Genomic DNA, 55,595 nt, shown 5'->3' on the forward strand with positions numbered 1-55,595 from the left:
CGGGTGACTGTACGACTGTACCTTACAAGCAAATCATTATTGCTACAGGTGAAGGCGCTAAAGCATCACTCTCAGCGTTTGATTACATCATCCGTTCTGGGCAGTAAAATTTAAGTTCAAAACGAAAGAGCCAAAGGATAACCTTTGGCTCTTTTTCTTTTTATGGTTTATATAAACCGTGTTCGACTAAATGCTCTCGTAAAATACGGCGTAACTCTAATACAGCTTGTGGTGTCAGTTGAATTGAATGGCCACCTGGAAGAACTTTCTCAGATTTTGCACCTTCTAAGTGAGCACTTTTGTACGGAACGATGCCATCGGTAATCACATTTGGATCATCACTCTTGGTAATATTTCCCATTATTGAATGGAAAACTAATCCTTGGTGTGGATTAATATTTTTAGTCAGCTCCATAAATTTAGATTGATGACTTAGATCACTTGGTCCATTTTGAATCAAACCATTATCAATATTACTCAAGAAATCCTTAACATCTAAATTCTCGGTTGTCAGTGAAGTCGCTACAGCCGACAAAAATGCACCCGGTAAACGAATAATTTTACGTGCTGCCAAGGTAAACCAACGATCCGCATAATCTGTACCGCGATGAGGGGAAGCCAAGAAAATTGCACGATCAAAATTATTGATTGAATGCATTTGCAATCGTTCAGTAACCATCGGATGTTTTTTAAAGCGGTTTTGCTGACGGATCGTCATTAACTCTAAGGCAGGTTTAGTAATATCTCCATCACTGACCAGTAAACGGCTGATAATACCTCCCATACTATGTCCAACAAGGACCGCATCATGCGCGGCAGGGTCACTTGGGTTTAATGAACCAAAAGCTTGTTTCAAGAGTGCATAAATCTGAAAACGACTTTCCAAAATTGGCATGTTGGTCGAATAGAAAACTTGCCAAACTTGGTAATTGTCTCTTAAAACCGTATCGCCCATAACATCATTGGTCAGCGCAATCCATGCCTCGGGGCTACTTGCCAAGCCATGCACCAACACGATAATTTTTTTGTTTGGATTATAAGGTTCGAGCATATATAAATGCGGCATAGTTAAATGCTGATCGCGGTCAATCAGAGTTAAATAAGCTGCAACTCCTAAATTGTTTTCGGCTAACCATAGGCCATAAGGTGCTGAAAAGTTAGCTGCTAGCGGATATTGCTTGCCTGCTACATTAATATTATCTGTCCGATATGGATCATAAACTCGAATCACGAATTCTGGATTATTAATAATTTCTTCGACAGTGGTCGCGTGTTTGGGTTCAGCTACAATAGTCGCAGCTAAGTAGCGTGCGTTATGAATATTTGGATTAACACCATTTTTATAATTATATTTAAGTGGATCTAAAATATATTCATTAATATCTTCATTTCCTGAACTCGGAAAAACAGCCACAAATTCGGAGCCAAAACCATCGCGGCGGTTAATGGTTCTTAAGCCAGAAAAATTCAGGTTATAACTTGAAATTAATTTCTCTAACTTTTGGCCTGATAGTTGTTTATGAAATTCAAAGTCTATTGAATAAACACTCTTACCAATATGGATTTGTGGCTCTACCACATTTTTTTTCGGGTATCTTAAATCATAAACACTGACCATTTTGGCGATTGCTTGATTATAGAAATCGCGAATTTGAACTTGTCTATTATCAAAAATACGGTCATTAGGCTTACGTTTTGTTGAAAATAGATAGGCATAGCTATAGCGAATACTTTTATCTAATAGGCTCAATTGTTGGTCTAAGCAATCATCATATCTATTCAGAATATTCTTTTGTTCTTCTTCAGATTTATGTTTAGTAAATCTACTTACTTTACAGTCAGATGTATCTGATAAAGCCATTGCTTTTGCGAGATACATCTCGCTTGCTGCTGATAAGAACTGTTCATCTAAAATTTGAGGAAGGTTTTTGAGTTGATTTACACAGGTTTCAGGTGTATCTGTACAAACTTTAGCTTCCTGACCAGACATTGATAAAACATTCAGACTCGCTTCGCTAAGTTTATCTTGGGTAAGAATACTATTACGTTCATTTGCAATCGTTACATTCAAAGCTTGCTGTTTAACATTTACGACCTGACAACCACTCAGAATTGAACCGAGTAGTATGACCGTCAACAGTGTTTTGCTTCTTTTTATTGAAAACATTATGGTCAAAATATAGTGGCTCAATGGTAGGTAAATCATACAAATTTTAAAATATTTTTCAAATGATCAAATATAAAAAAGGGCTGTCAAAACAGCCCTTTTTTATAGAATTAAGCTTATTTTTTAGGTGCAGCAGGAGTAGTTGCTGACATTGCTGGGTTAGTTAAAACTTGCCATACGTTCCAACGACCTTGTTTTTCAATTTCTTGAATTAAACGGTCAGCAATTTCCGCTTCATCTGGATATTTAACTTTATAGTTCTTTAGCGTCTGGATCGCGTTTTTCTTTTGCTCCATTGCAATATAGTTATTTGCAGCAGCTAAATATGCTTCTTGAACATTACCTTTAATGGCTTTGTCTAAATATGGAATCGCTTCACGTTGACCGCCACCTTCAGATAAACCAAAACCGAACCAGAAATTTGTCTCCGCATCATCTGGATTAATTTTTAAAAGTCTTTGAGCATATTCTAAAGATTTAGTGGTATGAACAGTACCTAAATCAAGGTTACGTGCAAGAACACTTGCTTTAAAAGCACGAATTAAAATATCAAATGATGCATTTGGATTTGCAGCAAGTGTATCAAGTTGTTGTGTTACTTCTTTAAGTTTACTTTCAAAGCCTTTACGTTCTTGACGGTCAGTAAAGCGAGGTGGGTAGTGACGTGCTTTACCTTCCACTAATTGTAAGAAGTCATCAATAGTAGTCACGTCAATTTCATTTTCACCGGCTAAAACTGCGTATTTCATTGAACGTTGTGAATTATTGACAGTCGGGACGATCAGTTTATTGACGTCGAGAGTAAGCTGTTTGGTTGGATCATCTTGACGATTAACGACCATTTTGGTTACAGGCTGTGCAGCAGCGTCTTTTAATGCAACTTCAAATGCCGGTGGCTGATCATAGTTAAAAGGGTTTAGCGCATAAAAAGGAGGAGTAAGCTCTGGTTCCTTGAAAACAAAAGGCTCAATTTTTTGTTCTTTTACGGGTGCCATTGTACAAGCGGTTAAACTTGAGGTCGCAAGGATTATATATGCCAAAGGCTTAAAATTCATAGGATCTTCCGTTCATTTTAGTAAAGTCAGATTTGGTACAGGTAAGTCTAGGAAAAGCTAAACAGACATGCAAGGGTAAGCGTGTTACATTATGAATCAAGAATATTACGTTTTTGATGTCTTATCTTGCGCACCGCATTCACGACGAACTTCTTCAATAATTTTCAGTTCTTCATCACTAAAAGGCTGTTCATCCTGACTTTCTTTTTTGAAGCTCGGGTCTAGCTCTGATAAACGTTGGCATAAATTATTCATACGCGTTTCATTATGCTGAATACGATCAAGTAAAACGCGCATACCCTCTAAAATAGGGTCAGACTGATCAGCAGTTGTCGCATATGGAGCGAAACCAATACTTTGCGCATAATCACGGCGACGTTCTTCATCTTTATTCTTGTCAGGCGCATCTTTATAAATATAGCGAGCAGGGTTCCCTACAGCGGTCACGCCAGCAGGAACAGCTTTAGTTACCACAGCATTTGAACCGACTTTAGCACCTTTGCCTATGGTAAATGGACCTAAAATTTTTGCACCAGCACCAACAACAACGCCATCTTCTAAAGTTGGGTGGCGTTTGCCAGTCTTCCATGTTGTTCCACCTAGGGTAACACCGTGATAAAGCGTAACATCATCGCCAATTTCAGCCGTTTCACCAATCACAACACCCATACCGTGATCAATAAAAAAACGTTTACCGATTTTAGCGCCAGGATGAATTTCAATTCCTGTTGCAAAACGACTAAATGAAGAAAGAAGGCGAGCAGCACCTTTACAATCTTTTTGCCATAACTCATGTGCGACACGATGCATCATAATCGCATGAATGCCAGGGTAGGTCGTGAGAACTTCGAGTGTATTGCGGGCAGCAGGATCTCGCGCAAATACAGCCTTTATATCTTCTTTCAGCTGTTTAAGCATTGGGTTGATCCTCCTTGTCAGATAATGCTTTTTTCCATTTACCACTGGTTAGGGCTTGTACACGACTAAAAATACCGCGAAGTAAATGATATTCCATACGATCTAATTGTATACGACCAAATAAACGACGCAAGCGTAAAGGTAACAAACGTGGATTATCTGGATCTAAAAATTCAATTTCAGTCAGCATTTTCTCTAGATGAGGGTAAAACTCTTCCATTTGTTGCTGAGTAACCAAAGGCTCATCCCATTGCATGCTTTGACCTTGGACTAATGGCATTTCTTCTGCATCTTGGTCCACGTTTTGTTGCTCTAGAGCAGACATGCGAAGTTCGTAACATACGACTTGAATTGCTTGCGCAACATTTAATACGCCATAGTCAGGATTGACAGGAATTGTTAAATGATAATTGGCTAATGCTAATTCTTCGTTTGTTAAACCACGATCTTCACGGCCAAAAACAATCGCAATTTGTTGTCCCTGACAGGTGGCTTTAATGGCTTCTTTGGCAGCAGGTCTTACGTCAAGTAAAGGCCAAGGAATGGTACGGCTACGTGCACTTGTTCCAAACACTAAATGGCAATCTTTAATAGCATCTTCTAAAGTATCGACAATCTCAAGATGTTCAAATAAATCCTGCGCACCAGCAGCAAGCGCTTGTATGTCTGGGTGAGGATATGTTTTAGGTGCAACAAGAACTAATTTAATTAGCCCCATTGTTTTCATGGCACGTAAAGCACTGCCAATATTGGCAGGCAAGGTAGTGTTTACCATGACAATACGCACTTGTGCTAATTGTTTTGACACAGTGTTGTGATCAAACGAACTCATAAGATTTCCAGAAATTACGAATATTGAGAAACTTCGCTTTGGTATAAATCCAATGCATCGTCCATAGTCATGTCCGCGGGAGGGGAAGCAACGGTTTGCGGACGAGCAGGTTCTGCTGCTTTAGCTGCTTTCGACTTTACTTGATATTCAATATAAATATTATCTTTACCAAAATAATCTCTGAGTTTAGCAAGTAATTCATCGAGAGGAGCAACTTTCCATTGCGGACCAAGTTGAAGCTCGGCTTGAGCATAAGGTTGATCAATCTGTAGCTGTAGAGTGATATGTTGATGCATATCTACATTGCAAAATGGCAAGATGATATTTTGTAAATCTTTTGCCAAAGTGGCTTGCATAAACTCTTCTGTTAATTTGATCTGAATGCTATTAGCACGTTTTTGTCGTATTTCATTTAAAGTAAAAGCCTTGGTTAAACGGCCCATTGGACGTTCAAAGCCTTCTCTTTCATAAATTTCGCCTTCAAAGACGACAACACGCTCAACTTGGATAATATCTTTAAAACGTTGGAAACGCTCATGGTTGCAACTTACTTCAATACGAGCTGTACCATCATCTAGTACAATAACTACCCGATTTGGGAAGTTTGCGACGTCAATGACTAAACCTGCATAGACTGTTGTAACACCACGACGTGTAGCCGTAATTTCATTAAGTTTTACAGGAATAAAAGCTTTAAGCTCTTGGCGGTAAACATCAATTGGGTGACCAGTGAGATATAGACCAAGCGTGTCTTTTTCGCCTTTTAGACGAACTTCATCACTCCACGGTTTAACGGGTTTAGCTGGCTTACGCTGAACTTCTTCAACCTCACCAAATAAATCCATAATACCGCTTTCACGATTGCTGCGCGCTTGTTCGGCAGCTTGAACCGCCTCAGGCAATTGTGCCATTAGGCTTGCACGTTCAATTCCCAAGCAATCGAGTGCACCTGCACGAATCAACGCTTCAAGAGTACGCTTATTGATTTTCTTCAAATCAATACGATGGCAAAAATCGAATAGATCTGTATAAGGACCAAATTGTCGACGAGAGTCAATAACTGACTGCATAGCTTGTTCGCCGACACCTTTAATTGCACCTAAACCATACACAATAGTTTTATCATCGCTCGCATGAAAATGATAAGTCGACATATTGACTGATGGTGGTAAAACTTCTAGGCCATTATTTCGGCAGTCATCAATTAAAAATACAACACTGTCGGTGTTCTGCATTTCCGATGACATTACCGCTGCCATAAACTCAGCAGGATAATGTGCTTTTAACCATGCAGTATGGTAAGCAACTAGGGCATAAGCGGCAGCGTGAGATTTGTTGAAACCATAGCCAGCGAACTTTTCCATATAGTCAAAGATATGGTTGGCTGTACTTTCATCAATCCCTTTTTCTGCAGCACCTGCCAAGAAAATTTGGCGCTGCTTAACCATCTCCTCAGGTTTCTTTTTACCCATTGCACGACGTAGTAAGTCCGCGCCACCGAGCGTATAACCCGCACAGATCTGTGCAGTCTGCATCACCTGTTCTTGGTAAACCATAATCCCGTAAGTTGGCTCTAATACACCTTCAAGAAGTGGGTGAAGATATTCAAAATCTCCACCATGCATACGGTGAATAAAGTCAGGAATAAGATCCATTGGACCAGGACGGTACAATGATACGAACGCAATAATCTCTTCAAATTTACTTGGACGTGCTTCTTTAAGCATTCGTTTCATGCCGACGGATTCAAACTGGAATACCGCGGTTGTATTTGCATCGGCAAAGACTGAATATGCTTTAGCATCATCAAGTGGAACATGCGAAATAATGAGCGGATCATTACTATCGCGATTTTTATTAATATTTTGAATTGCGTCTTCAATAACGGTTAAGTTACGTAAACCCAAGAAGTCGAATTTGACGAGACCAGCTGCTTCTACATCGTCTTTATCATATTGAGCAACACGGCTTGTTCCATCTTCATCACAAAGTACAGCCGAGAAATCGGTAATCTTACCTGGTGCAATAACGACACCACCGGCATGTTTACCAGTATTTCGAGTGATGCCTTCTAGTTTTAAAGCCATTTCCCAGATTTCACTCGCATCATCATTATCTGGGTTTGATGGGTTGGTAACGATATCTTTAAGCTGAGGTTCCATCTCGATAGCAGTGGCTAAGTCCACACCGAGCGGTTTAGTCGGTACCATTTTTGAGATACGGTCAGCTAAACCGTAAGACTTACCCAATACACGGGCAACGTCACGAATTGCACCTTTTGCCGCCATCGTACCGAAAGTTGCAATTTGCGACACGGCTTCACGTCCATAGGTACGGGAAACATAATCAATAACGCGGTCACGTCCGGCAATACAGAAGTCGACGTCAAAGTCGGGCATCGAAACACGTTCTGGGTTTAAGAAACGTTCGAAAAGTAGATCGTAACGAAGAGGATCAAGATCAGTAATTTTTAAGCTATATGCAACGAGCGAACCCGCACCTGAACCACGGCCTGGTCCGACAGGAACGCCATTATTTTTTGCCCACTGGATGAAGTCCATGACGATAAGGAAGTAACCCGGGAATCCCATTTTGAGGATAATGCCGACTTCGTAATCAATTCGTTCATCGTAAGGTTTACGAATCTCTGGCCAGTCTTCGCCACGTTTTTCGACAGGGTAGAGATAATCTAAACGTTCTTCTAGACCTACTTTTGACAAATGCTCAAAGTAAGTGTCAATGGTAAAGCCATCTGGAATTGGATAGTCAGGTAAAAAGTAGGTGCCTAGTTGTAGGCTAACATTACAGCGTTTTGCTATATTGTAGGTGTTTTCGATAGCACTTGGGATATCTGAAAACAACTCGATCATTTCATCGGAGGTTTTAAAATGTTGCTCAGGACTATATAAGCGTGGACGACGATCATCTGCTAATACATAGCCATCAGCAATACAAACACGGGCTTCGTGTGCTTCAAAATCTTCTTTTTCTACAAAGTGCACATCATTATGCGCAACTACCCCGACATTATATTGGGCAGCAAGTTTAGCGGCTTCTTGAATAAAGTCTTCTTCACCGGGACGATCGGTACGTGTTAAAGCTAGATAAACACGGTTACCAAATTTTTCGATCCATGCTTCTAAAAGGGGAGCCGCTTTTTGAGGGTTAGATGAGCAAAGCATCTGACCTACATCACTATGCTGGCCAAGTAAAACGATAATATCTTGATGTTGTTCAAGTACCCATTCTTTTTTTACACATGGAATACTAAGTTGTTGACCTTCAATAAAACCGCGTGAAACGATTTCAGTTAGACTTTTCCAGCCTACATTACTCATTGCAAGTAAAGTTGCACGATGTTGAGCATCGTCAAGGCGAATTGTGCTACCTAAAAGCGGCTTAATCCCTTTTTTTAAACAAGAATTATAAAATTTTACTGCTGCATGAAGGTTTGATAGATCGGTTAATGCCAGCGCAGGCATTTGGTCTTTAACCGCAGCGTTGACCAAGTCAGGTATGCGAACTATCGACTCTGTAATCGAAAATTCTGTATAAATACCGAGATGAACAAACTGCATAAACCAATCCTTAATACGACTGCAGCATAGTTTAGCACGCAAAGTTAAAACGAAATGCTTAATATTTTGGCAAACTGTTAAGGATTTTATTATTTAAGAAGAATGATTTGAATATCTATTGTACAGATTGAATATAAAAGAGCTTATTTTTAAGAAATAGGACCAACCCAAACTTTATGTTTGGGCTGGTTGAAAAACTTAGTACTGCCAGAACATGCGCTGAATTTCTTTCGTGTCATTAGTCTTAGTAAGAGCTAAAGCTGCAAGAAGACGCGCTTTTTGAGGGTTTAAATCATGTGCTGCTACCCAACCATATTTAGAGTCAGGTTGTTCTGCATCACGTAATACGAAACCTTGTGCGACACGTGATGAACGGATAATTTGAATACCGTTTTTGTCGTGAAGATTTTGTAAGGTTGGTACGATATATTTTGGTACAGAACCGTTACCAGTACCTGCATTAATGATCGCTTTAGCACCAGCTTTTGCATACGCTTCATATGCATCTGGAAGCATAGAGTCCGAACCATAAACGATCTGTACAGTTGGAAGTGCATCGCCTTTAATATTTTCAATATTAAACTCTGAAGCATTTGTATGACGTTTTACAGATTGTCTGAACCAATAAGGCTTGCCTTCAACCAATGTACCTAAAGCGCCCCATTGGCTAACAAAAGCATTTGTATGAATGTTAATGCCTTTAGTTACATCACGCCCAGCAAAAATAGAGTCGTTCATGAGAACCATAACGCCTTTATTTTTCGCATCATCAGAAGCTGCTAAAGCAACTGCACTATAAAGGTTAAGTGGGCCATCAGCTGAAAGAGCAGTTGAAGGACGCATTGAGCCAACAAGTACAATCGGTTTATCAGTATGGACAACCAAATTTAAGAAAAATGCTGTTTCTTCTAAAGTATCTGTACCGTGTGTAATTACGACACCATTAACAGATGGCTTTTTAACAAGCTCATTCACTTGACGAGCAATTTCTAATAATTCCTTGTCAGTAATACTCTCAGAAGCGATTTGTAATGCTTGAATACCAGTTACATTTGCCAAATCTTTGATTTGTGGAACTGCGTTAATTAGCGTATCAACAGGAACTTTTGCAGCAGTATAAGTTGCACTATTTGCCGAGCTTGCGCCAGCACCAGCGATAGTACCGCCAGTCGCAACTACAACAACATTATTTTTTGCATAAAGTGGGAGAGAGCAGGCTAACAAGCCCATCGCTAAACCTAAAGATTTAACAGTTTTAGTCAACATCGAAAATATCCTTATGAAGTGACGAAGTAAAAGTTTGTTGAATATGACTGCTTTTCCTAAGCAAAATACATACCATGTAAAACATATTCATAACTTGTTTGAATAAGAAGCATCCTTGAATAGCATTTTGTTTCATCAACAATTGCTTAGTCATTGCTTTTATTTAGCGCTAATAAATAACATGAATAAAATAAAAAATCTATTAAGTTTTTCTAATTTATCTTGATTTGTTTACTTTTTTATATAAATAAAACAAATGATTTTTTTATCTGTATAAAATTAAAAAATAATAGAGGTGTTTAAGTAATTTTTTGCCATTTGATATTTTTATATTGTTGATTTTATTGTTATAATTTAATATTAAGATGATTTTAAATTTTTCAGTATGAATTGAAAAATAATTCCATTAATTTAATATAATTTAATTGTTGTAAATTGAATTAAAATTTAATCACTTGGTATTTATTTTTAAAAATATAAAATTTGTTTGAATCATTTTTATTCTATTTTTAAGGTTTGATTTAAGAAAATTTAATAGCAGTTTAAAGTCATTATTTAATATAAAAATATAGGTGAATTTCTGCCAGTAATTTTAAAATAAAAAAAGAGCAATTTTATAAGGTCATATAAAATTGCTCTTAAGTTGGGAGAGTGGGAGAAAAGAGAAACTTATGCGGTCGTTTGTTCTTGAGTTGATTTAATTAATACTGGCTCTGGTAGTTCTTCAGTATCGGCCACTTTATCGCCTTCAAGCTTGGCAACAACTGCGGTAGCAATACTGTTACCTACTACGTTTGTTGCGGTACGGCCCATATCAAGGAACTGATCGATACCGAGCAATAAAAGGATGCCAGCTTCAGGTAAGTGGAACATAGTGAGCGTCGCTGAAATAACTACAATAGAAGCTCGAGAAACACCTGCAATACCTTTACTTGTTACCATTAGAGTTAACAAAATTAAGATTTGTTGAGTGAAACTAAGATCAATATTGTAGGCCTGAGCAATAAAGAGCACTGCAAACGTGGTGTACATCATTGAACCATCAAGGTTGAATGAATAACCTAAAGGTAATACAAAGCTCGTTACTTTTTTAGGCACACCAAATTTATTTAGTGCATCCATAACTTTAGGATAGGCTGATTCACTTGAAGCTGTAGCAAAAGCAAGCGTTACAGGTTCACGAATTAATTTACCTAAGCGGAAAATATCTTTTTTAAGTACGATTGCACCTACAGAGAATAAGATGATCCACAGTAATAAAAGACCGAAGTAAAACTCTGCGATTAAAATGCCATAGTCAACAATCAAGCCTAAACCTTGTACTGTAATTGCTGAAGCGATTGCTGCAAATACTGCAACAGGTGCAAACATCATGACGTAATCAGTAATACGGAACATGATTTTGCTGAGTTCATCAGTTAAACGAATGATAACTGAATCTTTTTCTTTGCCTTGATTTACAAAAGCAAGGGCTGAGCCAAAGAAAATAGAGAAAACAAGGACTTGCAAAATATCATTGTTTGCCATTGCTTCGGCAATACTGCGTGGGAAAACATGGCTTAAAAATGATTGTAGAGTGAAGCCTGTAGTCGCTGGAGCAGAAGAGCTACTCAATTGTTGCGCAGTTGGTAATACTAAATCTAAAGCTGCACCTGGTTGGAAAAAGTTTGCCAGACCCATACCGATAGCAAGCGATACGAACGAAGCAGTAATAAACCAAGTCATTGATTTAAGGGTGATACTGCCGATTGATGTAGATTTCCCCATTGATACAATGCCTGAAACAATAGTGGCAAATACCAATGGAGCAATAATCATTTTGATAAGGCGTAAAAAGATATCTGTAGGTATGTTGAGATAAGAAGCGATTTGCTTCAATTGTTCACCCTCATTAAAGAAGTGGTGACAAATCCAACCTGTCAGTATGCCAAGTAAAATAGCAACAACAATATACTTGAGCAATTTCTTTTGCTTCATATGAACCTCTATCCATTTGATTCAATCATCCTTTGATGGGATTTGAATGATTGAAAGCTTTCCTTGTTAGTTCAGTTCGGTCGTTCTAACGATGTTATCTTCCTAGATCTGTATCTGTTTTAACCGAATCGAATATGGCGATGTTGTTATGGAGATGGATTGTTGCTCGATTTTGAAGCGGTGTGAAATGCAAAAAAATATTGATCCATGCATTTTTTGCATAATAAAGGTTAAGTAGATTGAAGAAAATCAAGTGATTTTAAACGTATGGTAAAAAATATATAAATCAAAAAATTAACTAATTTTTAAAGTTAAAAGAATTATAAAATTTATAAAAATAATTTAAATACAATAATTTATTTTGTGTTGGTAAAATTGTTATGTGGTTAGGAGATTCTTCTTTTATAAAAATGAAAAAAATAGAATTATAAAAAAGGCACCTATTTATAGATACCTTTTTTGTTATGCATTTTTTAACGACGATTGGCTAAGAAACGACCTAGACGGGTAATTGCTTCACGTAATTCATTTTCAGCAGGTAAGAAAACCACGCGGAAATGATCAGGTGTTGGCCAGTTAAAGCCTGTACCTTGCACCAATAAAACTTTTTCTGCACGTAGCAAATCAAGCATTAACTTTTCATCATCTTCAATTGGGTAGATGTTCGGGTCAAGGCGCGGGAAACAGTACATTGCTCCATCTGGTTTTACACAACTTACGCCTGGAATTTCATTAAGCATTTCCCAAGCAATATTACGCTGTTCATATAAACGGCCACCAGGACGGATCAAGTCATTAATTGATTGATAACCGCCTAGGGCAGTTTGAATCGCATATTGAGCTTGAACGTTAGCACATAGGCGCATTGACGCTAACATATCTAATCCTTCGATATAGTCGGCAGCACGGCTTTTATCACCCGTAATTGCCATCCAACCTGAACGGAAGCCTGCAATGCGATAAGCTTTTGATAAACCATTAAAAGATACACAAAGCTGGTCGCCCGCTAATGATGCTACTGAAACATGTTCAATACCGTCATAAATAATTTTGTCGTAAATTTCATCAGCAAATAAAATTAGATCATATTTTTTTGCAATCGCTACAATTTGTTCAAGAATATGGCGTGGATATACCGAACCCGTAGGGTTGTTCGGGTTAATGATGACAATACCGCGTGTATTCGGAGTAATCTTACTTTCGATATCAGCAATATCTGGATACCAGCTATTTTCTTCATCACATTTATAATGAATTGCTGTGCCGCCTGAAAGATTAACTGCTGCTGTCCAAAGCGGATAGTCCGGCATTGGAATCAGCATTTCGTCTCCGTCATCTAATAGGCCTTGCATAGCCATTACGATGAGTTCAGATACGCCATTACCAATATACACGTCATTGACATGCATATTGAGAATTCCTTTTTGCTGGTAATACTGACAAATTGCTTTACGAGCAGGGAAGATACCTTTTGAGTCAACATAACCAATTGCATTTGGTAAGTTTAAAGCAACATCATTAATAATTTCTTGGGGTGCTTCAAATCCAAAAGGAGCAGGGTTGCCGATATTCAGCTTAATGATTTTATGTCCTTGCTCTTCCATTTCATTGGCGGCTCGTAAAACTGGTCCACGGATGTCATAACAAACATGCTCAAGCTTCGATGATTTTTTGATTTCTCGAGTAGATGGCATGGAATGGATGGTAGCAGTATTTTTAGACATAACGGGATTCACTTTTGCATATCGGTATAAATAACTTTTAAATGTTTTAACTGTTACCAAATTTAGATCATGTTGATCTTTCAATAGTTCAACAATTTTTTCATGGGTAAAACCCGATTGTTGATATTGTTTGATAATTGGTAGTAGTTGTTGGAAAACCACACTTTTTTTCTGAGACATGTTCTGTCCTATACAACCGTGCGCACTTAGAATAGCACTATGTTTGCTTGCTTTAAAGTAGATTGGTAATAAATTTGCTTACTTTTGATTTTGTATTTTGCTTACTTTTTGCTTTTTGTTCTTTATATGTTTAAATTCCAACAAATTTTACGTTCAGAGACTAGTGTTTTTGTGATGAATGGCGTAAATATAAAACTCGATCATCAGAAATGTTTACTTCAGAATAAAAGGTGTATGTCATGGGAAAAGTCAATAAAACAGACCGGGAATGGCAAAGAGAGTTATCACCAGAAGAGTATCGGATTACACGACAAAAAGGCACTGAACCTGCATTTACGGGGCAATACTGGAATACTAAGCAACATGGTACCTATGTTTGCCGTTGCTGCGGCGCAGAGTTGTTCTCATCAGATACCAAATATGATAGCGGTTGCGGTTGGCCAAGTTTCTTCCGTCCGATCAATGGTGCTGTCATTGATGAACATGAAGATTTAACGCATGGTATGGTCAGAACTGAAATAGTTTGTCATGATTGCGAAGCTCATTTAGGGCATGTATTTGAAGATGGACCACAGCCGACAGGTTTGCGCTACTGTGTAAACTCGGCATCATTACAACTGAAAACAGAAGAAAAAAATGATGAGGAAACCTATCCATGAGTAATATTTATCAGTTTGAAGCTGAGCTGTTAGAGGGTGAAGTTAAGCAATTGGCTGATTACAAAGGTAAAGTTTTACTAATTGTAAACACTGCCAGTAAATGTGGTTTTACACCACAATTTGCTGGCCTCGAAAAACTATATGAAAAATATAAAGATCAAGGATTAGAAGTTTTAGGTTTTCCCTGCAACCAGTTTGGTGGGCAAGATCCAGGAAGCAATAAAGAAATTGGTAGCTTCTGTCAGCGTAACTATGGGGTAAAATTTCCCATGTTTGCTAAAGTTGATGTAAAAGGTCCGGAAGCCCATGTGATTTTTAGATATTTAACACGTGAAGCTAAAGGTATTTTAGGTAGTAGTAGCATTAAATGGAACTTTACCAAATTTTTGGTAGGCAAAGATGGTGCTGTTTTAAATCGCTATGCACCTACGACTAAGCCAGAAGCTTTAGAAGCTGATATTGAAAAAGCATTAGCGAGTTAATCGTTTAAATGAACGCTATTCCTCAAGCTTTTGAGTTTTGGCAAGATGGGCGAATGCCGTATGTTGAAACCAGAAGATCCTGTTTTAGCCGAACGTGTTATAAGTCTCATAGTCATCCAACGTTTTCTATCGGGGCTATAGACGAGGGGAATAGCGTTTTTCATAGTTCATTTGGTACGCCCCAAAAGATTGATGCTGGTACTTTGGTGATTGTACCAGCACATATTGAGCATTCATGTAACCCTTTGCCGGATCAGGCTTGGAGTTACCAAATGCTACATTTGGACATAAGGTGGTTAAATCAGCTGTATTCAGAATTTCGAGAACATGGTCTGGATTTACATCTGCCTCAGCATAAGCCGCTCATAATAAAAGAAGAAACTTTATATCAGGCTTTTTCTGATATGAATGAAACTTTATTCGATCCTGAAAAATTAATTATTGAAAAAGAACAGTCGCTGATCTATTGCCTTACCCAGTTGTTACTCCCACATTTCGTATTAGAAGAAATACAAAAAACTGAATATTTGTATGAAGATTTTTTGGACTTAATTCATATTATTAAATCGTCAGAACAATTTATTTCTCTTGAAGAGCTTGCAGAGCAGGTTGGTCTTAGTCGATATGCAATCATTCGTTTATTCAAGGCCAATGTTGGTTTAACTCCACATGCATTTCAAATTAATTTAAAGATTAATCAAGCCAGAGCTCAATTAAAGCAAGGGATTTCACTCGCAGAGCTAGCTGTCAATTTAGGCTTTAGTGATCAAAGCCATTTTCATAAAGCTTTTAAAGCACATACGGGAATTACTCCTCGACAGTTTCAACTTGCAGCCGCGCAATAATTTACAAGAAATTATTTTTCTCTATTTTTAAGCTACTCCATACAATTTTAAAGATGAAATCGTTATGGAAGTTTTTTTGGTTATCGCCTTTACTCACTTTTTAGCACTACTATCTCCAGGTCCAGATTTTTTTCTTATTTTGACCAGTCTTTTGCAAAAAGGAGCACGTTATACCTATGGCGTTATTCTGGGAATTACTTTGGGTAATGCTGTTATCTTAATGGTGTGTATATTTGGATTTATGGTGCTTGGCAATTTAAGCAAAACGATTCTTTTAGTACTTAAATGGCTGGGGGCTGGATATTTAGTTTATTTGAGTTTTCTTTGTTTTAGAGCCACTCAAGGAACAAACTTAAATATTACTGTTGCTGAAAATAGTTTGGTTGAACAAGAGTCTAGTTATAAGAGTAAAGTTAAAAGCTTGGCTCTGGGTTTGCAATCTAGTCTTCTTAATCCTAAAAATATTATGTTTTATAGTAGTTTAATGTTACCTATTCAACAGGAATTTAGCTTATTTCAAAAATTACTAATGAGTATATGGATGACAGGAGTGGTTTTCGGGTGGAATTTATTATTAGTTCGTTTATTGCGTCAAGAGCGTGTATTAGCACAGATTAAACGCTCTGCTAGAGGAATATATTATTGCTCCAGTCTGGCTTTCATTTTTTTCGCAGTGTTATTGGTTGCCTATAGTTAAAGCAGATCGCATAGCCTTCTAAACAAAATGAAGGCTATGCAATTTTGCTGGGTTTAAAGAATCGCTTTTAAACGTTTAACAACGTCTTCACATTGTGCCAAATCTGCTACTAAAGCCATACGCACATGATTGGCACCAGGGTTACCTTGTTCGGTATCACGAGATAGATAACGACCCGGTAAAACTTTAATGTGTGCTTTTTCCATCAGTATCTTGGCAAAAGTTTCATCATTATCGACTTTTAACCAGTAATAAAATCCAGCATCAGGTTTTTGTAATGGCAGTAAATGGCCTAGCTCAGATTGGAATAAGTCAAACTTTGCACGATATTGCTTACGGTTTTCTTCAACATGGTTTTCATCGTTCCATGCTGCAATTGAAGCAAGCTGGTGTTGAACAGGCATTGCCGCGCCGTGATAGGTGCGGTATTGTAAATATGGCTTTAACAGATCGGCATCACCCGCTACAAAACCTGAGCGCAAACCCGGCAAGTTTGAGCGTTTTGAAAGTGAATGAAATACGATACAGTTTTTGTAGTCATCACGACCAAGCTCAGCACAAACTTCTAATAGACCAGTAGGTGCTTGGTCAAACCAAAGCTCTGAATAGCATTCATCAGAAGCAATAACGAAATTATATTGATCAGATAAGGCAATTAGCTTTTTAAATTGTTCTTTGGAAAGCACAGTACCTGTTGGGTTACCCGGTGTACATACAAAAAGTAGGGCTGTCTTTTCCCAAACTTCTGCTGGTACTGCATCAAAATCACCTAAATAGCCATTTTCTTCCGTGCAATTAATGAAGTATGGCTTTGCACCTGCAAGTAAAGCTGCACCTTCATAAATTTGATAAAATGGGTTCGGCATCACCACATAAGGTGCATCTTCACGATTAATTAATGCCTGTACAAAAGAGAAAATGCCTTCACGTGTACCAGAGACAGGCAAGATGTGGTTTTCAGCACTAATGCTGTTAAGTTTAAAGCGCTTAGTTAACCAATCTGAAATGCTTTGGCGAAGCTCTGGTAAGCCTTTGCTGTTTGGATAAGTTGATAAATGGTTAAAGTTATCAATAATAGCCTGTTTAACAAACTCTGGTGCTGGATGCTTAGGTTCGCCAATTGATAGAGGAATCAAGGGAAGGTTAGCAGGAGTAGTATCCTTAAAAAGTTGGTTTAACTTTTCAAATGGATACGGGTGTAATAACGACAAGCTAGAGTTCATTAAACAGTTACCAAGTAGTTGAGTTTCAGTGCTGACAAATTTGATTAGATGCTTCATCTAATGCAGCTTTCAGTTTTTCCGAGAAGAGTTTGACCTCTTCGTTATTCAGCGGTTTTCCATCTTTTTTGGTGACAAAGAAAATATCTTCGGCACGTTCGCCTAAAGTTGCGATTCGGGCTGAATGGATGTCTAAACCTTGCATCATAAATAAACCACCGACGCGTGCAAGTAGGCCGGGGTGATCGAGTGTTGAAATTTCGACCATATTTTGCTGTAAGGCTTCATTTAATGTTACGTCGACTGTATTTTCAATATCGAAATGACGTAATTGACGTGGAATACGACGTTGCATGAGTCCCGGATATTGGTCTGGTTGGCTAAGGGCTTTCACTAATGCATTTTTAACGGTTTCTTCACGTTCTGGGTCGGTAAGCAATGTCCCGAAACGATCAAGTACAACATAAGTGTCTAAGCTAAATGCTGTACTTGCCGTGATAATTTTTGCGTCCTGAACGTCTAAGTTCATTCGGTCTAAAACGGCAACAGTGGTGGCAAATAGGTTAGGTTGATCGCGAGTATAAATAAAGATTTGCACCGCATCTTGAGCTGCTTTACGGTGAGCACGCAATAGGACTAATGGCTCTGGATTATCACCGTGTTTTAAAATTGCTTGTGTATGCCACGCAATTTCATCCGCCGATTCTTTAATGAAGTATTCATCACCTAGTTCTTGCCATACTTTTTCGACATCAGCCAATGCAAAGTTATTTACTAATAATTCACTTGCTGCAAACTTGGTGTCTTCAATCAGCATTTGGTAGTCAACAGGACGGCCTAAACCTGTACGGATTACATCACGAGCATGCGTATAAAGCTGACGCATGAGAGAAGCGCGCCATGTGTTCCATAGTTTTGGATTTGTCGCGTTAATATCGGCAACCGTTAAGGTATATAGATAATCGAGATGCTCCATATCGCCCAGTTTTTCGGCAAAATCTTTCACGACATCAGGATCAGAAATATCTTTTTTCTGAGCGGTCAAAGACATGAGCAAATGGTTTTGAATAAGCCATGCAATTAATTTGCATTCACGCTCTGTAAAGCCATGTGCACGGCCAAACTCAATCGCGTCTTCTGCGCCGAGTTCGCTGTGGTCACCACCGCGACCTTTTGCGATGTCATGGAATAAAGCAGCAATGAACACAATATCTTGACGAGCAAGACGTTGGAAAACTGAACTTACTACAGGGAATTCTTTGGCAAATTCAGGTTCTCTAAAACGATTTAAATTACGCAGCAATAATAATGTATGAGCATCGACCGTATAGATATGGAATAGGTCATATTGCATAAGGCCCATAATTTGGCCAAAAGCAGGAATATAGTTTCCTAAAACCCCATAACGTTTCATCGCAACCAAGGTATCGTATAAACGATATGGTGAACGAATAATCGACATAAACAGTGCTTGATGCTCTGGATTATCGCGATAACTTTGGTTGATTCGTTTTGCGGCAAGAATAAGTAAGCGTAAAGTTCGGGCGCGAATACCTTCAATATCTGGTCGATTGGCTAAAATATAGAACAGCTCTAAAATTGCGCTTGGATGTTCTGCGAATATTTTATGATGCTGTACCGCAAGTTTATTGTCGACAATTTTAAAGTGATCATTAACAACTTCAATTTTGCGTTCATAGTTGGGGAGTCGAGGAGTAATCACTGACTCGCTAAAATACGCCAGCAACATTTCATTGAGTGTTGAAACCTGTTGCGCCGTACGGTAGTAGCGCTTCATGAATTGCTCAACACCATAATTTACAGGTTGACCTTCTTGACGCACATATCCAAATTTAGCGGCAATTTCCCTTTGGTGGTCAAAGAGTAAACGGTTTTCATCACGTTTAGCTAAACGGTGTAAATGATGTCGAATTTCCCAAAGAAAACTTTCTGCTTCTTCTAAAACTGCCAATTCAAACTCTGAAATGAAACCTAAATGCACTAAGTCATAAATCCGGTTTACGCGAAAGTGACGTTTGGCAATCCAGCCAATTTGGTTAATGTCACGGATACCGCCTGGTGCATTTTTAATATCGGGTTCTAAATTACTTTCAGTATTGTTGTGTTGATGGTAACGCTTGGCTTGTTCGGCCATTTTTGCGTCATAAAATGTTTTGTCAGTCCATGTCTGCGAAACAATACGGCGAGGCCATTTCGCAAGCTGACTATTGCCAGTAATTAACCGCGCCTCAATTAAAGTTGTTGCAACGGTTAAATCGGTAGCGGCCTGCTCAACACAGCTTTGAATCGTGCGAACACTAATGCCGGGTTTGAAATTGCCAACGTCCCATAAAGACGAAATAAATGTAGAGATACGTTTTTCGTTTTCTTCGTTAATTTCATGCTCCGATAGGATCATGATATCGACGTCAGAATAGGGCAACATTTCACGGCGTCCATAACCGCCTACAGCAAAAAGGCCCAGTTCTGTCTGATCGAGTTCAGCATGTTTCCATAAAAAGATCAGTGCTTCATCTACTAAATCTGAACGGGCTTTAATGATTTCACGAATAGATTGCCCATTTTCATATGAATCTTGCAACTGCTTTTCTACATCCGTTCGCCATTGATTAATGGCTTTAATATCATGATGACTTGAGACATAGTTCAACAATGGCGATATATTGATCATGAAAATGGGTCTACCAATAAGTAAAAATTAAGAGTTTGTTTGAACGCTTACTTGATCAGCGGTTTCTTTCGCTAAGGTACGAGCAAGATCAGTATTTTCAGCACGAGCGGTTGCTACCCCCATACGACGACGTTTGAAACCTTCTGGTTTGCCAAACAGGCGTAAATCGGTGTCTGGGTGTGTTAAAGCTACATTGAGATTGCTATAACTTAAATTGCTGGCATCAACTCCAGCATAAATTACTGCACTTGCTGCAACACTGTGGCGTGCTGTGTTTACAGGTAAACCTAAAATTGCACGTGCATGCAGTTCAAATTCACTTTGAAACTGAGATGCTAAAGTTACGAGTCCTGTATCGTGTGGGCGAGGTGAGACTTCACTAAACCAAACCTTGTCACCTTTAATAAACAGTTCTACACCAAAAATACCACAGCCACCAAGTGCAGTTGTCACTTTATTTGCAATACGTTTTGCTTCTTCGAGTGCCGCCGCCGTCATTGGTTGAGGTTGCCAGCTTTCTACATAATCACCGGCATCTTGGCGGTGACCAATTGGGTCACAGTAATGAGTTTCAATTTCACCAGTTTCAGGGTTTTTAGCGCGAACGGTAAGTAATGTAATTTCAAAATCAAAATCAATTTGAGATTCAATAATGACCGTACCTTGGTTAACACGGCCACCTTGCATTGCATATTCCCATGCAGCATCAACTTCATCGAAACTTTTTACACGAGACTGTCCTTTACCTGAAGAAGACATGACTGGTTTTACAAAGTTTGGATAACCAATGTCATCGCAAGCGGCGCGGAAGCTTTCGAGCGTATCAGCAAAACGATAAGCAGAAGTAGGTAGGCCAAGTTCTTCAGCCGCAAGACGGCGGATGCCTTCACGGTTCATTGTGAGGTTTACAGCTTTAGCAGAAGGGATGACAGTTGCTGTTTTGCTCGCTTCAATTTCAAGTAAAACTTCTGTCGCAATTGCTTCAATTTCTGGAACAATTAAATTTGGCCTAATTTTCTCGATGAGTTGTTTTAATTGAGCAGGATCTGCCATGTTTAACACATAAGAAAAATGTGCAACTTGCATTGCTGGTGCGTGATCATAACGGTCGGCTGTATGTACTTCTACACCAAGGCGTTGTAAGGAAATTACAACTTCTTTGCCAAGCTCTCCTGAACCTAACAATAAAACTTTAAATGCAGAAGATTGAAGTGGGGTACCGAGTGTCACGCTCATGCGAATCATCCTGACAAAATTATTTTTTTAAGCATAGCAGAACTTATGGTGGAGTTAAGCCTTATCATGCATAAAAAAGTAATTTTGTCGGACAATTAAAAAAGTGTTTTTTAGACATTAACCTGATAGTTTAAAAGCAACTCATCAGCATTTTTACCACGGATGCCCCAATTTTCTTTAGGTGTTTCAAAAATAGTAATTTCAATGTCTTGTGGAGAAATTCTACATTGTTCTCGAATATTACGGAATAAGGTTTGGATAAGCTGCTTTTTAGTGGCTGCACTGCGGCCTGCAAACATTGAAAGTTCAATAATAATGTAATGCTGGCTTCTGTCAGAAGGGTAAATGAAATTTCCTGATTTAAGGCTAATAAAACGTTGAAATCTTTTCTCAACAGGATATTTCAATTCTTCAATAAGCGCCTGATGGATTGCATGAGAAAGTAATTCTCGGTAATGCATAATGGTTTGTTCATTTGCATAAATTTTAACTTGTGACATTTTTATCTCTATAAGTAGCTAAGGTTATCTTTTTAATCAATTCAAATTCAAAAATTAGATTTTTCAGGCCTGAAGTTTCAATCTTAAACACTTCTGGCCAGATTTTATTTTATATAAGAAAGATAAGTTTATCTATTTATAAAGGTAAATAAGTATAGATCAGACCATAAACAATTGCGGCAGTTAAAGTTGCTGGTACGATTTTCTTAAATTTAAAATAAAGACCTGCTAAAACTAAAAAACCGATAAGCATAGCTAGGCTTTTGTCTGGATTTTCAAGAAGTGGTGGAAGAGTGGCAACCACAAGCATGGCGCTAATTGCAGATATTCCAATACTTCCTAAAGCAATTTTGATCCAGATTGAGCCCCGTCTTTGTTGGTTGCCCTGTAGTTTTTGTATTACGAAAAAAGGTCCAAAGCGTGAAGCAAAATTGGCTATGCCCACGATAATGCCGACCAGAATAATTTCTAGGTTCATATTAAGCCTCAACCTCATCATGTTGTTTCAGCACATAATATTTAAATAGACCAGCTAAAATGCCTGAAAAAATACCAATAAAAATAGCAGCTGATAAGTTAATCCAATAACAGGCCAAAGCTGAAACTACTAAAGATACAGCAACAACAAGGCTATGCTTTCGTTCAAATGCCGCTAATAAAAAACTTAAAAATAAAGCAGGTAATAAGAAGTCTAAAGCTGCTTGTAAAAACTTTGGTAAATGAGCAACTTGATCGGCAAATAATCCACCTAACAAAGAGCCACTTGCCCAAGCCATCCAACTAAATAGGCTTAAGCCAAGCATCCAAGACTCGGTCCATTGTTGTCTGCGCTGTGAAAGTTGGATCATTCCACTGGCAAAAACTTCATCCGTTAAGCCCCAAGCCCATACTGCCGTTTTCTTAAGATTTAATTTGTTTGGAATCAGGTTGTATAGAGCAGGTCCATACAGGACATGGCGAATATCTAGTGCAATGACTGTTAATGCTGTTAGCCAGATGGATGAACCGCTAGCCAAAAGAGCGACAACCAAAAATTGGCTAGCGCCAGCATACATTGAACAAGATAGAAAAAAAGCTTCCCATGGTGTAAAACCAAACTGAGATGCAGAAACGCCAAAGGCAAAAGAAACGGGTAAATAGGTGAGTACGATAGCTTGGCTATCTTTGGCGCCTTGCCAAAAAGTTGCTGTTTGGGCAGGCATCAATTGTTGTTCGGACACAATACACCTTGGCAATAAACCAAATGATAAAAATACTTGAAAGATTGAGTATTGTAGCCGAATTTAATAGCATAGTGCCGAAATGTTTAATCGGCAGTTTGATATGTTCAAGGCAAAGATTCGTTTAGTTTATATCGCCATGATAAGTGCAGGTATTTTTACATTGCAGGGCTGTGATAATGGTAATCAGGGTGCAGAAAAAAAAGTAGAAATTAAGCCAGCACCGAAACTAACCAATGATGCAACTGTTTATGCTCAAAAAGCATGGACATTGATTAACACGGTTGAGCATTTAGTTTATGAAAAACAACTCAGCCAAATTGATGACAAAGTTCGTAAACCTTTACGCCAATTAAGTACAGACTGGCGCATTAATGTAAAAATGACGGATTCGGTGACAGAAGGGAAATATGCACTCTGCCGTAAGGCCCTGACAAGTTTAGATATATGGGCACGCGAAACACTAGAAAACAATAGTTCAGTTGCCCAAAAACAAGCGGACTATGAGCGAGATAAGGCTCAATGTAAGGATGCGATCGATACGCCGAATCTTGGAAATACTTCGCCAAAATAAAACTAATGAATGTAAAAAAGCGAGATGATCAATCTCGCTTTTTTTGCTTTTAAACAATAATGTGAATTACGGTTTTGTGGCAGCTTTAGCGGTGTTTGCAGTCTTCACAGCATCTTATTTCATTTGATGAGTCATTTGCTGTGATTCATGTTGAGCATGAGTCGCGCTGGTCATTGCATCATGTTTTTGAGTGCTTAAGTCTTTTTTAACATCCTGTTTAGTTTTAGTTACCTCTTTCTTGGCTTTTTGAGCGGTAGCTTTTCCATGTACCGCTACACATTTTCCACCTTTGTGATTTGGTCCTGTACCGCCTTGTAGTTGAGTCCCTTTTGGACATGCAAATGCCGAAACACTTAACATAGCCAATACGCCTGCTGTAAGAATTGTTGATAATTTTTTCATGTTAATCAGTGCCTTGTTGAGTATTATTGCTCAGCTTGAGTGTAGGGTGAAAATATCTGCTTTAACACATTTATTTTGTGGAAATAGAGTTTGAACAATGTTTTGATTTGCAGTGTTATCTAATTTTTTAATTTAATTTTAAGTTTTTATTATTTAGCCGCTTTTAAAAAATTAGAATTGTGCTTTAGCAACTACTTTCAATTTCTCAATATCTAGAATCTCAATTTTTCTAAAAGCAATTTTAATGATTTTCTGTTTTTCGAGCAGGCTCAGTTCATGATTGATCGTCTGTCTAGATGTGGTCAGCATATTTGCCAATTGTTCTTGAGAAATATGGATGTGATGATCTTGAATAAGAATATGATTCCCATATCCTTCTAAAATGAATAGAAGACGCTGAGCAAGCCTTTGAGAAATACTACGTGTTTGGATAGCAATCTGTTCTAAGAAAACGTACCTGAGTTTTTGGCTTGTTAAACGTGCGAAAAAATACCAATAATATGGATTGTCCTTGAGTAGATCATTTAATGGTTTTGCAGGAATATGCAGAACTATACTTTTTTTCAATGCAATCGCATCGTGTGAGCGCGGTTCATGATCAATCAATGATATTTCACCAAACCACATGATTGGCTCAGCAATAGCAGAAAGAGCTTCATTACCATTTACATCGACATAACCCAAGCTAATCGAGCCTTCAAGTACGGTATAAATGCCATTAAATAGATCTTGAGCATGGAAAACATAGCTATTTTTTTCAAAGGTGATTTGCTTGCCATGTTCTAAAATAAAATTTTGGAATGTTTCCGGAAGCACACTAAACCATGTGTTTTCTTTTAGTCGGTTAATATAAATTAGGTCCAAAATTCGGTCATCCATGAAAAAATTCATTACTTTGTCAAATAGCTGACAACTTTACGTTTTCCTTATATGTACAGTATGACTATATGTAAGTGAATAGGGAATAACTCATGTCAAATCTGGAGCAAGAGCTTAGCAAATATGCGGCTTACCACTTAAATCATAAAAATATTTTGACGCACTTTATCGGTATTCCGCTCATCGTGTTTTCAATTTTGTGTTTAACCGCAAGAGCTGGAGTCGATATTGGTAGTTTTAAACTGACTTTAGCCATAGTATTGATTGCAATGAGCTCAATTTATTATTTATTTCTAGATAAAGTATTTGGTTTACTCATGCTGATTATTTTAGCTGCTGTGTATCCACTAGCGAGCCAAATTGCTCAATTGTCTTTAGGAGAATGGTTAGCAGTAAGTATTGGCTTCTTTGTTGTCGGTTGGGTCTTTCAGTTTGTGGGGCATTATTTTGAAAAGAAAAAACCTGCTTTTGTTGATGATGTGATTGGACTTGCGATAGGGCCGTTATTTGTATTGGCAGAATTTATATTTATGCTAGGTTTTAGAAAGCTTTTGCATGCGCGTATTTTACAAGAGGCGCGTAGTAAACGAGAGGCGATGGATCTTAGTCATTAATAATAAAAAAAGCCCCAACATATTGGGGCTTTTTCTTAAGCTTTAACTTAAACGTTAAAACGGAAGTGCATTACATCGCCGTCTTGAACAACGTAAGTTTTACCTTCTAAACGCCATTTACCAGCTTCTTTAGCGCCGTTTTCACCGTTGTATTGTACGAAGTCATCATATGCAACAACTTCAGCACGGATGAAGCCTTTTTCGAAGTCGGTATGAATCACACCAGCGGCTTGAGGAGCGGTTGCGCCAACTTTTACTGTCCACGCACGAACTTCTTGTACACCAGCAGTGAAATAAGTCTGTAAACCTAAAAGCGCATAACCTGCACGAATAACCACATTTAAACCTGGTTCTTCCATGCCCATTGCTTCTAAAAACTCAGCACGATCTTCATCTTCTAATAATGAAATTTCAGCTTCGATTTGGTTGCAAAGCGGCACAACAATTGCGTTTTCCTCAGCAGCAAGTTTTTTAACTGCTTCTAAGTGTGGGTTGTTTTCAAAACCGTCTTCTGCAACGTTTGCAATATACATCGTTGGTTTTAAAGTCATTAAACCAAAACCACGAACTAATTTACGTTCGTCATCAGATAAATCAGCTGCACGAGCTGGTTTACCTTCGTCAAGTAACGGTTGGATTTTTTCTAAAACTGCTTTAGTTGCTACAGCTTCTTTATCACCGCCTTTAGCAACTTTAGTTAAACGTAAAATTGCTTTAGCTACGGTTTCAAGATCGGCAAGTGCAAGTTCAGTATTGATAGTTGCGATGTCGTCTAACGGATCAATTTTACCATTTACGTGAATTACGTTTTCATCTTCGAAACAACGTACAACATGTGCAATTGCATCAGTTTCACGAATGTTAGCAAGGAATTGGTTACCTAAGCCTTCACCTTTTGATGCACCAGCAACAAGACCTGCAATGTCCACAAATTCCATTGTAGTTGGCAAAATACGCTGTGGTTTAACAATCGCAGCAAGTTTGTCTAAACGTGGATCTGGTACAGGAACAATACCTGTGTTTGGTTCAATGGTACAGAAAGGGAAGTTTTCCGCTGCAATCGCTGCTTTCGTTAATGCATTGAAAAGGGTAGATTTCCCTACGTTTGGCAGACCAACAATACCGCAATTAAAACCCATGAAAACCACTCACAAATGTGTAAATTAAAAATTGTGGCTGATTTTACATGAAAGCCATGACAAAGTCATGGCTAGAGCAGGGTTGTATTGCGTTTAAACTTTACGTTTATCAAGTTGCTGGGCTAATGCATCGCCAGTCGCTTGTACCAACATGACTAAAACAATGAGCACTAAAATTACAGCCAACATAATTTGCATATCAAAACGTTGATAGCCATAACGATAAGCAATGTCCCCTAGGCCACCTGCACCAATAGCACCAGCAATCGCAGAAGAGTTAATCATAGTCACAATAGTCACGGTAAAACCCGCCACAATACCTGGCAAAGCCTCTGGTAAAAGTACATGCCAGATAATTTGTTTACGGTTACAACCCATGGCCTGTGCAGCTTCAATTAAGCCTTGGTCGACTTCGCGTAAGCTGACTTCCGCAATACGAGCAAAGAAGGGAATTGCAGCAATAGTCAGCGGAACAACCGCCGCCCAAACCCCATAACTTGTGCCTACGATCCAGCGAGTAAGTGGAATAAGCGCAACCATTAAAATAAGAAAGGGTACAGAGCGAGTAATGTTGATGACCCAACCTAAAGCTTGATTAATCTTTTGTGACGGGTGAATGCCGTGCTCAGAAGTGCTGACTAAAACAACAGCAATCGGTAAGCCAATTAAAAAAGCAATAAACGCAGATGCACCTACCATGAGTAAGGTATCTACAGTTCCAGTAATTAATAAATCAATGAGCTGGTCGTGCATAGCCAAGTACCTCAAATTGTGCAATTGCAGTTAATGCGTCTTGTCGTATAGATGAAAGATCAATTTCTACGTTAGGAATACCGACTAAAAGTGAACCAATAATATGCCCTTGAATGGTATCGACCTGACTTTGATATAAATTGACAGGTGCTTTAAATCTAGCTAGTAGTTCTTGAATATCCGGAACCTGATGTGCTTCAGCCTCATATTTCAGTTTTACAATAATATGAGTCGAATCTTCATCGGGTAGAGGATTGATTTTAAAAGGCAGAGTGATCTGCTCAAGGTTCAACAATTCCTGAGTAATTTCTTGCTCTGGTCGTGAAAATACAGACCAGACTTGCCCAGCCTCTACGATTTCACCTTGATCAATCACCACCACTTGATCACAAATTTCTCGAATGACCTGCATTTCATGAGTGATGAGTACAATCGTTAGACCCAGTTCCTGATTAATCTTTTTAAGTAAAGCCAAAATAGTGGCGGTACTTTCAGGGTCAAGTGCCGAGGTGGCTTCATCACAAAGTAAAATTTCTGGGTGGTGAACAAGTGCACGTGCAATACCGACACGTTGCTTTTGTCCGCCTGAAAGTTGCGATGGGTAGTAGCCAGACTTATCTGCAAGACCTACGAGTGCCAAAACTTCATTTACACGTTGGTCGATATCTGCTTTGTTGTAATTGGAAACTTTTAAAGGCAATGCCACATTTTCCCAGACCGTTTTTGCAGACATTAAATTGAAATGTTGAAAAATCATTCCAATTCGTTGGCGAGTTTGAATAAGCTCGGCATGACTCAATTCAGCAATGTTTTGTTGATGAATATGAATGCTGCCTGTATTAACTTGTTCTAAGCCATTTAAAGTGCGGAGTAGGGAAGATTTTCCAGCACCACTTTTACCAATAATGCCTAAAATCTTACCTAGGGGAACATCAAGGTTAATTTCCTTTAACGCATGCAGTTTTTGACCCTGCGATTGGTAAAACTTATTTAAACCACGAATTTTGATATGAGGTAGAGAAAAATCAACTTGTGATCCAAAACTCACCATTGTCATTCTCCTTATTTCCAGCCTTGAAACCACATACCTTGGCCAAAGTCTTTATCCAGAATATCTTGTGCTTGTTTTGAGTTCTGGAATGCTTTAACAAAGGATGCAAGTTTTTGGTTTTTATCTTGGTAATCGCGACGGGTCACAAACAAAATTGCATATTTTTTATCGATTGGATCTAAAAATAATGCGCTATGTGGGTCGGTTACTTTTGCCATTTTTAAGTAGTGAGGGAAGCCGAAAATTAAATCGACATCGTTATATGCATGTGCTGTCTGTGGGCCTTCAACTTCAACAAAGCTCAGCTGTTTAGGATTAGCAATAATGTCTTGAGTGGTTGAAAGCTCATTATTAATGTCTTTAAGCTGAATTAAACCTGCACGGTGCAATAAAATTAAAGCACGGGCTAAATTGACCGGATCGTTTGGAATAGCTACACGTGCTTTTGAAGGTAATTCTTCAAGTGATTTATATTTTTTTGAATATAAACCGACATGACTTCCTGAACCCACACCAAATGCATGTAGGTCATAGCCCGTTTCTTTAACAGCATTACGTAGAAATACGCTTTGCTGGAAAAAGTTCGCATCAATATCACCATTTTGTACGGCAACATTGGGTGCTCTCCAATCAGAAAATTCAACGAGTTTGACATGAACGCCTTGCTTTTCTACTTCATTGGCAACGCTTTGTAATAGCTCAGCATAAGGCGGGCTAATGCCAATCGTTAAAACATCATCGGCTTGTTTATTTTTAATATAACGGTAACCGACGAGGCCCAGAATTACGATCAAAATCGTAATTCCGAGTAACCAAGGCTTATGCTGTTTGAACTGAATCGCCATAATCTTTCCGTTATTACTTCCAGCCAGGGAACCAAAGTGTTGGCCCAATCTCAGCATCTAACACAGCTTTAACTTTTGGCGAGTTTTGATAGATCTCAACAAATTTCTTTAATTTGTCGCCCTTATCTTGATAGTCATCACGCACTACAAACAAAATTGCATAACGTTTATTGGTATTGTCATCAAGTAAAAGCGCACTTTCAGGGTCAGCTGTTTTTGCTAAGCGTAGGTAATGCGGATAGCCAAAAGCCAAGTCAACATCATCAATTGCACGAGCAGTTTGTGGTCCTTCAACTTCTACAAATTGTAAATTTTTAGGATTTGAAACTACATCTTTGAGTGCAGATAAATGATTATTTGAATCTTTAAGCGTAATTAATTTAGCTTGCTGTAAGAGTAGCAGGGCACGACCTTGATTGACTGGATCATTTGGAATGACTACACGTGCGTTTTGTGGCAATTCATCAAGGCTTTTATATTTCTTTGAATAAAGTCCCACATGTGATGCTGCACCCGCTGCAAATGCCTTTAATTTAAAGCCTGTTTCTTTAATTGCATTGTCTAAGAAAGGTTGGTGCTGGAAAAAGTTCGCATCAATATCCCCATGATTTAAAGTAATGTTTGGTGTATTCCAGTCAGAAAATTCGACCAGTTTTACATTTAAACCCTGTTTCTTTGCTTCATCGGCAGCAGCTTGTAAAGTTTTTGCAAATGGTGGGCTAATACCAATCACAAGTTCATTTGAGCCACTTTGACGATGTTTATTCCAAAAGAATAAAGCAACAACAAGGACTACAACGACTAAGCCGATGCCTAGCCATTTTTTAGAGGCTGTTTGAGCCATGTCTATCTCCAAATTTAAGCGGTTATTTCTTCAATTGTTGTTAAGTTTTTGCTGTTGTTATAGGGACTACATCGGAACGCTTGAACAGGGTGCTGTTTTGGTAATTGATCACCCCGACTAAAAATTTTGTTCCGTAGTGAACCCGCTTTATATGCAGTTTTATAGCGACCACGTTGTTGTAGCTCAGGAATGACCAAGCGAATAAAGTCGTGGTGAGACTCTGGTGCAACTGTACGTGTTAAATTAAAGCCATCAATATCAGTCTCATCTAAAAGATGAATTAAGTATTCAGCAACTTCTTCGCCACTGCCCACAATGAGGGGATAACGACCACCTAAAACATGCTGAGCTTTTAAGTCATTTTTCGTGATTTGTTGCTCTTTAAATTTTTCGGTAATCGAAACAATACTGTTACTTTTTTGGTAAGGAATCGCTTCATCGTCGGCAAATTTACTTAAGTCGATACCAGTTGAACTCGCATAATGTGCTAAGCCTGCTTCCGGACTTGCATACTGACGATATTCATTCAGTTTTTGTACAGCGAGATCATGTGTTTCAGCAACAACAACGGTTATACCGACAAAGACTTTAATGTCATCCGCTGAACGGCCTTGCTGTTCTGCAAGAGCACGAATCTTTTTCACTTGTTCGCGTATTTTTTCGGGTTTGTCGCCGCCAATAAATACACACTCAGCATGACGAGTCGCAAACTGCATACCTTTGGGTGAAGCACCTGCTTGAAACAGTGTTGGAGTGCGTTGTACAGAAGGAGACACCTGAAACACACCTTCACTTTGGTAATATTTTCCGTGGTGGTGAATGGTGTGAACTTTAGATGGATCTGTAAAAACACGCTGTACTTTATCTTTTTTAACAGCGTCGTTTTCCCATGAACCTTCCCAATATTTATAGCAAAGCTCTAAAAATTCTTCGGCTTGTTCATAGCGAGCATCGTGGTCTTTCAAACCTTTTTGACCAATTAAGCGTTCCGCACTATCTAGATAACCCGTAACGATATTCCAGCCAATACGACCTTGAGTTAAATGGTCGAGACTCGCAAAGCGACGAGCAAACTGATATGGATGCTCATAGCTTAAGTTCACAGTGACCCCAAAACTTAAGTTTTGAGTGACTGCCGCCATAGCAGAAATGAGTGTAGATGGGTCATGGCTCGGAAGTTGAATGGACTCTTTTAAAGTCAGATCAATACCATTTTGATAGACGTCATACACACCTGTAATGTCCGCAATAAATAAACCATCAAATAAACCACTTTCTAAGGTCTTAGCTTGTTCTGTCCAATAGCTCAGTTCATTAAAGCGGTGTGATTCATCACGTGGATGTGTCCATAAGCCATGATTGATATGCCCAACACAGTTCATGTCAAAGGCGTTTAATAAAATCTCTTTTGCTTTGAAATCTGCCATTACAATGTCCCCCGACGAGGTGGAAGCACACCGTTAAGAACGTAGTTCCCAATAAAGTAATATTTCCATCGTGCGGCATCATGTAAGGTATGTACACGGGCATTACGCCAAAAACGATCTAGGCCATCTTGAGACTGACTACCACGGCTACCAGCAAGTTCAATCAGCTTAGACGATGCTTTGAGTGCGATATCGGTACTATGAGCACGTACTTTGGCAACATCAATTGAAGCTTTTGCAATGCTTTCAGGTGTGGTTTCAATTTTTGCGGCATCAATTGATTGCGCAGCTTGTTTTAATAACACTTCGCTTGCCCGTACATCGACAGCAATACGTCCTAATTCATAAATCGTTAAAGGATCTTGGTTGGCCGTTTCTACTTGTGAGTCAATCCATGGACGAGCTTGATGTACTCTTTGCAAGCTTTCTTCAAAGGCTGCACGTGCAATACCGACCTCAATCGATGCATGCATAATTTGCGCAAAAGGACCCACTAAGGTTGGTTGTAAAAATGCAGTATCAAAAGGAATAACATCATCTGCATCGACAAAAACCTGATCAAACTTGACCGTGCCGCTGCCTGTCGTTTTCTGTCCAAAGCCAGACCAGTCATCAACAAGTTTTAATCCTTGTGAACCACTTTTTACAAATGCCAGATACTCTCGACCTGCATCGTCTAAAACTAAGGTTGGAATACGGTGAGCAAATAAACTTCCTGTGCAGTAAAACTTTTCACCCTGAATGAGATATCCATTTTCGTATGGACGAATATTGGTTTGTTTATGAGTTGAAGTTTTGGTCTTAAACTCAGCAAGTGCATTACCAAAGCGAGTGCCATTTAAAACTTCGCCATATAAACGTTGTTTTTGAGCTTCTGTGCCTGTATTTCGTAATACTTCCAACGCATAGAAATGGTTTTGTGGAATTTGTCCGATTGAACCATCGGCACCGCTTAAAAGAGCGATTACTTTAGCAACGGTATGGCTTGAAACTTCGGCACCGCCATATTGCTTAGGTACTGTAATTGCCCAAAGACCAGATTGGCTCAAAGCATCGATTTCGGTATACGGTAAAATTCGTTTAGCGTCTCGCTCAACGGCGGTTTTTTTAAATTGCTCAGCAAACTGTTTGGCAACTTCTAATGCTTCAGCATCATTTTGAATAATGTGCGCTTGGCCAGATGCCGATGTTTGTTTCGTTTGAACAGATTGATATGAAGTCATGACAATTTCTCCTTAAATCCAAGCATGGCGGGCAGGGAAATGACCATTAAGGTAATAATTGCCAATGGCATGTAATTTCCAGCGAACAGGGTCGTGTAAGGTATGTACACGGGCATTTCGCCAATGTTGATCTAAATTGTGTTGGCTTAAACTTGAACGACTACCGCCTAGCTCTAGTAGTTTTTCAGAGATTTGTAGGGCAGCATCATTGGCATAGACTTTCGCTTCAGCAACCAAAATTGAAGCTTTAGCTACTTGTTCATCAGTCACCGTTTGAAGTTGATCAAGTTCATCTAAATACTCAGCAGCTTCATCAAGCAGTAAAATTGCAGCATCGAGCAAAATATTTAACTTACCTACCTCTTGCAGTGTGTAATGTTCAAAGCTGGCTTTTTCAACATTTGCATCAATAATTGGACGTGCTTTATGAATAGTCGATAAAGTATCGTCAAAAGCAGCTTCTGCAATCCCCACATCAATGGCAACTTGTAATAACTGTGAATAGGCACCGCGATAGGTTGGAAGTTGTGTTAATAATCGCTCATCAAAAATAAGTTCAGGATTAACTTCAACTTGATTTAATTTAACTGTACCGCTCGCTGTCGTACGTTGCCCAAATCCATTCCAGTCATTAATAACTTCAATACCTTGAGCGTCTCGGTTAACAATGACTAAAACCACATGACCTTCAGGATGAATTGCTTTAATCGCGAGCCAATGCGCAAAGCTCGTACCTGTAGAATAAAACTTTTCGCCGTTTAAAATATATTTGCCGTTCTCAACAGTAAGAGTGGTTTTTAATGTTTTTGAATCGTGGGTATTACGTTCTGGCCCACCGTTGGCAAGACGTTTACCTGCTAATATTTCTGAAAAGATAAATTGTTTTTGTTGTTCTGTGCCCATGATTTCGATCAGGTTTAACAGGCTAATCTGATTTTGTGGAATCTGACCAACATTCGCATCACCTTTACTCAAAATACGGAAAACTTGAGCCAAAGTTTTATTCGAAACAAAAGCGCCGCCGTATTTTTTCGCAATGCGAATACCACCTAGGCCTTTTTGACTAAAGCTTTCTATTTGCTCATGCGGTAGTAAGCGTTGTTGATCACGTGTATTACGACCCTCTAAAGCATAATCAGCCACTTGATAAGCAGCATTAATGGCTTGTTGATCATTTTGAATGATTTGGACGTATGCCGTCGTTTTAGATAGAGAATTAGACATAATGACACCTTGTATTACTGTCATTACCTTACAAAAGAAATATTTTTCCACTAAACGAGGACTTATGCTCAGCTTATGAATAAAAATGCAAAGCACTTTTTTTGCTTTTTAATGAAAAAATAGAGATATTGAAAGATTATAAAAAACAATGGTTTAAGATTGTTATGCGGAAAAATAATAATAGAATTGGTTTTAATATGAAAACGAGCAATAAGTACGGTAAAAAAAGATATAAAAAAATAGACTTAAGTGTCAGTGAAAAATGAGCACAATATCCATTGTTTTAACTAAAAATAGCTTCTAAAGTATCTACTTACCGACGACCATTTTTGTACAAATAGTCAAATAAAAATAAACGTGGAGATTTTATGCGGGTTTTGTATCAGTTTCCTTTGTCCCATTATTGTGAAAAAGCTCGCTGGTTGTTAGACCATAAAGAACTTGATTATGTGGCTCATAACTTAATTCCAGGCTTTCATCGTGCTTTTGCACAACTCAAAACAGGCCAAAATTTACTGCCTATTTTGAAAGATGATCATCAATGGATCGCTGAGTCGACTAAAATTGCACTTTATCTGGATGATACTTATCCAGAGCATTCACTGTTACGTCGTGATGAACAATTAAGACAGCAAACATTAAAAATAGATAGCTTGGCTGATGAGCTGGGTATTCATGTCCGTCGTTGGGCTCTAGCTCATACGTTGGCGCAAGGAGACCATGCTTTAGAAATTATGATGGGTGAACAAGGTTATTTACGTCAGTTTGAAAAAATATCGAAGCCATTCCTCAAAACACTGGTAAAGAAGAACTATAAACTTGAAGAAGAGCTAGTCAACCAGTCAAAAGAGCGCATGGATGAACTCATAAATGAACTAAATAACTGCTTAATCGAAAATCAGGCACGTTATATGGTAGGCGATCGCTTAAGTCTTGCTGATATTTCTGTATGTTCTATGCTTGCTCCTTTATTAGAAATAAAGGGTACGCCGTGGGAGCGGGAAGAGGCTGAAGGTGTTTCGGAAGAATGGAATAACTATCAACAAAATTTACTCGATTTACCTCTAGGTCAGTATGTTTTAAGAATATATCAAACTGAGCGTAATGCGCGAGTAGATTGGCGCGGAATTTAAAATTATAAAATGCCCTGAGAAAATCGGGGCTTATTTTTATCTTTGCTAGTTATTTTATTAATGTAGATATTACTATCAATTTTCTAAATGATTTTTATTAAGCCATTTGTTTATATTATTTTGATGCCAAAATTACTTTTCACAATATAAATTCCATTTTATCTAAATGACTAATAACTTTAATTTTTATGATTTTTTGGAAAATACAATTTTTCTAAATACTATTTTTAGCCAAAGTTAAGCCACTTTATTGTGCATGTGTTTACAATGTAATCAATAATTGCCACATTTAAGTGTAAATAGATGAGCTTAATAATAGACAGAAGATTAAAACATAGATTAAAGTAGAAACATGTGAGCAGTTTTAAAGGTATTAATTCTGCAAAACAGATTGAATAGAATAAGTGAAGCAAATGGATGGGTCCGACTTGGAAAAGTTGGCTCGATAATTGCAATTTAATAAAAAATCACTCTATTGCTCTATATGAATGATTCTATAGATAAATAGAGAGAATGATCATCAAGGAGTTCTTATGAAACGTTCTGCAACCTCTCTCATTATTTCAACAGTTATGCTTTGTACGGTTGGCGCTACTTCTCAAATTCAAGCAGCAGATACATTAGCTAAAATTAAAAGTACCGGAAAAATCGTAATTGGTCATCGAGAATCCTCAGATCCAATTTCATATGTTGTTGCAGGTAAACCAGTAGGTTATGCAGTCGATATCTGTAACCAGTTTGCAAATGACATTAAAAAAGAATTGAAAATGCCTGGCTTAAAAGTTGAGTACAAGGCAGTAACTTCATCAACACGTATTCCTGAGCTTTTGGCAGGCAATATCGATATGGAATGTGGTACCACTACAAACTCTAAACAACGTCAGCAACAAGTCGGTTTCTCAACTAACTACTATGCAACAGAAGTGCGCATGGCTGTTAAAGCAAACTCTGGTATTAAAAGTTTGGCGGACTTAAATGGTAAAGCAGTTGTTACTACTCAAGGCACTACATCTGACAAATACATCAAGATGAATGAAAAAGGTCAGGCAGTTAATGTTCAAAATATTTATGGTAAAGATCATGCTGACTCTTTTGCCATGATGGCATCTGGCCGTGCTGCTGCATTTGTAATGGATGATAATATTTTAGCAGGCTTGATTGCTAAGTCTTCTACACCTAAAGCTTTCGCAATTGTAGGTCCGGTACTTTCATCTGAACCTTATGGAATTATGCTTGCTAAAGATGATCCAAAATTTAAAGCGATTGCAGACCGTACTGTAAATAACTTATGGAAAACTGGTAAAATGGACGCTTTATATAAGAAGTGGTTCTTATCTCCAATTCCACCAAAAAACACGAATTTGAACATGCAACAAAGTTCATCTTATAAGAAATTAAAAGCTAACCCAACAGATGCAGGAATCTAACTGGATCTTTTTGTCCTAAATTTACTTGTGTAAGTGTAAAGATTCATTTGCACAAGTGGTCTATTTTCTAAAGATATTAATTTAAGGGGCAAACATGTCAGTCGGCTCGCTAAACTGGACTATATTCTGTGCGGAGTCTAATGAATATGGTGTCGATAAAGCCGCATGGGCAGAATCAGTTTGTAAAGCTATTGGTAGCTCAAGCTACAATGCTTATGCTGAGGCACCCACATGGTTACAAATGTTAGGTTCAGGCGTGTTCACTATGGTTTGGACAGCTATTATAGCCTTTCTTATCGCATTTTTATTAGGTTCTCTCCTAGGGGTAATTCGTACATTACCCAACAAACCTCTCGCATTTATCGGCAATTGTTACGTTGAAATTTTCCGTAATATTCCACTTATTGTGCAACTATTCTTCTGGGCTTTTGTTTTTCCCGAGTTTTTACCGGACAGCTTAAGTGCAGGTAGTGGGGATGTAGTTGCTGGTGGTTGGTGGAAAAATATTTTAAATCAGCAACCTGCGGTTATTGGTGTTTTTGCATTAGGTCTCTACACGGCTGCCCGTGTATCTGAGCACATACGTGCCGGAATTAATACCGTTTCTCGTGGACAGAAGTTCGCAGCTTCCGCTATGGGTTTTACTACTGCACAAAGCTATCGTTATGTCATTTTACCGGTTGCATATCGTACCGTATGGCCAACGATTACATCTGAAGCAATGAACGTTTTTAAAAATTCAGCTGTTTTATATGCGTTGAGTGTGTTGAATTTCTTTGCTTACACGAAAACCATGCGTGAAGAAACTTCTCAGGACATTATCATTCTTATTCTCTCTACACCTGTTTATTTGATTATCACTTATAGCATTAAGTTTGTGATGGCATGGATTGAGAAACGAATGGCTGTACCTGGCTTAGGTTCAGGAGGGAAGTAATCATGGATTTTTCTTTATTACAAAACCCTGATGTGATCGCGGCACTCAAAGAAGGTTTCATTTTTACGCTTACCGTAACGGTATTAGCAATGATGGGCGGTATCCTAATTGGAACCCCATTGGCAATGATGCGTTTATCTAGCAGTGCCATCGCAAGTAATTTTGCAAAATTTTATGTTGATCTGTTTCGTGGTATTCCACTGATTCAGGTGATCTTTATCTTCTACTTTTTGTTGCCGAAAATATTTGAGTTTCAATCTGATACCTATTGGGGACCATTATTTTCGAGTGTCGTGACCTTTGCTATTTTTGAAGCAGCTTTTTTCTCGGAAATTGTACGTTCTGGAATTCAGTCTATTTCAAAAGGTCAGGTACATGCAGGCTATGCGCTAGGTTTTACCTACGGTCAATCAATGCGCTACGTGGTATTACCTCAAGCCTTCCGTAATATGCTCCCAGTATTGTTAACTCAAACAATCATTCTATTTCAGGACATCTCTTTAGTTTATGTGATTAGTGCACCTGACTTTTTAGGCCGTGCAGATACATTGGCTAATACTTATGGACCTGAAACAAAAGCAACATTCTATTTAATCGTCGCTGTAGTGTATTTCTGTAGCTCGTTTGTGCTGTCGCATTTAGTCAAACGCTTACAGCAAAAAATTGCCATCATTCGCTAATTGGAGATTTTAAATGCCAATGATAGACATCCAACATATCTCTAAATGGTATGGTGATTTTCAGGTTTTAACAGATTGCACGACGAGTATTGAAAAAGGTGATGTCGTTGTTGTTTGCGGACCATCTGGTTCGGGAAAATCAACACTCATCAAAACAGTAAATGCTTTAGAGCCATTTCAACAAGGTGATATTATTGTTGATGGAATTTCACTTAAAGATCCAAAAACAGATCTTGCTAAATTCCGTTCACGAGTGGGAATGGTCTTTCAGCACTTTGAGCTTTTTCCGCACATGACTGTTTTGGAAAATTTGACGATTGCTCAAGTTAAAGTGTTAAAGCGTTCAGTTGCAGATGCTCGTGCAAAAGGTTTGAAATATTTAGAGCGTGTAGGCTTACTTGCTCATAAAGATAAATTTCCGGGGCAGTTGTCGGGTGGTCAGCAGCAACGTGTAGCGATTGCACGTGGTTTGTCTATGGACCCAATCTGTATGTTGTTTGATGAACCGACTTCTGCACTTGATCCTGAAATGGTCGGTGAGGTTCTTGAAGTTATGGTGCAGCTCGCACATGAAGGCATGACCATGATGTGTGTTACTCATGAAATGGGCTTTGCTAAAAGAGTATCTAACCGTTTAATTTTTATGGATGAAGGTAAAATTTTAGAAGATTGCCCAACCCATGAGTTCTTTGATAATTTAGAAGCTCGTCATGAGCGTGCTAAACTTTTCTTAGAAAAAATTCAGGCGATGCACTAATAACCCTAATAAAAAAAGAGCCATTAAAGGCTCTTTTTTTATATCTAATTTTTAGAAACTATATTTTGCTAGCAGGTTGATACGTGAATAATCACCCTTGTCACCTGCAAAAGTTTCACGTTGACCGTAAGTATATTCTGCTCCTAAATCAATATTTTTAACTGGGTTCCAGATTAAATTGACTAAAGCGTTATAAATTTCTTTGTTATAGCTGGTATTGGTTAAATTGCTATTTGCATAGACATTATCATCTTTGTATTGAATACCACCTACAGCAAAAGTAGAACGCAGAATAGGGCTCCATTTACGTTGATATCCAATTACTGCGCTATCGAATTCTCCTAAATTAATATCTTGTGTTGTTGTGTCATAGTTATAAGCCGAATTGCTATAAAGTAAATAACGGCCATCGCCTTTAACATGATAGTAGTTAGCAACTACGCTATCTTGAGGCGTTAAATCATATTTACCACCAACGCCTACACCCCAGCCAAATTTCTCTTCAGAAGTACTATCTTTTGGAGCTACACGGTTTTCATGGGCAAGACCATGTAACTGTAATAGGCCTTTGTTATCCGTAGTTTTGAAATCATATCGTGCTGTTAAAGCAGGAAAACGGCTTCCACCGGCAGCATTACCAGCTTTTTCAACATCGCCACCCTCTAAGGCAACTAATATTTTTTGTTGTGCATTAATTGGCTGGGTGTAACGAACCTGTACTGTACGTGTAGTACCTGTACCAATAGCGCCATTAAAATCTACTGTTTCTGGTGATGTATCTGTGTTTACAAAGGGTGAGGTTGTTTGACCAGCTAACCATTTTCCTAAAGACATATAGGCATGACGAACACGGAAAGTACCATTGCCATTATCTCCATTGCCACCCATGAAATCGGCTTCAATTTTACCTGTTAAATCTCCATATTGAGTTGGACGAGTAATATCTAAGCCAATTCGTGAAGTTGCTGCAGATACATTGAGTGAGTCTTGTTTTGGATCATCTTTATTCAGTGGATAATTGGCACCATTTGAAATACTGCCATTTGAACCTTTAAAGTCATAGGTTGCATCTGCGCGAACACTACCATAAAGCTTGACTTGAGTTTGCCCATCGGCCATAGCCATCCAACCTGGTTTTGATGCAGGGGGTGTAGGGGTGGCAGGTACTGCGGGAATTGTTGCTGGAGCAGTGACAGTTAAAGCTGTTTTTTGTTGATCAGATAGTTTCTGAACGAGTAGTTTTAACTCCTTTACCTCATCACGTAAGGCGTTAACTTCAGCATCTGTAGCGGCATGCACAGACATCGTCACGCTCATTGCACCTAAAGAACTCATTGCTAACACTAGTGTTTTGATTTTATTCACAGGAACTCCCCCGACATGGATAAAAATTTTCCTGCAAATACATAACAAAAATGATGCCAACTTTGCGAAGATTAAAAAATAGTCAAATTTTGATGATTAATTCCTTTTTAGCCTCAAATGGTAGTGAGAATAAGGATTCTGAATAGATAAACCAGATTTAAGCATAAAACTGACTCTCTAAAATGAACCGCCTCTGACACTACTTGCACGTTTAAAAGGCATAATCGAAATAAACTCTATAAAAGAAATAGAGTTTTGCTGTCCATAAACCTTTGTATTTTCAATGCAGAGGTGATGGTATAGGGTTATACTGTCTTTACTGTGAAATTCTGGCTGGAGATTAAGAGTGGAGTTAGATCGTTTTGATAAACAAATTCTAGAAATTTTGTCTCATGAAGACTTAAATTTGAATGAACTTTCAGAACGGATCAATCTGTCAGTCAGTTCTGTGCATCGCCGTATTAAGCACCTGATTGAAGCCAACATTATGGGACAGCTCAAAAGGGAAATTAATTTTAGTAAGCTTGGTTTTACTTTACATATTTTATTGCAAGTTTCACTGAGTAAACATGATAGTGAAACATTTGATAAGTTTCTGTCTGAAATAGAAGCAATTCCAGAAGTAACTAATGCATTCTTGGTAACGGGTCAGAGTGCTGATTTTATTTTAGAGCTTGTAGCACGCAACATGGATGACTACAGTGAAATTTTATTAAGACGTATTGGAAAAATCGACAATGTAGTTGCTTTGCATTCTAGCTTTGTCATTAAAGAATATAATGTGTTTAATTGCTATAACTTGCTCAACAAACTATAAAAAAACGCACCATTTGGTGCGTTTTCTTTGATTCAAATGTTTGATTTAAGCATCAAGTTGAGCCAAAACCTCATCCGAGAATTCAACGTTAGTATAAACGTTTTGTACATCGTCAAGATCTTCAAACATATCAATCATTTTAAGAATTTGTTTTGCTTGGTCAACATCTGTAATTTCAGCTTTTGTAGATGGACTCATCACAACTTCTGCGTTATCAGATTTTAAACCAGCAGCAGTAAGGGCATCTTGTACTTCACCAAAAGTTTCTGGTGAAGTGATTACCAAAATTTCGTCTTCTGAAACTTCAATATCTTCAGCGCCAGCTTCTAAAGCAACTTCCATGATTTTATCTTCTAAAGAAACATCTTCAAAAGTAATCTCACCACGTTTAGTAAATAGATAAGATACAGAACCCGCAGTTCCTAAGTTACCATTTGTTTTACTAAAACAGTGACGTACGTCTGGTACTGTACGGTTTAAGTTATCTGTCATTGTTTCAACAAGAACAGCAACCCCGCCAACACCATAACCTTCATAAGTTACTTCTTTTAGATCATCATTATCTTCACCACCAGCACCACGTTGGATAGCACGGTTAATGGTGTCACGTGTCATATTAACTGAGAGAGCTTTTTCAACTACTGCACGCAGACGAGGGTTGCTAGCAGGATCTCCACCACCAAGTTTGGCAGCAGTCACAATTTCACGAATATATTTAGTAAAAACCTTACCGCGACTTGCATCTTGTTTAGCTTTACGATGCTTAATATTGGCCCATTTAGAATGACCCGCCATGGACGTGAACTCCAAAAAAAGAAAATGCAAAAGTGCTGGAATATTAGCATAGGCTTGGTTTTGTTGAAAACTGTTGCCCTGCGTTTTGTTAGCCAATTGAATAAGAACAATAAGCTTAAGACCTAATGATTGAGATTAGGTCAAATCAAGTCCAATTTGATTTAGTTAATTTTTACATCTATGTCAAATTGAGCGTACAGCTCTTTAATGGTTTCCAAGTCTTTTTGTAAATCAGTCGGGTAAATTTTACCTAAAATCCCACCTTGTTTACTTCGAGCATTGGCATACATTAAAACAATAGGAACATTGGCTGCTTTTGCAATATGCCAAAAACCTGTACGGATAGGCTTACGTTCAGAGCCATCTTTAGCACGTGTAGCTTCTGGAGCAATCACTAAGTTAAAAGTTTCATGGGTTTGAAATTGCTCAACCATTTGCGAAACGATATCTTTACTTGCTTTACGATCAACAGGAATGCCACCCAATTTTTCTAAAATTGGCTTAAGTGGGCCTTTGAAAAGTTCTTTCTTTATTAAAGTATGAATTTTGATGTCTAACATTTGGAAGAGGGCAATCGAGAGCACTGCATCTAGATTTGAAGTATGTTCAAAGCCAATAATAACTTGTTTTTTCTCAAGAATTTGTGGGTCTACATTGTAGGTCCAACCAACGGCTTTAAAGATAGAGTTACCTAGAAATTTTTTCATACATCAGTGCAAATTGATAAATTTTCAGGATTCTAATATGAGTTTGTAAAAAAGCCTAGAAAAATTATGAAAGCTAAAGTAGACCACAAAAGTTAAGGATTATCTAAGTTCTAAAATATTTTAAAAGTTCTTTTTTTATTTTTCTCAAACTTCGTCTGAAAGTAATAAACCTAGATAATTTTAAAATTAAGATACTGGTTGTGGTATCTCTTCATTAATTAAATATTCAATATATTTCCAAATTTTTTCAGGGTTAATAAGGTTTTTATCGGTCGTTCCATCAATAATCATCCCATCAATAATAGAAATAATGATATGAACAAGGGGAGTTGGGTTTTCTATACCTAACTGAGTAAGTTTTTCATGTAACAGATTAGTCAACCATTTTGTATATTCATAAAATGGTTCACGAATTGAAGTATATTGTTTAGATACTTCAATAAATGCCTTTTTAAATAAACAGCCATTAAATGTTTCGCTATTGATCCATTCAATATACCAATTAAAAATAATATGAATTTGCTCAAGAGGACTAGCATCTTGATGTAAACTTAATTGTTCATTGATTGAGTTTTGGATATTTATATTTCGATGTTGCAAGCATTCCATAATTAAATTTTCCTTTGACGGAAAATATTTATAAAAAGTCATTTTTGCAACATTTGATTCAGCAATAATACGGTCAACACCAGTAGCATTGTACCCAATCTGATTAAATAAATTTAAAGCAGTATTTATAATATCTTCTTTTTTTGACATTACTATTCCATATAGTTAAAACTAATTATAACTTAATCTAAAATATTAAATTTTTAATACAAATTATGATAATAAAAAACTGATTTTGATTCAAGTTGAGATTGTGATAATGATTATCATTAATTGGAGTTTTTTTAAATTTTTTATTTGATTTCGTACGATTTTAATTCTAATATTAATCAATGAAGGAACATATTTAAATATTAATTTAAGTCATTGTTTTTATAATAAAATATGTAAAAATCGATCATGCTTCAATAAGTTTAATGAGAGCGGATATGCCTAAGAAATTTGAGAATTTTAATAATCCTAGAAAGAAAGCGCTTACAGGGATGAAACAAAGCATTTCAGCTGAACTATGGGAAAAAAATTCAAACTTTTTAACCCGATTAAGAGCAAAGATTGCGAAACATCCTGTATCTCATCATCCTGCAATCGATACTTTAAATAATGGCGAAATTAATAAAGAAGATTTAAAAAAAATTCATTTAGAGTATCGCCATGCAATTGTGCAAACTTTTACTGATGCATTGCTCATGGCTCAATTTCAAACTAAACAATTAGAGCCGAGATTGCATGCTGGTGCAAAAATGTTCCCGCGTTTTCTTTTGAGTTTAAATATTTTTGATGAGTTTGGATTTCGGCCAGGGTTGGATAAAGACGGCTACTATCAGGGAAATCCTGAATATGCTCATTATCCCTTATTTGAAGATATATTGAATGATTTCGGTATTACAGAACAAGATCGTCTAACTTATCATCCGACTGAAATTGCAGATCAGGTTAGGGTATTTTTAGAAAATGCTTATGATGACTATAAAGCTGTTTCAGCTTTATTAGCAGTCGCAGAAGAAGAAGTCATTCTGTATAGTCCACCTTTACGTAGAGCAACTAAAGCAGTTGGTCTAGATGTGGAGGGTGGTGGTTATTATCATGTACATGGTATTTCTGAGGATGAAAGTGCTGAAGCAGCAGATGATGATCATGAAGAAGATTTATGGTATGTCTTGATGCAAGCTTGTACAGAAGAAGACTATAACTATATTGAAAAATTATGCTTAGAATATTGTGATTTATGGGAAAAGTTCTGGGATACACAATTAGAGAATTCTGAGCCCATGCGAAAGCAAATCTTAGCTTAATAGATGAAAGATGAATATTTAGTACGGAACGTAAGTGTATTTTAAAACATCTAAAATTTAGGGATAAAATAAATTTAAATTTTGAGTATTTTTTATAAGAGTAAAGCATATTCTATTTGGATATATATTAAAAAACCCCATAAACTTTTTGTTTATGAGGTTCGGTATTTGGTGGGCCCACACAGACTTGAACTGTGGACCAACGGATTATGAGTCCGCTGCTCTAACCAACTGAGCTATAGGCCCTATAAGTCAGAAAAGCTTTTAATCTCAATGCTTTTCAGTGCGTGCAATACTAATCAATTTTTTAATTAAACACAAGTCATTTTCTGAAGTAGACGCAAACTAAACCCAAAAATTTTGTGTCATATTGGCTAATATTTCAAGCGATAGTGATTCTAGCTTATGTGTACTTCAAGAGTAAAGTGGAAGAAGTTATTTATCGATCAATTAGAATTTATTCCAACAATCTATTGTGACGATGACTTAATTGTATTTGTAGTTTGAGACATTAATTTATATAAAATAAATTTTGTTTAAAATATAAGCAGGAAGTGTGGATGTGCTGTTTGAGTATTGTGAAAATATAGAATTAGAAAAACTTATTTAAGATAATATAAATAGAGATTAAAAATACTATATAAAAGTTTCTATATTTTCATATTGTAATTAAAATTTAGGTATAACAAATCGTCTTTTAATTATATCTTTCGAAAAATAATAGTTGAAATAACTCTCTTAATAAGTTCTAGTCCATATAGTAAAGAACATAGACTATTAGGGCTAAATGACTTTAGACAATAGCATCATTAATTTTTAGAGTAGGTCGAAATTTAAAATCAACTTAAAAAGTAAACACTGAGATATAAAGTTATCAACTTTAATAATGAAACATAAAAGTAACAAATAAAGGGATTCAAGATTTTTTTGATGCAAATAAATTTAATTAAAATATAATAATTTTTCTTAAGGTGTTTTTTGTGTTTTTCTAAAAAAGCTGTTAAGGACGGTAATAGAAATTTTTATCATTAAACTATCTTTCCTTCTCTAAAGTATTTTCTATATAAAACCTAAATTGTGATTGTTTTCACAATAGTGTAAATGTTTGTATCTTATAAATTTTATTCTTGACTAAAACACTTGGTTTTAATAAAGTATAAGTGTATTTTTTACAAAATAAAATATTATTGCTTAATCCTGAAATACAGCAACAGGCCTACTTTCTAAGTAGGCTTTTTGTTTTTAGTAGTATTTAAATATAGAGTACAGAGTAATAAACTTAAGCTTTAAATAAACTAGATTTAACAAGAATCAAAATTATAAAAATCCTTAGACTTTCAGAACTAACCTATAAAGTTTTATAAATTTTCTTGAATAATTTTAATTAACTCTCTAGCTGCTTTAGGTAAAGGGCGGTCTTGGAGCCAAATTAAATAAATAGATAGAGGTAAATGATTTTTCGTATTTTTAAAATCTAAAAGGACTAAGTGACCTTGATCAATTTTATCTTGTACTAGTGATAACGGAAAATTTCCCCAACCAAGTCCAGCTTCAACCATATTAATTGCTGTTTGTAGACTATTGGTTTTCCAGTACATTGCACCAATAATTGAACGGGAATCTGTCATTTCATGCTCACTACTCGCCACAACAATTTGTCTAATATTAATTAATTCCTCGATAGAAAACCGTTTTGTTCCATCTTGTAGAAGAGCGTGGTTAGAAGAAATCGTAGCCGCCACTGTTTCAGTCATTACCAATTGTAGATTCTCGCGCATTTTTATATTGAGGTCTGAACCCGCTAAGCAAAGACTGATTTGCTCCGTATAAAGTAAATTAACAATGTCGTCTTGGGGAGCAGTAATAACTTCTATGTTCAGTAAAGGGAATTTATCAGCTAGTTTCTTTATTGAATGGAATAATAATTTTGTATTTACATCGGAAACAACGCCAATACGCAATTTACTTTCAAGTCCTAAAGAAAGTTCATGTGCATGAGTGCTAAATAGCCTAAGTTGTTCAGAAATGATCCGTGCTTGAGGTTCCAAGGCTAATGCTGTAGCAGTAGGAATGACCCTTCTAGGAGTCCGTTCAAATAATATATAACCCAATTCTGCTTCTAAATTAGCAACGGCCATACTTACTGCTGAGGGGACTCGATTTAGTTTACGAGCAGCCGCAGAGAAAGAACCCGTATCGAGTACGGTTATGAAAAGTTCAATATTTTCACTGTTAAAATTCATTTTGATATCAGCTGAACTGAAAGCTATTAACTTTATATATGATTTTGACTGAAATTAAAATATAAGGAATGAAGCAGAGTTTATTGATTATGCAAGGTATAAAGCGTCGAATTGTATATGTTTCTTCCTATGAAATAATCGGAATGGTTATTTCATCAGTAGGGTTAGCGATTTTGGCAGGTGATAGTGTTGAACATACTGGACCACTCTCTGTCATGATTACGACCATCGCTGTAACTTGGAATTTTATCTACAATATTTTATATGAGAAATGGGAAGCTAGACAAAGCAGTCATATCCGTACAGTTAAGCGTAGAGTGGGGCATGCTATTGGTTTCCAACTTACCTTAGTCTTGTTTTTGATTCCTCTTATTTCATGGTGGATGGATATTTCCCTGATTGCTGCTTTTTGGTTAGATGTGGCCTTTATTATCATTATCCCTATCTATACTTTTATATTTAATTGGAGCTTTGATAAGTTATTTGGATTGCCTATTTCGGCACAGGCTAAAGCGCTATCAGAATAACCGTAAAATTATTTTATAAGCTATCAAGGTGATCGACGTTGATAGCTTATCTAGTTTCATTATTTGATTTGATCAATGACTAACTGTTTTGAAAACTTGAGTTGAGCTTTCTTGGCGAAAATGTAGTAAATCAATGCAGTAGAGATAAGTCCTACAAGCCACGATAAATCGATTCCTCCTAACATTGCCGCAATTTGACCCGTATAGAATTTACTATCAATAAATGGTAGTTGAATCAAAATACCTAGAAAGTAGCAGGTAATTCCAATCCGATTCCAACGGCCATACTTACCATTTGGATCATAGAGTGCATCTACATCATATTCTTCTTTAGAGATAAAGTAGTAATCAACAAGATTAATAGCACTCCACGGAATAAAAAAGGTAAGCAAAAACAAAATAAATGCTTTAAAGGTGCTTAAAAAAGTATGTTCACCTATAATTGCAATAAAGGTTGAGACTACAACCATAGCAAGGACAATCAGTAATCTTGTTATTTTTGAGATTTGATTTGTCGATTTGAAACTATTCCAAATCGTAGCAATACACATAAAACTGCCATAGGCATTTAAGGTCGTTAGAGTAACTTTCCCAAAAGCGATACTGAAATATAGAAAGGTTACGACAAGGGCAATTGGGTTCATACCCACAACATATTGAACTTCATTTCCGACAAAATTGCCGTTTGCAACCTGAGCGATTAAAACGCCTAAGCTCATAGAAATTTGTGAGCCAATTAAAGAACCTAAGCCGACAGCCCAAAAAACACGAGATGAAGATGTTTTAGTTGGAAGATATCGAGAATAATCTGCAACATAGGGACCAAAAGAGATTTGCCAAGAAGCAGAAAGGGAAACTGCTAACAAGAATGAAGACCAGCTGAAATGACGTACTGCTAAGAGTTCAGAAAAATCAGAAAGTGCGAAGATCTGAGTCAAAATAATCACAAAAGCAATCAAACCAATAATACTGGCTACTTTGCCTACCAAATGGATTAAACGGTATCCAATCGTTGCGAATAAAATGATTAAACTTGCATAAATTAAGATACCAGTTGTATTGCTGACATGTGCCAAATGTGCAATTGCTTTACCCGCTAAAACCTCTCCAGTTGCGGTAAAACCAATATACATAAGGCAAACGAGTATGATTGGAATACAAGCGCCATAAACCCCAAATTGCACACGACTTGAAATCATTTGAGGGAGACCAAGTTTAGGACCTTGGGCAGCATGCAGTGCCATGACGGCAGCACCAAAACATTGTCCTACTAATAAGCCGATAATAGACCAAAAAACATCTCCGCCTAACACAACGGCTAGCGCGCCTGTCACAATGGCTGTGATTTGTAAGTTGGCACCGAACCATAGGGTGAATTGAGCAAATACTCCGCCATGTCTTTCATTTTCAGGAATAAAATCAATACTTCGGTTTTCTATAAAACTACTATTAGGTTTCCCAGCCGATGAGTCCATTTCACTCTCCTTATCCTTTAAGAGCCATCCTATTCTTATTCATTCATATTTGTATAATCAAATATAAACATGTATATACAAGTAATTTTAAGAAGAATCAAATATTTTTGAAGTATTGGACGTTAAAATTGAGTTAAATAATTCATAGATAAGTAGAAAAAGTATTTGACTGATTTTATTTTTAAAATTTAAATGATAAAAAAATAATATATGAAAAAGCCCTCTGCAGAGGGCTCTATTTTATGCATTTGCGTCTAAAACTAGTTGGAAATAAGTGGGAAGTTCAGAAAATTGTACCAGTTGGGTCTTATCTTCTTGCTTAAAATAATACTGATAATTTGGAGTGTCTAAATGGTTATCTAGATATTGGGTTGCATCTGTAAACTGTGCTTTTGCAATCGGCTTATCTTTCTTGCATTTAATAATAACAGGATTTACGGAGTTTAATTTTACAGGAACACCATTTTCAAATTTAGCAGTTTCAATCAATAAGGAAATTTTGAAATCTCCGAAGGTTACACAGAAGTGGCCTCCATTTTCTGTCTTAATTTCTCTGTCAGAGAAAAGATCTTTAAATAAATTCTTAAGGGATTCTCTATGTTTATCTAAGGCAACTTGAAATTCATGATCTCGTTGCTCGATCTTTTCTTGCTCTTCTTGTAGCAATTTGGCTTGCTTTTCAATTGTTGTAAAATCCAGCTTCATTTTAATATCTCCTTTGGTTGTTTTAAAACTATATATGGCAATCTTTTATTAAGTTTTAAAGAAACATACAGTATTTGTTACAACGGAATAATTAAGATGAGCTTTTGTATAAACCATCACAAATGTAAAAAATATTTTGAAAATATAAGAATTTAAAGAAATAATTTATATACTTGAAATGCTGCTACATATTAAAGATAGATTTTTAATGTAGCAGCATATTTCTTATTTTGTACAATGTTTTGCCATAAGTGGAGTGCTTTTAATTTTAAAAAATCCTCCGCTACTCATTACACCAAGCATTACTAAAACTGTTCCTACTAATTGCCAGATATTAAGGGCTTGTCCAGTAAGTAGAGCAATTATCATACTGAACACTGGCACAAAGTTAAAAAAGACAGAAGCACGACCAGCACCTAACTTTTGTATGCCATTAAACCAGAATAGATAAGCAATCATGGTAGAGCAGATAACAACATATCCCATGGCTAAGTGCGCATTTATAGGGGCAGATGTAATCGCTGTAAGAGGATCTTCAAATATCACACTCAACAAACCAAGTGTTATTGCCCCGAACAGCATAGAAAAAGTTGTTGTTTCTAAGGGAGTAGCATTTTTTACATAACGGCGAGACAGTACATTTGCAAGACAAAACCCAAATGCGCCCAATAATATAAATAGATCTCCAATGTCTATTTTGAGGTGCAGCAAAGTCGTTATATGTCCCTGACTAATCACCAGTAACACGCCACTTAAGCCAAATAAAACGCCTAAGAATTTATTAGTAGTAAGTTTTTCACCATCTAAAAGGATTGTCATTAATAGAGTCATTAATGGCGTGGTTGCCATAATTAAAGCACCGTTAACAGCTGATGTGGTTTGAAGTCCATAAAAACAGCCAATGTTAAATCCCGCAATTCCGATAATACCAATAATCAGATAGATAGCTAGATTCTGTCTTAAGGCTGTCCATCTAAGCTGGCCTGTTATTGAAAAGATTAAGAGTAAGCCTAGACTTGCAATAAAAAAACGTTCAGACGCAGCAGATAACGGGGGCATATGTTGAATAATATAAGACATTGCATTAAATGCTGATCCCCAAAAAAACATCGTTAAGACAACACCAGCATAGGCATAAGCCACCGTTCTGTTCATGGACAGGCTCCCATTAAGAAAGGTTTTATTCTCGACAAATCTATAAAGGTGTACAATTCCATATTAATACACTTCTAATGTGAAAATTTGCACAATGATTGATTGGGAAAATTTGCATTACTTTTCAGTTTTTACAGAAGAAAAGTCACTTTCTGCTGCTGCCAGAAAATTGGGAGTAGATCATGCAACTGTATCTAGAAGAATTGCCCAGCTAGAACAAAATTTAAAACTTAAATTAGTTGATCGTAGGCCACGGACATACATTCTGACTCCTGACGGAGAACGTCTTGCACAAGTAGTTGCTCGTATGATGGAAGAAACTTTTTCTATTGAACGTTTAACTCAAGCAGGTCAGCAAGAAGTAATGGGAAGTGTCTCTATTAGTATGCCTCCTTTAACTGCTGCACATCTCATCATGCCTCATTTGGGTAAATTTTATCGCTATTATCCGCAATTAAAATTACGGGTGCTCGGTGATGTTCATTATGTTTCTTTACAGCATAGTGAGGCTGATATTGCGGTACGATTTGGACGTCCAAAGGAGGAAAATTTAGTTGCTCGCAAAGTAGGTGAAATACCTTTTGGAATATATGTAGGTCCAAATTATTTAGCTTCAACAGATCCTGAAAATTATGATTGGATTAGCGTAGAAGTGGGGGGAGTGCATGGTCAAAAACAGCAAAAGTTAAAAGAAAGGTTAAATCATAAAGAACCTATAATGGTTACCAATAATCCCGAGTTACAGTGGAGAGCTGCATGTGGGGAAATTGGTTTAGCGGTCTTACCAGATTTTTTAGGAGCTCTTAGTAATTTGGTCAGATTACAAGATGATTATCCGATGAGTGCTGAAATATGGTTAGTCACACACGAAGATTTACGGCATAGCCCTGCAATACGTGTAGTAATGGATTTTCTTATGTCTTGCTTTGAGCCATTTAAAGTCTAAGCTATTAACTGCATTCATTTAAAAAGCTGCTGGAGTCCGCAGCTTTTATATTGAGATAAATTTTAAGCCAGACTGACTTCTATTCCTCTACGTAAATTAGATTGGTCCTGATCGGAGTTTAAATCAATTTTGGCATACGATTTGGCAAGTATGCGTCGAGCAGCAAAATTAATTGGTTTTTCTATCAACTTAGGTAATTTGATACCTAAGGGGTTGCTTTCGGTTTGAGATACCTCGGTTTTGACCCTAGTTCCCATAATATAGTCAAACCATGGTTTGGTAACGCACCAATTAGCATTTTGATTGCTTGTCATATGATGATCATAGTGCCAAGGGATGCGTTTCTTAGCATATTCAGGGTCTAAATGGGCTTTTGAATGCACACGCCAATAATTCCATAAGCCATAATAAAGCCCAGCTGTAAAAAAGGGCGCTACTGGTAAGAATACTGTTGCAGCACCAGCTAAACTAATTAATGCTGTTTTTTCATTATAAATTTCTGCATTTTTGAACATTGATTCTGCATAACCTTCATCATGAAAATTATTTAAGCGAGCACGTTTATGATGGGCAATATGAGTAAAAAAAGGGCTATTACGATACTTAGTTGGATATTCGTGTAACCAAACTTTATGGAAGTACCATTCAAGGCCATTTGCAACAAAAATACCGACAGGAAACCCGAGCATACTAATTACTTCTCATGAATCATAATTTAAATGCATTGTAAAATAAGAAAGTTTTATCGCTTTGACTCCATAGGCAGTCCAAGAACTGCCTATAAAATCAATTTTATTGCTTTTGTTTGCGTTGGCGATATGCGCTTGGAGTTTCACCAGTCCAACGTTTAAAGGCTCGTGTAAATGCAGAGGGTTCAGAAAAGCCAGTTAAATAAACAATTTGATCAAGGGTTTCTTTGGTATTTGCAAGTAAACGTCTTGCAAGCTTCTCTCGATGCTGGTTTAAAATTTTTTCGTAATTAGTATTAATTGCTTGTAAATCAGCTCGAAGGGTACGTGGGTTACGATTTAATTGTTCAGCAATAAATTTTTGATCGAATTGACCGGATTCAAGTAAACCATTGCTGAGCAAGCGCTCAATCGCATAAACAAGTTGATGCTTTTCTAAGTTTGATAGTTGCTGTTCAGCAATTGTTTCATGAATTTTTAATAATTCAGGTTCAGCCGCTGGTGATGCTTTATTCAATAATGTACTAGGAAAAATTATAGCGCCTTGTTTTTGGTTTAAAATTACCGGACATTTCCAAGCTTCTTGATAATTATGAGCTGAAGCACCTTGTTGATAAGGTAATGTAATTTGGCTAGGCCTAAACTCGTTATTTGTAATATATTTAAAAAAATTAAGAAAAATACCGATGCCACATTCAAGATAATGTCTTACAGAGTGTTCAAAACCTACTAATAACGCGATATCTTTTTCAACAATTAAAGAAAGATTAAATACATCGGTTAACAGGTGCTGATATCTTAAAGCACGTTGTAAACCTTCACCGAAAGTAGAACTACTTAAAAATAAATATTCAATAACTAAACCTCTGAAAGCAGGCATTTGACTACCTACATGCAAACCAATATCAGGATCTTCACTTATTTCTTCTGCCGCTGTCCAAAATCGCTGTTGAGTAGAATTGTCTCTACGAATATTTTTATCTGGCAGTTGATTGGGTAAATTTACACTTGCAAAAATAGATGCTGCATCTAATCCCATTTGCTGCATAGTTTGATAAGTCATCCATAAAAAAATTCCAGCATCGGAAGAATTTTTTGACATGTTTTTTATAAATATCCAGAAAGTTGTACAATGCATTCAATCATGAATTTATTGTTAATACGATATTTTTACCTATAAATTTCATTGATCAGAAAAAAAGCCTGCATCTTCACGTGCCTGTTTTAAAGCTAAAATAAAAGATATTAGTAAAAGTAGTCCTATGAGGAAAAGAAAAAGATCAATTTTACTGATCGCGTAACCTATACTTATAGCTCCTAGACTTAGTAAAACAATACATAATATTTTCCAAAAAATGAGCATGTTACGTTCTGATAAAAGCCTAAGAATATTGTTTGTAATTGAAGGGGATTTCTAAATTTATTTATGTTTTTTTTATTATAGATTATGTAATTCTTTATAATTTTATAAAATTCGTTTTTTATTAAGCTTTTGAAAAATAAAATAAATTATTTTTAGGTCATGTATATCGATTTCTTTCTTTTTTCTTAAAATTAAGTTTTTATTAATTAATAGAATGATAATTCTTTAGAAACACTATAAAATAGGAATGTAAAAAATAAATTTAATTTTTTAAATAATACAAAACAATAGCTTACTGTGATTATTTAAATTTTTGTTAAAAAAAAGACTTGATTTTTAAGCTAAATTTTGGAATTATAGTTATGCAAATTGTGATCTATTTCCCACAATTTGTATTTCAGGTTAAGTGGTTATCACTAATGCTCATTTGCTATTTTTGCTTATGAGCATTTTTTTATGTGACTTTTTAATATAACTACAAAATTTTTGAATTGTTAAATTTTAAGATTATTTAGCTGAGCTAAGCTTAATTATTTTTAATAAATTTTTAGAGACGAATTAATCATATTGAATAGTCACAGTGGCTGTTGCCGTAACCTCACCCGCGCTTACATTAGCCGCTGTTTGATAGTAACGAGCAGTTAAGGGAATATCGTACTCTATAGTCTGATTAGAGCTGACTGTGCCTATATTTTGTTTTATTGTTTTTTGAATTGGGGTAGTGGCACCATTCATATTCCATAATAATTCTACACCCACACCATTGGCTTTGGTTGAGTTTGCTGCACTATTATTAATGACCTGATTATTTTTGGGATCAGAATTATAGTCAAAACTTAAGCTGATGGTGTTACTTGTTGCTATACCCGAGTTGTTTTCGCCGCCGTTACATAAAATCGATAGATTAAAGCTCTGCTCGCCTTGTGTTGAACCAATCGCTTTAAAACCTGACTTTGTAACAGTCGGGAGTTGAATAGGTATATCTACACCATTTTGAATTTCACATGATGAAGACGCGATCAAAATAGGAGCATTACTTAATACTGTAGTAGTTAAAAATGGTCGGTTTTGTTGACCTGATACATAATAGGTGCTGTAACGTCCTGCTACTAATGCTCCTGAACCTGTGGTCATGGATGTTTTAATAACTTCCATAACAAAATATCCCGGTGAAAGGGTATATGCAGTATTTGGGGTTAAAGTACGTCTATATGGATAATACCCAGAAAAATCTGAAGCATCTGCTGCTTCACGATAAAGACGAATACCAATACCGGGAATATTGGTTGCATATACATTATTACCTATTGGGCTAACTGGATAATTTAAGGGGAGAGCCGCAATAATTTGATCACTAGCACGACTACATGTTGCAGTGGAATTATTGGGAGAAATCGTAAAAGTATTCCTTTGTAAGATAGTCCCTATAGGGTCAGTCGGTTTTACGACGATTTTACCAATATTCATCGGGATATCGACGGTGGTAAATCCCTTACTTAAATTACAATTTGCATTTGTATGGCTATAAGCAAATAGACTCGCTGCCAAAAATCCAATTTTTTTTAAAATCTTATTCATTTACAGACTGCCTTTGTCATAATAATTGATTGATTGTTATGCTTTATTTGATCCGTGATATCGTATTCAAGTTCGCATTTTTCAGTATTCCTTTCTCCCCATTTCACATATAAAAGGTGATGTGTGCTGAGAAAACAGGAGGTTTTAACTTGGTAAACTATAGACACTCATC

51 protein-coding genes, 1 tRNA gene and 2 pseudogenes are annotated in these 55,595 nt (G+C 37.0%); 16 read left to right on the forward strand and 38 right to left on the reverse strand.

Annotated elements, in window-relative coordinates; all coding sequences use genetic code 11:
- A pseudogene (locus ACTJJG_RS15550) lies at positions 1–107 on the forward strand (FAD-dependent oxidoreductase); the annotation flags it as partial.
- A 53-nt stretch (positions 108–160) separates the two neighbouring features.
- On the opposite strand, the gene ACTJJG_RS15555 reads toward ACTJJG_RS15550, so the two are convergent.
- The 8 genes from ACTJJG_RS15555 to ACTJJG_RS15590 all read right to left on the reverse strand — a co-directional run bounded on the left by ACTJJG_RS15555 (position 161) and on the right by ACTJJG_RS15590 (position 13,697).
- The gene (locus ACTJJG_RS15555) at positions 161–2,167 is read right to left on the reverse strand and encodes an esterase/lipase family protein (RefSeq protein ID WP_032057074.1); all 2,007 of its coding nucleotides are present in this window, start codon (positions 2,165–2,167) and stop codon (positions 161–163) included.
- A gap of 116 nt (positions 2,168–2,283) precedes the next feature.
- Positions 2,284–3,222 (reverse strand): ABUW_2363 family tetratricopeptide repeat lipoprotein, encoded by a 939-nt coding sequence (locus ACTJJG_RS15560; RefSeq protein WP_017399898.1) that lies wholly within the window; start codon positions 3,220–3,222, stop codon positions 2,284–2,286.
- Between the two features lie 105 nt (positions 3,223–3,327).
- Positions 3,328–4,140, reverse strand: a complete 813-nt coding sequence (gene cysE / locus ACTJJG_RS15565) for a serine O-acetyltransferase (RefSeq protein WP_014206521.1) — start codon at positions 4,138–4,140, stop codon at positions 3,328–3,330.
- A complete protein-coding gene (locus tag ACTJJG_RS15570; RefSeq protein ID WP_017386153.1) occupies positions 4,133–4,972 on the reverse strand; it encodes an RNA methyltransferase in 840 nt (279 codons plus the stop codon). Before ACTJJG_RS15570 ends, cysE begins: the two co-directional genes overlap by 8 nt.
- 14 nt (positions 4,973–4,986) lie before the next feature.
- Positions 4,987–8,550, reverse strand: a complete 3,564-nt coding sequence (dnaE, locus tag ACTJJG_RS15575; protein WP_017386154.1) for a DNA polymerase III subunit alpha — start codon at positions 8,548–8,550, stop codon at positions 4,987–4,989.
- A 198-nt stretch (positions 8,551–8,748) separates the two neighbouring features.
- On the reverse strand, positions 8,749–9,816 hold the full coding sequence (locus tag ACTJJG_RS15580) for a type II asparaginase (RefSeq protein WP_017386155.1): 1,068 nt from the start codon (positions 9,814–9,816) through the stop codon (positions 8,749–8,751).
- A gap of 669 nt (positions 9,817–10,485) precedes the next feature.
- Entirely contained in the window at positions 10,486–11,793 is a 1,308-nt protein-coding gene (locus ACTJJG_RS15585; RefSeq protein ID WP_002114420.1) for a dicarboxylate/amino acid:cation symporter, read from the reverse strand.
- Positions 11,794–12,266: 473 nt separating this feature from the next.
- The gene (locus ACTJJG_RS15590; protein WP_014206525.1) at positions 12,267–13,697 is read right to left on the reverse strand and encodes a pyridoxal phosphate-dependent aminotransferase; all 1,431 of its coding nucleotides are present in this window, start codon (positions 13,695–13,697) and stop codon (positions 12,267–12,269) included.
- Between the two features lie 239 nt (positions 13,698–13,936).
- Here ACTJJG_RS15590 and msrB point away from each other — a divergent pair, with 239 nt between their 5' ends.
- The 4 genes from msrB (at position 13,937) to ACTJJG_RS15610 (ending at position 16,380) form a co-directional block, all read left to right on the forward strand.
- Entirely contained in the window at positions 13,937–14,356 is a 420-nt protein-coding gene (msrB, locus tag ACTJJG_RS15595; protein ID WP_002114184.1) for a peptide-methionine (R)-S-oxide reductase MsrB, read from the forward strand.
- Positions 14,353–14,838, forward strand: a complete 486-nt coding sequence (locus ACTJJG_RS15600; RefSeq protein WP_002114194.1) for a glutathione peroxidase — start codon at positions 14,353–14,355, stop codon at positions 14,836–14,838. Before msrB ends, ACTJJG_RS15600 begins: the two co-directional genes overlap by 4 nt.
- Positions 14,839–14,846: 8 nt before the next feature.
- Positions 14,847–15,683 (forward strand): AraC family transcriptional regulator, encoded by an 837-nt coding sequence (locus ACTJJG_RS15605; protein ID WP_032057071.1) that lies wholly within the window; start codon positions 14,847–14,849, stop codon positions 15,681–15,683.
- A gap of 64 nt (positions 15,684–15,747) precedes the next feature.
- A complete protein-coding gene (locus tag ACTJJG_RS15610; protein ID WP_032006690.1) occupies positions 15,748–16,380 on the forward strand; it encodes a LysE family translocator in 633 nt (210 codons plus the stop codon).
- A 53-nt stretch (positions 16,381–16,433) separates the two neighbouring features.
- Here ACTJJG_RS15610 and dapC read toward each other — a convergent pair whose 3' ends face one another.
- The 6 genes from dapC to ACTJJG_RS15640 all read right to left on the reverse strand — a co-directional run bounded on the left by dapC (position 16,434) and on the right by ACTJJG_RS15640 (position 23,230).
- A complete protein-coding gene (gene dapC / locus ACTJJG_RS15615) occupies positions 16,434–17,603 on the reverse strand; it encodes a succinyldiaminopimelate transaminase (protein ID WP_032006689.1) in 1,170 nt (389 codons plus the stop codon).
- A gap of 25 nt (positions 17,604–17,628) precedes the next feature.
- A complete protein-coding gene (glnD, locus tag ACTJJG_RS15620; protein ID WP_000608324.1) occupies positions 17,629–20,292 on the reverse strand; it encodes a [protein-PII] uridylyltransferase in 2,664 nt (887 codons plus the stop codon).
- Between the two features lie 27 nt (positions 20,293–20,319).
- On the reverse strand, positions 20,320–21,537 hold the full coding sequence (gene purT / locus ACTJJG_RS15625) for a formate-dependent phosphoribosylglycinamide formyltransferase (protein ID WP_080776853.1): 1,218 nt from the start codon (positions 21,535–21,537) through the stop codon (positions 20,320–20,322).
- Between the two features lie 101 nt (positions 21,538–21,638).
- Positions 21,639–22,028: a tautomerase family protein gene (locus ACTJJG_RS15630; protein ID WP_069119259.1), complete on the reverse strand. Its 390-nt coding sequence runs from the start codon at positions 22,026–22,028 to the stop codon at positions 21,639–21,641.
- A 136-nt stretch (positions 22,029–22,164) separates the two neighbouring features.
- On the reverse strand, positions 22,165–22,506 hold the full coding sequence (ygaH, locus tag ACTJJG_RS15635) for an L-valine transporter subunit YgaH (RefSeq protein WP_032057067.1): 342 nt from the start codon (positions 22,504–22,506) through the stop codon (positions 22,165–22,167).
- A 1-nt stretch (position 22,507) separates the two neighbouring features.
- Positions 22,508–23,230, reverse strand: a complete 723-nt coding sequence (locus ACTJJG_RS15640) for an AzlC family ABC transporter permease (RefSeq protein WP_068938178.1) — start codon at positions 23,228–23,230, stop codon at positions 22,508–22,510.
- Between the two features lie 121 nt (positions 23,231–23,351).
- Between ACTJJG_RS15640 and ACTJJG_RS15645 the strand changes: the two genes are divergently transcribed.
- On the forward strand, positions 23,352–23,822 hold the full coding sequence (locus tag ACTJJG_RS15645; RefSeq protein WP_025469827.1) for a hypothetical protein: 471 nt from the start codon (positions 23,352–23,354) through the stop codon (positions 23,820–23,822).
- A gap of 114 nt (positions 23,823–23,936) precedes the next feature.
- Here the strand turns inward: ACTJJG_RS15645 and ACTJJG_RS15650 are convergent, their stop codons facing one another.
- Positions 23,937–24,224 carry a hypothetical protein gene (locus ACTJJG_RS15650; RefSeq protein WP_005069685.1) on the reverse strand — a complete coding sequence of 96 codons (288 nt, stop codon included), beginning with the start codon at positions 24,222–24,224 and terminating at the stop codon, positions 23,937–23,939.
- Between the two features lie 171 nt (positions 24,225–24,395).
- The gene (locus tag ACTJJG_RS15655) at positions 24,396–25,103 is read right to left on the reverse strand and encodes a Crp/Fnr family transcriptional regulator (protein ID WP_032057065.1); all 708 of its coding nucleotides are present in this window, start codon (positions 25,101–25,103) and stop codon (positions 24,396–24,398) included.
- Positions 25,104–25,195: 92 nt separating this feature from the next.
- Here ACTJJG_RS15655 and ACTJJG_RS15660 point away from each other — a divergent pair, with 92 nt between their 5' ends.
- Entirely contained in the window at positions 25,196–25,717 is a 522-nt protein-coding gene (locus ACTJJG_RS15660; protein WP_032057064.1) for an Mpo1 family 2-hydroxy fatty acid dioxygenase, read from the forward strand.
- A gap of 47 nt (positions 25,718–25,764) precedes the next feature.
- Here the strand turns inward: ACTJJG_RS15660 and ychF are convergent, their stop codons facing one another.
- The 8 genes from ychF to ACTJJG_RS15700 all read right to left on the reverse strand — a co-directional run bounded on the left by ychF (position 25,765) and on the right by ACTJJG_RS15700 (position 34,247).
- Positions 25,765–26,856: a redox-regulated ATPase YchF gene (gene ychF, locus ACTJJG_RS15665; RefSeq protein ID WP_002050104.1), complete on the reverse strand. Its 1,092-nt coding sequence runs from the start codon at positions 26,854–26,856 to the stop codon at positions 25,765–25,767.
- 93 nt (positions 26,857–26,949) lie between these two features.
- Positions 26,950–27,609, reverse strand: coding sequence for a methionine ABC transporter permease (locus ACTJJG_RS15670; protein ID WP_005069679.1), 660 nt, complete (start codon positions 27,607–27,609; stop codon positions 26,950–26,952).
- Complete coding sequence (locus tag ACTJJG_RS15675) at positions 27,590–28,666, reverse strand: methionine ABC transporter ATP-binding protein (RefSeq protein ID WP_372552633.1); 1,077 nt, start codon at positions 28,664–28,666, stop codon at positions 27,590–27,592. The genes ACTJJG_RS15670 and ACTJJG_RS15675 overlap by 20 nt, the downstream gene beginning before the upstream one ends.
- A gap of 5 nt (positions 28,667–28,671) precedes the next feature.
- Positions 28,672–29,505 carry a MetQ/NlpA family ABC transporter substrate-binding protein gene (locus tag ACTJJG_RS15680; RefSeq protein WP_218659994.1) on the reverse strand — a complete coding sequence of 278 codons (834 nt, stop codon included), beginning with the start codon at positions 29,503–29,505 and terminating at the stop codon, positions 28,672–28,674.
- A gap of 13 nt (positions 29,506–29,518) precedes the next feature.
- Positions 29,519–30,349: a MetQ/NlpA family ABC transporter substrate-binding protein gene (locus tag ACTJJG_RS15685; protein WP_032057060.1), complete on the reverse strand. Its 831-nt coding sequence runs from the start codon at positions 30,347–30,349 to the stop codon at positions 29,519–29,521.
- Positions 30,350–30,363: 14 nt separating this feature from the next.
- Entirely contained in the window at positions 30,364–31,776 is a 1,413-nt protein-coding gene (locus ACTJJG_RS15690; RefSeq protein ID WP_032057059.1) for an LLM class flavin-dependent oxidoreductase, read from the reverse strand.
- Complete coding sequence (locus tag ACTJJG_RS15695; RefSeq protein WP_057085702.1) at positions 31,776–32,999, reverse strand: SfnB family sulfur acquisition oxidoreductase; 1,224 nt, start codon at positions 32,997–32,999, stop codon at positions 31,776–31,778. Before ACTJJG_RS15695 ends, ACTJJG_RS15690 begins: the two co-directional genes overlap by 1 nt.
- A 12-nt stretch (positions 33,000–33,011) precedes the next feature.
- Positions 33,012–34,247: an SfnB family sulfur acquisition oxidoreductase gene (locus ACTJJG_RS15700; protein WP_372552634.1), complete on the reverse strand. Its 1,236-nt coding sequence runs from the start codon at positions 34,245–34,247 to the stop codon at positions 33,012–33,014.
- 344 nt (positions 34,248–34,591) lie between these two features.
- Here ACTJJG_RS15700 and ACTJJG_RS15705 point away from each other — a divergent pair, with 344 nt between their 5' ends.
- The 5 genes from ACTJJG_RS15705 to ACTJJG_RS15725 all read left to right on the forward strand — a co-directional run bounded on the left by ACTJJG_RS15705 (position 34,592) and on the right by ACTJJG_RS15725 (position 39,157).
- Positions 34,592–35,356, forward strand: coding sequence for a glutathione S-transferase family protein (locus tag ACTJJG_RS15705; RefSeq protein ID WP_017386781.1), 765 nt, complete (start codon positions 34,592–34,594; stop codon positions 35,354–35,356).
- 533 nt (positions 35,357–35,889) lie between these two features.
- Positions 35,890–36,783, forward strand: coding sequence for an amino acid ABC transporter substrate-binding protein (locus tag ACTJJG_RS15710; RefSeq protein WP_014206541.1), 894 nt, complete (start codon positions 35,890–35,892; stop codon positions 36,781–36,783).
- 94 nt (positions 36,784–36,877) lie between these two features.
- Entirely contained in the window at positions 36,878–37,720 is an 843-nt protein-coding gene (locus ACTJJG_RS15715) for an amino acid ABC transporter permease (RefSeq protein WP_002114400.1), read from the forward strand.
- Positions 37,721–37,722: 2 nt separating this feature from the next.
- Positions 37,723–38,400: an amino acid ABC transporter permease gene (locus tag ACTJJG_RS15720; RefSeq protein ID WP_005076376.1), complete on the forward strand. Its 678-nt coding sequence runs from the start codon at positions 37,723–37,725 to the stop codon at positions 38,398–38,400.
- Positions 38,401–38,413: 13 nt separating this feature from the next.
- A complete protein-coding gene (locus ACTJJG_RS15725) occupies positions 38,414–39,157 on the forward strand; it encodes an amino acid ABC transporter ATP-binding protein (protein ID WP_002114298.1) in 744 nt (247 codons plus the stop codon).
- Between the two features lie 51 nt (positions 39,158–39,208).
- Here ACTJJG_RS15725 and ACTJJG_RS15730 read toward each other — a convergent pair whose 3' ends face one another.
- Positions 39,209–40,522 (reverse strand): DcaP family trimeric outer membrane transporter, encoded by a 1,314-nt coding sequence (locus ACTJJG_RS15730; RefSeq protein WP_032003480.1) that lies wholly within the window; start codon positions 40,520–40,522, stop codon positions 39,209–39,211.
- A gap of 346 nt (positions 40,523–40,868) precedes the next feature.
- Here ACTJJG_RS15730 and ACTJJG_RS15735 point away from each other — a divergent pair, with 346 nt between their 5' ends.
- Positions 40,869–41,339: an Lrp/AsnC family transcriptional regulator gene (locus tag ACTJJG_RS15735; RefSeq protein WP_002050132.1), complete on the forward strand. Its 471-nt coding sequence runs from the start codon at positions 40,869–40,871 to the stop codon at positions 41,337–41,339.
- 45 nt (positions 41,340–41,384) lie between these two features.
- Here ACTJJG_RS15735 and ACTJJG_RS15740 read toward each other — a convergent pair whose 3' ends face one another.
- The 3 genes from ACTJJG_RS15740 to ACTJJG_RS15750 form a co-directional block, all read right to left on the reverse strand.
- Complete coding sequence (locus ACTJJG_RS15740; RefSeq protein WP_002114471.1) at positions 41,385–42,134, reverse strand: YebC/PmpR family DNA-binding transcriptional regulator; 750 nt, start codon at positions 42,132–42,134, stop codon at positions 41,385–41,387.
- Between the two features lie 161 nt (positions 42,135–42,295).
- Positions 42,296–42,841: a 1-acyl-sn-glycerol-3-phosphate acyltransferase gene (locus ACTJJG_RS15745; RefSeq protein ID WP_017386783.1), complete on the reverse strand. Its 546-nt coding sequence runs from the start codon at positions 42,839–42,841 to the stop codon at positions 42,296–42,298.
- A 186-nt stretch (positions 42,842–43,027) separates the two neighbouring features.
- The gene (locus tag ACTJJG_RS15750; protein WP_005076373.1) at positions 43,028–43,600 is read right to left on the reverse strand and encodes a TetR/AcrR family transcriptional regulator; all 573 of its coding nucleotides are present in this window, start codon (positions 43,598–43,600) and stop codon (positions 43,028–43,030) included.
- Positions 43,601–43,878: 278 nt separating this feature from the next.
- On the opposite strand from ACTJJG_RS15750, the gene ACTJJG_RS15755 reads away from it, so the two are divergent.
- Positions 43,879–44,742, forward strand: a complete 864-nt coding sequence (locus tag ACTJJG_RS15755) for an iron-containing redox enzyme family protein (RefSeq protein WP_032003481.1) — start codon at positions 43,879–43,881, stop codon at positions 44,740–44,742.
- A gap of 169 nt (positions 44,743–44,911) precedes the next feature.
- On the opposite strand, the gene ACTJJG_RS15760 is transcribed toward ACTJJG_RS15755, so the two are convergent.
- Both ACTJJG_RS15760 and ACTJJG_RS15765 read right to left on the reverse strand, forming a co-directional pair.
- Positions 44,912–44,988, reverse strand: a tRNA-Ile gene (locus ACTJJG_RS15760).
- A 1,112-nt stretch (positions 44,989–46,100) separates the two neighbouring features.
- The gene (locus tag ACTJJG_RS15765; protein ID WP_032057054.1) at positions 46,101–46,985 is read right to left on the reverse strand and encodes a LysR family transcriptional regulator; all 885 of its coding nucleotides are present in this window, start codon (positions 46,983–46,985) and stop codon (positions 46,101–46,103) included.
- 89 nt (positions 46,986–47,074) lie between these two features.
- On the opposite strand from ACTJJG_RS15765, the gene ACTJJG_RS15770 reads away from it, so the two are divergent.
- Positions 47,075–47,512, forward strand: a complete 438-nt coding sequence (locus ACTJJG_RS15770; protein ID WP_032057053.1) for a PACE efflux transporter — start codon at positions 47,075–47,077, stop codon at positions 47,510–47,512.
- Positions 47,513–47,571: 59 nt separating this feature from the next.
- Here ACTJJG_RS15770 and ACTJJG_RS15775 read toward each other — a convergent pair whose 3' ends face one another.
- The 3 genes from ACTJJG_RS15775 to ACTJJG_RS15785 all read right to left on the reverse strand — a co-directional run bounded on the left by ACTJJG_RS15775 (position 47,572) and on the right by ACTJJG_RS15785 (position 50,847).
- Positions 47,572–48,987, reverse strand: a complete 1,416-nt coding sequence (locus ACTJJG_RS15775; protein ID WP_032057051.1) for a purine-cytosine permease family protein — start codon at positions 48,985–48,987, stop codon at positions 47,572–47,574.
- A 240-nt stretch (positions 48,988–49,227) separates the two neighbouring features.
- Positions 49,228–49,692 carry a hypothetical protein gene (locus ACTJJG_RS15780; protein WP_014206549.1) on the reverse strand — a complete coding sequence of 155 codons (465 nt, stop codon included), beginning with the start codon at positions 49,690–49,692 and terminating at the stop codon, positions 49,228–49,230.
- 225 nt (positions 49,693–49,917) lie between these two features.
- Positions 49,918–50,847: a DMT family transporter gene (locus tag ACTJJG_RS15785; protein ID WP_005076361.1), complete on the reverse strand. Its 930-nt coding sequence runs from the start codon at positions 50,845–50,847 to the stop codon at positions 49,918–49,920.
- Positions 50,848–50,941: 94 nt separating this feature from the next.
- On the opposite strand from ACTJJG_RS15785, the gene ACTJJG_RS15790 reads away from it, so the two are divergent.
- Positions 50,942–51,793 (forward strand): LysR family transcriptional regulator, encoded by an 852-nt coding sequence (locus ACTJJG_RS15790; protein ID WP_032070441.1) that lies wholly within the window; start codon positions 50,942–50,944, stop codon positions 51,791–51,793.
- Positions 51,794–51,855: 62 nt separating this feature from the next.
- Here ACTJJG_RS15790 and ACTJJG_RS15795 read toward each other — a convergent pair whose 3' ends face one another.
- The 5 genes and pseudogenes from ACTJJG_RS15795 to ACTJJG_RS15815 form a co-directional block, all read right to left on the reverse strand.
- On the reverse strand, positions 51,856–52,482 hold the full coding sequence (locus tag ACTJJG_RS15795) for a sterol desaturase family protein (protein WP_002115991.1): 627 nt from the start codon (positions 52,480–52,482) through the stop codon (positions 51,856–51,858).
- Between the two features lie 103 nt (positions 52,483–52,585).
- Entirely contained in the window at positions 52,586–53,584 is a 999-nt protein-coding gene (locus ACTJJG_RS15800) for an AraC family transcriptional regulator (RefSeq protein ID WP_032057047.1), read from the reverse strand.
- Positions 53,585–53,665: 81 nt separating this feature from the next.
- Entirely contained in the window at positions 53,666–53,845 is a 180-nt protein-coding gene (locus tag ACTJJG_RS15805) for a hypothetical protein (protein ID WP_032057046.1), read from the reverse strand.
- Between the two features lie 558 nt (positions 53,846–54,403).
- On the reverse strand, positions 54,404–55,423 hold the full coding sequence (locus ACTJJG_RS15810) for a fimbrial protein (RefSeq protein WP_014206552.1): 1,020 nt from the start codon (positions 55,421–55,423) through the stop codon (positions 54,404–54,406).
- Positions 55,420–55,548: pseudogene (locus ACTJJG_RS15815) on the reverse strand (hypothetical protein); the annotation flags it as partial. The gene ACTJJG_RS15810 and the pseudogene ACTJJG_RS15815, both read right to left, overlap by 4 nt.
- Positions 55,549–55,595: the final 47 nt, after the last annotated feature.

Source organism: Acinetobacter sp. 22512, assembly GCF_052044755.1.
Lineage (GTDB): Bacteria > Pseudomonadota > Gammaproteobacteria > Pseudomonadales > Moraxellaceae > Acinetobacter > Acinetobacter pittii.

Excerpts from the sequence above, each read along its gene's own strand:
- ACTJJG_RS15555 (WP_032057074.1), bottom strand. The coding sequence starts at position 2,167 with ATGTTTTCAATAAAAAGAAGCAAAACACTGTTGACGGTCATACTACTC.
- ACTJJG_RS15560 (WP_017399898.1), bottom strand. The coding sequence starts at position 3,222 with ATGAATTTTAAGCCTTTGGCATATATAATCCTTGCGACCTCAAGTTTA.
- cysE (WP_014206521.1), bottom strand. The coding sequence starts at position 4,140 with ATGCTTAAACAGCTGAAAGAAGATATAAAGGCTGTATTTGCGCGAGAT.
- ACTJJG_RS15570 (WP_017386153.1), bottom strand. The coding sequence starts at position 4,972 with ATGAGTTCGTTTGATCACAACACTGTGTCAAAACAATTAGCACAAGTG.
- dnaE (WP_017386154.1), bottom strand. The coding sequence starts at position 8,550 with ATGCAGTTTGTTCATCTCGGTATTTATACAGAATTTTCGATTACAGAG.
- ACTJJG_RS15580 (WP_017386155.1), bottom strand. The coding sequence starts at position 9,816 with ATGTTGACTAAAACTGTTAAATCTTTAGGTTTAGCGATGGGCTTGTTA.
- ACTJJG_RS15585 (WP_002114420.1), bottom strand. The coding sequence starts at position 11,793 with ATGAAGCAAAAGAAATTGCTCAAGTATATTGTTGTTGCTATTTTACTT.
- ACTJJG_RS15590 (WP_014206525.1), bottom strand. The coding sequence starts at position 13,697 with ATGTCTCAGAAAAAAAGTGTGGTTTTCCAACAACTACTACCAATTATC.
- msrB (WP_002114184.1), top strand. The coding sequence starts at position 13,937 with ATGGGAAAAGTCAATAAAACAGACCGGGAATGGCAAAGAGAGTTATCA.
- ACTJJG_RS15600 (WP_002114194.1), top strand. The coding sequence starts at position 14,353 with ATGAGTAATATTTATCAGTTTGAAGCTGAGCTGTTAGAGGGTGAAGTT.
- ACTJJG_RS15605 (WP_032057071.1), top strand. The coding sequence starts at position 14,847 with ATGAACGCTATTCCTCAAGCTTTTGAGTTTTGGCAAGATGGGCGAATG.
- ACTJJG_RS15610 (WP_032006690.1), top strand. The coding sequence starts at position 15,748 with ATGGAAGTTTTTTTGGTTATCGCCTTTACTCACTTTTTAGCACTACTA.
- dapC (WP_032006689.1), bottom strand. The coding sequence starts at position 17,603 with ATGAACTCTAGCTTGTCGTTATTACACCCGTATCCATTTGAAAAGTTA.
- glnD (WP_000608324.1), bottom strand. The coding sequence starts at position 20,292 with ATGATCAATATATCGCCATTGTTGAACTATGTCTCAAGTCATCATGAT.
- purT (WP_080776853.1), bottom strand. The coding sequence starts at position 21,537 with ATGATTCGCATGAGCGTGACACTCGGTACCCCACTTCAATCTTCTGCA.
- ACTJJG_RS15630 (WP_069119259.1), bottom strand. The coding sequence starts at position 22,028 with ATGTCACAAGTTAAAATTTATGCAAATGAACAAACCATTATGCATTAC.
- ygaH (WP_032057067.1), bottom strand. The coding sequence starts at position 22,506 with ATGAACCTAGAAATTATTCTGGTCGGCATTATCGTGGGCATAGCCAAT.
- ACTJJG_RS15640 (WP_068938178.1), bottom strand. The coding sequence starts at position 23,230 with ATGCCTGCCCAAACAGCAACTTTTTGGCAAGGCGCCAAAGATAGCCAA.
- ACTJJG_RS15645 (WP_025469827.1), top strand. The coding sequence starts at position 23,352 with ATGTTCAAGGCAAAGATTCGTTTAGTTTATATCGCCATGATAAGTGCA.
- ACTJJG_RS15650 (WP_005069685.1), bottom strand. The coding sequence starts at position 24,224 with ATGAAAAAATTATCAACAATTCTTACAGCAGGCGTATTGGCTATGTTA.
- ACTJJG_RS15655 (WP_032057065.1), bottom strand. The coding sequence starts at position 25,103 with ATGGATGACCGAATTTTGGACCTAATTTATATTAACCGACTAAAAGAA.
- ACTJJG_RS15660 (WP_032057064.1), top strand. The coding sequence starts at position 25,196 with ATGTCAAATCTGGAGCAAGAGCTTAGCAAATATGCGGCTTACCACTTA.
- ychF (WP_002050104.1), bottom strand. The coding sequence starts at position 26,856 with ATGGGTTTTAATTGCGGTATTGTTGGTCTGCCAAACGTAGGGAAATCT.
- ACTJJG_RS15670 (WP_005069679.1), bottom strand. The coding sequence starts at position 27,609 with ATGCACGACCAGCTCATTGATTTATTAATTACTGGAACTGTAGATACC.
- ACTJJG_RS15675 (WP_372552633.1), bottom strand. The coding sequence starts at position 28,666 with ATGACAATGGTGAGTTTTGGATCACAAGTTGATTTTTCTCTACCTCAT.
- ACTJJG_RS15680 (WP_218659994.1), bottom strand. The coding sequence starts at position 29,505 with ATGGCGATTCAGTTCAAACAGCATAAGCCTTGGTTACTCGGAATTACG.
- ACTJJG_RS15685 (WP_032057060.1), bottom strand. The coding sequence starts at position 30,349 with ATGGCTCAAACAGCCTCTAAAAAATGGCTAGGCATCGGCTTAGTCGTT.
- ACTJJG_RS15690 (WP_032057059.1), bottom strand. The coding sequence starts at position 31,776 with ATGGCAGATTTCAAAGCAAAAGAGATTTTATTAAACGCCTTTGACATG.
- ACTJJG_RS15695 (WP_057085702.1), bottom strand. The coding sequence starts at position 32,999 with ATGACTTCATATCAATCTGTTCAAACGAAACAAACATCGGCATCTGGC.
- ACTJJG_RS15700 (WP_372552634.1), bottom strand. The coding sequence starts at position 34,247 with ATGACAGTAATACAAGGTGTCATTATGTCTAATTCTCTATCTAAAACG.
- ACTJJG_RS15705 (WP_017386781.1), top strand. The coding sequence starts at position 34,592 with ATGCGGGTTTTGTATCAGTTTCCTTTGTCCCATTATTGTGAAAAAGCT.
- ACTJJG_RS15710 (WP_014206541.1), top strand. The coding sequence starts at position 35,890 with ATGAAACGTTCTGCAACCTCTCTCATTATTTCAACAGTTATGCTTTGT.
- ACTJJG_RS15715 (WP_002114400.1), top strand. The coding sequence starts at position 36,878 with ATGTCAGTCGGCTCGCTAAACTGGACTATATTCTGTGCGGAGTCTAAT.
- ACTJJG_RS15720 (WP_005076376.1), top strand. The coding sequence starts at position 37,723 with ATGGATTTTTCTTTATTACAAAACCCTGATGTGATCGCGGCACTCAAA.
- ACTJJG_RS15725 (WP_002114298.1), top strand. The coding sequence starts at position 38,414 with ATGCCAATGATAGACATCCAACATATCTCTAAATGGTATGGTGATTTT.
- ACTJJG_RS15740 (WP_002114471.1), bottom strand. The coding sequence starts at position 42,134 with ATGGCGGGTCATTCTAAATGGGCCAATATTAAGCATCGTAAAGCTAAA.
- ACTJJG_RS15745 (WP_017386783.1), bottom strand. The coding sequence starts at position 42,841 with ATGAAAAAATTTCTAGGTAACTCTATCTTTAAAGCCGTTGGTTGGACC.
- ACTJJG_RS15750 (WP_005076373.1), bottom strand. The coding sequence starts at position 43,600 with ATGTCAAAAAAAGAAGATATTATAAATACTGCTTTAAATTTATTTAAT.
- ACTJJG_RS15755 (WP_032003481.1), top strand. The coding sequence starts at position 43,879 with ATGCCTAAGAAATTTGAGAATTTTAATAATCCTAGAAAGAAAGCGCTT.
- ACTJJG_RS15765 (WP_032057054.1), bottom strand. The coding sequence starts at position 46,985 with ATGAATTTTAACAGTGAAAATATTGAACTTTTCATAACCGTACTCGAT.
- ACTJJG_RS15770 (WP_032057053.1), top strand. The coding sequence starts at position 47,075 with ATGCAAGGTATAAAGCGTCGAATTGTATATGTTTCTTCCTATGAAATA.
- ACTJJG_RS15775 (WP_032057051.1), bottom strand. The coding sequence starts at position 48,987 with ATGGACTCATCGGCTGGGAAACCTAATAGTAGTTTTATAGAAAACCGA.
- ACTJJG_RS15780 (WP_014206549.1), bottom strand. The coding sequence starts at position 49,692 with ATGAAGCTGGATTTTACAACAATTGAAAAGCAAGCCAAATTGCTACAA.
- ACTJJG_RS15785 (WP_005076361.1), bottom strand. The coding sequence starts at position 50,847 with ATGAACAGAACGGTGGCTTATGCCTATGCTGGTGTTGTCTTAACGATG.
- ACTJJG_RS15790 (WP_032070441.1), top strand. The coding sequence starts at position 50,942 with ATGATTGATTGGGAAAATTTGCATTACTTTTCAGTTTTTACAGAAGAA.
- ACTJJG_RS15795 (WP_002115991.1), bottom strand. The coding sequence starts at position 52,482 with ATGCTCGGGTTTCCTGTCGGTATTTTTGTTGCAAATGGCCTTGAATGG.
- ACTJJG_RS15800 (WP_032057047.1), bottom strand. The coding sequence starts at position 53,584 with ATGTCAAAAAATTCTTCCGATGCTGGAATTTTTTTATGGATGACTTAT.
- ACTJJG_RS15805 (WP_032057046.1), bottom strand. The coding sequence starts at position 53,845 with ATGCTCATTTTTTGGAAAATATTATGTATTGTTTTACTAAGTCTAGGA.
- ACTJJG_RS15810 (WP_014206552.1), bottom strand. The coding sequence starts at position 55,423 with ATGAATAAGATTTTAAAAAAAATTGGATTTTTGGCAGCGAGTCTATTT.